45 protein-coding genes and 7 pseudogenes (1 of these 52 running past the window's edge) are annotated in these 57,671 nt (G+C 59.2%); 36 read left to right on the top strand and 16 right to left on the bottom strand.

All coding sequences use genetic code 11. The features are described from left to right. From C0Z16_RS29385 to C0Z16_RS29375, 3 genes are all read left to right on the top strand, one after another. On the top strand, nt 1-625 hold the 3' portion of the coding sequence (locus C0Z16_RS29385; protein ID WP_102635558.1) for a branched-chain amino acid ABC transporter permease. Its footprint begins 248 nt before the window's first position; 625 of the gene's 873 nt are visible here — the last part of the coding sequence; the start codon falls outside the window, past its left edge; its stop codon occupies nt 623-625. A 2-nt stretch (nt 626-627) separates the two neighbouring features. Beyond that, nucleotides 628-1,617, top strand: a complete 990-nt coding sequence (locus C0Z16_RS29380; RefSeq protein WP_102635578.1) for a branched-chain amino acid ABC transporter permease — start codon at nt 628-630, stop codon at nt 1,615-1,617. A gap of 154 nt (nt 1,618-1,771) precedes the next feature. Further along, a complete protein-coding gene (locus tag C0Z16_RS29375; protein WP_102635557.1) occupies nt 1,772-2,599 on the top strand; it encodes an SDR family NAD(P)-dependent oxidoreductase in 828 nt (275 codons plus the stop codon). A gap of 60 nt (nt 2,600-2,659) precedes the next feature. Here C0Z16_RS29375 and C0Z16_RS29370 read toward each other — a convergent pair whose 3' ends face one another. Both C0Z16_RS29370 and C0Z16_RS29365 read right to left on the bottom strand, forming a co-directional pair. After that, nucleotides 2,660-3,025, bottom strand: a complete 366-nt coding sequence (locus C0Z16_RS29370; RefSeq protein ID WP_208638648.1) for an aldehyde dehydrogenase family protein — start codon at nt 3,023-3,025, stop codon at nt 2,660-2,662. A 139-nt stretch (nt 3,026-3,164) separates the two neighbouring features. Continuing rightward, on the bottom strand, nt 3,165-3,575 hold the full coding sequence (locus C0Z16_RS29365; protein ID WP_102635556.1) for a winged helix-turn-helix transcriptional regulator: 411 nt from the start codon (nt 3,573-3,575) through the stop codon (nt 3,165-3,167). A gap of 100 nt (nt 3,576-3,675) precedes the next feature. Between C0Z16_RS29365 and C0Z16_RS29360 the strand changes: the two genes are divergently transcribed. Both C0Z16_RS29360 and C0Z16_RS29355 read left to right on the top strand, forming a co-directional pair. Further along, nucleotides 3,676-4,794, top strand: coding sequence for an NADH:flavin oxidoreductase (locus C0Z16_RS29360; protein WP_102635555.1), 1,119 nt, complete (start codon nt 3,676-3,678; stop codon nt 4,792-4,794). Between the two features lie 80 nt (nt 4,795-4,874). Continuing rightward, entirely contained in the window at nt 4,875-5,636 is a 762-nt protein-coding gene (locus C0Z16_RS29355; RefSeq protein ID WP_175130747.1) for an SDR family NAD(P)-dependent oxidoreductase, read from the top strand. A gap of 293 nt (nt 5,637-5,929) precedes the next feature. Here the strand turns inward: C0Z16_RS29355 and C0Z16_RS29350 are convergent. From C0Z16_RS29350 to C0Z16_RS29340, 3 genes and pseudogenes are all read right to left on the bottom strand, one after another. Next, a pseudogene (locus C0Z16_RS29350) lies at nt 5,930-6,100 on the bottom strand (ATP-binding protein); the annotation flags it as partial. A gap of 348 nt (nt 6,101-6,448) precedes the next feature. Then, nucleotides 6,449-6,811, bottom strand: a complete 363-nt coding sequence (locus C0Z16_RS39015; RefSeq protein WP_244201399.1) for a Mu transposase domain-containing protein — start codon at nt 6,809-6,811, stop codon at nt 6,449-6,451. Nucleotides 6,812-6,865: 54 nt separating this feature from the next. Then, nucleotides 6,866-7,543, bottom strand: a complete 678-nt coding sequence (locus C0Z16_RS29340; protein ID WP_102635553.1) for a nitroreductase — start codon at nt 7,541-7,543, stop codon at nt 6,866-6,868. 265 nt (nt 7,544-7,808) lie between these two features. Between C0Z16_RS29340 and C0Z16_RS29335 the strand changes: the two genes are divergently transcribed. The 4 genes from C0Z16_RS29335 (at nt 7,809) to C0Z16_RS29320 (ending at nt 13,643) form a co-directional block, all read left to right on the top strand. Further along, entirely contained in the window at nt 7,809-9,344 is a 1,536-nt protein-coding gene (locus C0Z16_RS29335) for a class I adenylate-forming enzyme family protein (RefSeq protein ID WP_102635552.1), read from the top strand. Nucleotides 9,345-9,738: 394 nt separating this feature from the next. Beyond that, complete coding sequence (locus tag C0Z16_RS29330; RefSeq protein WP_102635551.1) at nt 9,739-11,355, top strand: flavin-containing monooxygenase; 1,617 nt, start codon at nt 9,739-9,741, stop codon at nt 11,353-11,355. Between the two features lie 24 nt (nt 11,356-11,379). Then, nucleotides 11,380-12,345 carry an NAD-dependent epimerase/dehydratase family protein gene (locus C0Z16_RS29325; RefSeq protein WP_102635550.1) on the top strand — a complete coding sequence of 322 codons (966 nt, stop codon included), beginning with the start codon at nt 11,380-11,382 and terminating at the stop codon, nt 12,343-12,345. Nucleotides 12,346-12,914: 569 nt separating this feature from the next. Beyond that, entirely contained in the window at nt 12,915-13,643 is a 729-nt protein-coding gene (locus tag C0Z16_RS29320; protein ID WP_102635549.1) for a TetR/AcrR family transcriptional regulator, read from the top strand. A gap of 651 nt (nt 13,644-14,294) precedes the next feature. On the opposite strand, the gene C0Z16_RS29315 is transcribed toward C0Z16_RS29320, so the two are convergent. Continuing rightward, on the bottom strand, nt 14,295-15,371 hold the full coding sequence (locus C0Z16_RS29315) for a porin (protein ID WP_102635548.1): 1,077 nt from the start codon (nt 15,369-15,371) through the stop codon (nt 14,295-14,297). A gap of 1,599 nt (nt 15,372-16,970) precedes the next feature. Here C0Z16_RS29315 and C0Z16_RS29310 point away from each other — a divergent pair. After that, nucleotides 16,971-18,122 (top strand): acyl-CoA dehydrogenase family protein, encoded by a 1,152-nt coding sequence (locus C0Z16_RS29310; RefSeq protein ID WP_244201398.1) that lies wholly within the window; start codon nt 16,971-16,973, stop codon nt 18,120-18,122. Nucleotides 18,123-18,125: 3 nt separating this feature from the next. On the opposite strand, the gene C0Z16_RS29305 is transcribed toward C0Z16_RS29310, so the two are convergent. Continuing rightward, on the bottom strand, nt 18,126-18,341 hold the full coding sequence (locus tag C0Z16_RS29305) for an IS3 family transposase (RefSeq protein ID WP_407070705.1): 216 nt from the start codon (nt 18,339-18,341) through the stop codon (nt 18,126-18,128). 279 nt (nt 18,342-18,620) lie between these two features. Between C0Z16_RS29305 and C0Z16_RS39645 the strand changes: the two genes are divergently transcribed. Next, on the top strand, nt 18,621-18,887 hold the full coding sequence (locus C0Z16_RS39645; protein ID WP_407070704.1) for a hypothetical protein: 267 nt from the start codon (nt 18,621-18,623) through the stop codon (nt 18,885-18,887). A gap of 118 nt (nt 18,888-19,005) precedes the next feature. Here C0Z16_RS39645 and C0Z16_RS29300 read toward each other — a convergent pair whose 3' ends face one another. Next, nucleotides 19,006-20,532, bottom strand: coding sequence for a class I adenylate-forming enzyme family protein (locus C0Z16_RS29300; RefSeq protein ID WP_102635547.1), 1,527 nt, complete (start codon nt 20,530-20,532; stop codon nt 19,006-19,008). 532 nt (nt 20,533-21,064) lie between these two features. On the opposite strand from C0Z16_RS29300, the gene C0Z16_RS29295 reads away from it, so the two are divergent. Further along, the gene (locus tag C0Z16_RS29295) at nt 21,065-21,766 is read left to right on the top strand and encodes a TetR/AcrR family transcriptional regulator (protein ID WP_102635546.1); all 702 of its coding nucleotides are present in this window, start codon (nt 21,065-21,067) and stop codon (nt 21,764-21,766) included. A gap of 99 nt (nt 21,767-21,865) precedes the next feature. On the opposite strand, the pseudogene C0Z16_RS39010 reads toward C0Z16_RS29295, so the two are convergent. Both C0Z16_RS39010 and C0Z16_RS29290 read right to left on the bottom strand, forming a co-directional pair. Then, nucleotides 21,866-21,995 (bottom strand): annotated as a pseudogene (locus C0Z16_RS39010) (IS3 family transposase); the annotation flags it as partial. 315 nt (nt 21,996-22,310) lie between these two features. After that, on the bottom strand, nt 22,311-23,207 hold the full coding sequence (locus C0Z16_RS29290; RefSeq protein ID WP_102635545.1) for an alpha/beta fold hydrolase: 897 nt from the start codon (nt 23,205-23,207) through the stop codon (nt 22,311-22,313). A gap of 599 nt (nt 23,208-23,806) precedes the next feature. Here C0Z16_RS29290 and C0Z16_RS29285 point away from each other — a divergent pair. From C0Z16_RS29285 to C0Z16_RS29260, 6 genes are all read left to right on the top strand, one after another. Then, on the top strand, nt 23,807-24,118 hold the full coding sequence (locus C0Z16_RS29285; protein ID WP_102635544.1) for a DUF4148 domain-containing protein: 312 nt from the start codon (nt 23,807-23,809) through the stop codon (nt 24,116-24,118). A gap of 305 nt (nt 24,119-24,423) precedes the next feature. Then, the gene (locus C0Z16_RS29280) at nt 24,424-24,624 is read left to right on the top strand and encodes a hypothetical protein (protein ID WP_102635543.1); all 201 of its coding nucleotides are present in this window, start codon (nt 24,424-24,426) and stop codon (nt 24,622-24,624) included. Nucleotides 24,625-25,086: 462 nt separating this feature from the next. Continuing rightward, entirely contained in the window at nt 25,087-26,733 is a 1,647-nt protein-coding gene (locus C0Z16_RS29275; protein ID WP_102635542.1) for an AMP-binding protein, read from the top strand. Beyond that, nucleotides 26,730-30,005, top strand: coding sequence for an acetyl-CoA carboxylase family protein (locus C0Z16_RS29270; RefSeq protein WP_102635541.1), 3,276 nt, complete (start codon nt 26,730-26,732; stop codon nt 30,003-30,005). Before C0Z16_RS29275 ends, C0Z16_RS29270 begins: the two co-directional genes overlap by 4 nt. A 604-nt stretch (nt 30,006-30,609) precedes the next feature. Next, complete coding sequence (locus C0Z16_RS29265; protein WP_102635540.1) at nt 30,610-31,746, top strand: CaiB/BaiF CoA transferase family protein; 1,137 nt, start codon at nt 30,610-30,612, stop codon at nt 31,744-31,746. Then, on the top strand, nt 31,730-33,322 hold the full coding sequence (locus C0Z16_RS29260; protein WP_102635539.1) for an AMP-binding protein: 1,593 nt from the start codon (nt 31,730-31,732) through the stop codon (nt 33,320-33,322). Before C0Z16_RS29265 ends, C0Z16_RS29260 begins: the two co-directional genes overlap by 17 nt. A gap of 479 nt (nt 33,323-33,801) precedes the next feature. Here the strand turns inward: C0Z16_RS29260 and C0Z16_RS39755 are convergent. Together C0Z16_RS39755 and C0Z16_RS39750 are read right to left on the bottom strand one after the other, a co-directional pair. Continuing rightward, nucleotides 33,802-33,992 (bottom strand): annotated as a pseudogene (locus C0Z16_RS39755) (IS3 family transposase); the annotation flags it as partial. Between the two features lie 392 nt (nt 33,993-34,384). Beyond that, nucleotides 34,385-34,711 (bottom strand): helix-turn-helix domain-containing protein, encoded by a 327-nt coding sequence (locus C0Z16_RS39750; protein ID WP_455430270.1) that lies wholly within the window; start codon nt 34,709-34,711, stop codon nt 34,385-34,387. A 283-nt stretch (nt 34,712-34,994) separates the two neighbouring features. On the opposite strand from C0Z16_RS39750, the gene C0Z16_RS29250 reads away from it, so the two are divergent. The 14 genes from C0Z16_RS29250 to C0Z16_RS29185 all read left to right on the top strand — a co-directional run bounded on the left by C0Z16_RS29250 (nt 34,995) and on the right by C0Z16_RS29185 (nt 50,207). Then, nucleotides 34,995-35,930 (top strand): LysR family transcriptional regulator, encoded by a 936-nt coding sequence (locus C0Z16_RS29250; protein ID WP_102635538.1) that lies wholly within the window; start codon nt 34,995-34,997, stop codon nt 35,928-35,930. 169 nt (nt 35,931-36,099) lie between these two features. After that, nucleotides 36,100-37,263, top strand: a complete 1,164-nt coding sequence (locus C0Z16_RS29245; RefSeq protein ID WP_102635537.1) for a flavin reductase — start codon at nt 36,100-36,102, stop codon at nt 37,261-37,263. A gap of 136 nt (nt 37,264-37,399) precedes the next feature. Then, the gene (locus C0Z16_RS29240) at nt 37,400-38,560 is read left to right on the top strand and encodes an LLM class flavin-dependent oxidoreductase (RefSeq protein ID WP_102635536.1); all 1,161 of its coding nucleotides are present in this window, start codon (nt 37,400-37,402) and stop codon (nt 38,558-38,560) included. Nucleotides 38,561-38,654: 94 nt separating this feature from the next. Next, nucleotides 38,655-40,133: an aldehyde dehydrogenase gene (locus C0Z16_RS29235; protein WP_102635535.1), complete on the top strand. Its 1,479-nt coding sequence runs from the start codon at nt 38,655-38,657 to the stop codon at nt 40,131-40,133. Nucleotides 40,134-40,195: 62 nt separating this feature from the next. Further along, the gene (locus C0Z16_RS29230) at nt 40,196-41,410 is read left to right on the top strand and encodes a bifunctional 3,4-dihydroxy-2-butanone-4-phosphate synthase/GTP cyclohydrolase II (RefSeq protein WP_102635576.1); all 1,215 of its coding nucleotides are present in this window, start codon (nt 40,196-40,198) and stop codon (nt 41,408-41,410) included. Nucleotides 41,411-41,530: 120 nt separating this feature from the next. Further along, the gene (locus C0Z16_RS29225; RefSeq protein WP_102635534.1) at nt 41,531-42,742 is read left to right on the top strand and encodes a CaiB/BaiF CoA transferase family protein; all 1,212 of its coding nucleotides are present in this window, start codon (nt 41,531-41,533) and stop codon (nt 42,740-42,742) included. Nucleotides 42,743-42,759: 17 nt separating this feature from the next. Continuing rightward, a complete protein-coding gene (locus C0Z16_RS29220) occupies nt 42,760-43,770 on the top strand; it encodes a hydroxymethylglutaryl-CoA lyase (RefSeq protein WP_102635575.1) in 1,011 nt (336 codons plus the stop codon). After that, nucleotides 43,767-45,176, top strand: coding sequence for a 3-isopropylmalate dehydratase large subunit (leuC, locus tag C0Z16_RS29215; protein ID WP_102635533.1), 1,410 nt, complete (start codon nt 43,767-43,769; stop codon nt 45,174-45,176). The genes C0Z16_RS29220 and leuC overlap by 4 nt, the downstream gene beginning before the upstream one ends. Beyond that, complete coding sequence (gene leuD / locus C0Z16_RS29210; protein WP_102635574.1) at nt 45,176-45,826, top strand: 3-isopropylmalate dehydratase small subunit; 651 nt, start codon at nt 45,176-45,178, stop codon at nt 45,824-45,826. Before leuC ends, leuD begins: the two co-directional genes overlap by 1 nt. Before the next feature lie 229 nt (nt 45,827-46,055). Next, on the top strand, nt 46,056-47,753 hold the full coding sequence (locus C0Z16_RS29205) for a Mu transposase C-terminal domain-containing protein (RefSeq protein ID WP_244201397.1): 1,698 nt from the start codon (nt 46,056-46,058) through the stop codon (nt 47,751-47,753). 9 nt (nt 47,754-47,762) lie between these two features. After that, nucleotides 47,763-48,305 carry a TniB family NTP-binding protein gene (locus C0Z16_RS29200; protein ID WP_244201396.1) on the top strand — a complete coding sequence of 181 codons (543 nt, stop codon included), beginning with the start codon at nt 47,763-47,765 and terminating at the stop codon, nt 48,303-48,305. A 78-nt stretch (nt 48,306-48,383) separates the two neighbouring features. After that, nucleotides 48,384-48,896 (top strand): TniQ family protein, encoded by a 513-nt coding sequence (locus tag C0Z16_RS29195; RefSeq protein ID WP_175130750.1) that lies wholly within the window; start codon nt 48,384-48,386, stop codon nt 48,894-48,896. Between the two features lie 394 nt (nt 48,897-49,290). Beyond that, on the top strand, nt 49,291-49,731 hold the full coding sequence (gene parS / locus C0Z16_RS29190; RefSeq protein ID WP_102635571.1) for a type II RES/Xre toxin-antitoxin system antitoxin: 441 nt from the start codon (nt 49,291-49,293) through the stop codon (nt 49,729-49,731). Next, nucleotides 49,728-50,207, top strand: a complete 480-nt coding sequence (locus C0Z16_RS29185) for an RES family NAD+ phosphorylase (protein ID WP_244201395.1) — start codon at nt 49,728-49,730, stop codon at nt 50,205-50,207. The genes parS and C0Z16_RS29185 overlap by 4 nt, the downstream gene beginning before the upstream one ends. A gap of 582 nt (nt 50,208-50,789) precedes the next feature. Here C0Z16_RS29185 and C0Z16_RS29180 read toward each other — a convergent pair. The 3 genes and pseudogenes from C0Z16_RS29180 to C0Z16_RS39005 all read right to left on the bottom strand — a co-directional run. Beyond that, a complete protein-coding gene (locus C0Z16_RS29180) occupies nt 50,790-51,089 on the bottom strand; it encodes a DUF3717 domain-containing protein (protein WP_102635532.1) in 300 nt (99 codons plus the stop codon). Nucleotides 51,090-51,152: 63 nt separating this feature from the next. Further along, nucleotides 51,153-51,461, bottom strand: a complete 309-nt coding sequence (locus C0Z16_RS29175; protein ID WP_102635531.1) for a hypothetical protein — start codon at nt 51,459-51,461, stop codon at nt 51,153-51,155. A 63-nt stretch (nt 51,462-51,524) separates the two neighbouring features. Next, nucleotides 51,525-52,149 (bottom strand): annotated as a pseudogene (locus C0Z16_RS39005) (DUF932 domain-containing protein); the annotation flags it as partial. Nucleotides 52,150-52,274: 125 nt separating this feature from the next. Between C0Z16_RS39005 and C0Z16_RS29165 the strand changes: the two are divergent. Next, nucleotides 52,275-53,294, top strand: a pseudogene (locus C0Z16_RS29165) (IS110 family RNA-guided transposase). Nucleotides 53,295-53,577: 283 nt separating this feature from the next. Here C0Z16_RS29165 and C0Z16_RS39745 read toward each other — a convergent pair. Further along, nucleotides 53,578-53,688: pseudogene (locus tag C0Z16_RS39745) on the bottom strand (DUF932 domain-containing protein); the annotation flags it as partial. A gap of 503 nt (nt 53,689-54,191) precedes the next feature. Here C0Z16_RS39745 and C0Z16_RS29155 point away from each other — a divergent pair. The 3 genes and pseudogenes from C0Z16_RS29155 to C0Z16_RS29145 form a co-directional block, all read left to right on the top strand. Further along, nucleotides 54,192-54,839, top strand: coding sequence for a hypothetical protein (locus C0Z16_RS29155; protein WP_102635529.1), 648 nt, complete (start codon nt 54,192-54,194; stop codon nt 54,837-54,839). Next, nucleotides 54,820-56,730: a helix-turn-helix domain-containing protein gene (locus tag C0Z16_RS29150; RefSeq protein WP_146014366.1), complete on the top strand. Its 1,911-nt coding sequence runs from the start codon at nt 54,820-54,822 to the stop codon at nt 56,728-56,730. The genes C0Z16_RS29155 and C0Z16_RS29150 overlap by 20 nt, the downstream gene beginning before the upstream one ends. Beyond that, nucleotides 56,718-57,671: pseudogene (locus tag C0Z16_RS29145) on the top strand (tyrosine-type recombinase/integrase); the annotation flags it as partial. The gene C0Z16_RS29150 and the pseudogene C0Z16_RS29145, both read left to right, overlap by 13 nt.

The raw sequence follows: 57,671 nt of genomic DNA, 5'->3' as shown, positions 1-57,671 counted from the left end.
TCGACCTCTTCGCGACGCCCCGGACCTGTCCATGGTGGTGGTATTCATCGGCCTGCTGGTCACCTTCCACGGCCTGGCCGGCTTGCTGTTCGGCTATGACAGCCACGACTTCCCAAGTCTGTTTGCCAACGTGCCGTGGGGATTCCCACAGCTGTTGTCGGCCGATCAGGCCGGCTCGATTGCGCTGACATTCTTCCTGGTCGCCTTATTATTCGTCTTTTTTTACCGAACGAGCCTCGGATTGAAAATGCGGGCGGTTGCGCAGAATCGCGTTTCCTCTCAGTTAGTCGGCATTTCGGTAGGCAAGATGCTAATGCTAGGGTGGGGCCTCGCCGGAGCGATTGGCGCTGTATCGGGCCTAATGGTGGCGCCGATGGTTTTCCTGGACCCCTCCATGATGATGGGAGCGGTTCTCTATGCATTCGCCGGCGCCTTGTTAGGCGGGATCGGCAATCCCGCCGGCGCTGTTGTTGGAGGGTTTCTGGTCGGAATTGCGGAAAATCTGCTGGGTACCTACGTAGTCGGAACCGATCTCAAGCTATCGATAGCGTTGTTGTTGATCGTGGTCGTTCTGATTTTTGCTCCGGACGGCCTGTTCGGCCGCCGGGTCGTCGCGAGGGTTTGATGATGAGTAATTTCCTCGATCGTGTAGATACCGCACAGCGCGCCGTCGGCAATCCCCTCCGCCTTTGCTGGGCAGGATTACTCGTGGTCGCAGCGGGCGTGCTGTTTGGTGGTAACGGGTACCAGCTTTTTCAAGCGACGATGCTGCTGGCGTATGCGGTTTCTCTACTCGGGCTGAATCTGCTTACAGGCTATAACGGGCAGATTTCGTTGGGACATGGAGCCTTTTTTGGCATGGGTGCTTACACGGTTGCGATTCTCATGGATCGATTTGGTCTGCCGTATTGGCTAGTGGTGCCGCTGGCCGGAATCACCTCGCTGGTCATTGGTTACATATTTGCCTGGCCAGCACTCAGGCTGGATGGAATCTACTTGGCGTTGGCCACTTTTGGCCTTGGCGTGGCTACTCCACAGCTCTTGAAATGCCGCCTACTCGAACAATGGACAGGCGGTGTTCAAGGCATTGCCGTGACTAAGCCGGGAGTACCACTGGGATTGCCTTTGTCGCAGGATCAGTGGCTTTTTCTGTACGCGGTTTTGATCTGCGCGATCGTGTTCTGGATGACCAGCAACCTCCTTCGGAGCGCTGCCGGTCGCTCCATGCGCGCGATCCGTGACCATGCGCTGGCGGCCGAGGCAACCGGTCTTAACATAACGAGCGTCAAAACGAAGACGTTTGCATTGTCCGCCGCTTATACGGGCGTCGGTGGCGCCCTTTCAGCATTGGCGGTGCAGTTCGTGGCTCCAGACTCGTTCTCCATGTTTCTGTCAATCACTCTCCTGGTCGGGATTGTCGTGGGAGGTGTCGGAACGATGTGGGGGGCCGCTTTAGGTGCAGTCTTCATTATGGTGATCCCTGCTTTTTCGGAGAGCGTTTCCAAGTCGGCCCCTTGGGTCGTGTATGGGGTGCTGCTGATCGTCTCTGTCTATGTTCTTCCGGGTGGCATCGCGGCCGTGGGCAACCGCTATCGCCTGATGCGGTCGCAGCGTTAATGGCCGTGCGCCCAGTCGCACGAAGACAAGGAGAAAGTGACATGAAGAAGACAAAAGCAGACGGTTTGGCAGCGTCGGCAATCCGCGTCGCATTCGCTCAATCCCGCATGTCACGCTGCGGATCGATTGGTCCTGACTGTGAGGGCGTTGCGCGATGATGCCGACGGATCGCACACCAGAGAGCGGCCTGCCCGGCGCTCTCTTTGACCTGGCCGGCAGGAAAGTCGTCGTGACCGGTGCGGCATCCGGCCTGGGCCGTGTTTTTGCCGAAGCACTTTCCCAATCTGGCGCAGCGGTGGCTTGGGTCGATCGCGAGGCGGAGGAACTCGCGGCCTGCGAGCACATAGGGGCCGACGATTGCCACGTCGTAGCCGATCTTGGCGACGAAGCGGGCGTTTCACAGATGGCGGAAAAAGTCCTTGCCTGGTGTGACGGAAAGCTAGACGTGCTCATCAACAACGCTGGCATCGCAACTCGGCCCGGGCGTTTGCTCGACGTCCCGGTGAAGGACTGGGATCGTGTCTTCGCGATCAACTTGCGCGGCGCCTTCCTGGTTACGCAGGCATTGCTGCCGGCGTTGATTCAGAGCGGTCGCGGTTCAGTGGTGAACGTCAGTTCCTATCTCGGCACCGTCGGCGTCTACCCAGGCTTCGCAGTCACCGCGATTCCCTATGCGGCATCGAAAGCCGGACTGATTGGCTTCACGCGACAGCTCGCAATCGAGTACGCGGCCGAGCAAGTGCGAGCGAACGCGATCGCGCCGGGCTGGCATAGTGGCACGCGCCTCGGACGTGAGCGCGACGCGTCGGGCGGCGCCGCGGCTGTCGCGCAGATGGACGCCTTTGTCGAGCAGGAAGTGCCGCTGGGCTATAGAGGTAGGCCGGCTGACCTCGTGGGCCTCGTGATCTACCTTGCGAGCGATGCCTCGAGCTATGTCACGGGTCAAGTATTTGTTCATGACGGCGGGATAACCGCCCGCTAACCCAGCGAGGTGAGGCGCGGGCGCAGCCGGAGACTCGCCTCGGTTTGACCTATACGATGGTCATTGCAATCCGTAATTGGCTCTTGCTGCACAGAGGGATTGCGCGGCCGACAGGCACCTGATACTGCTCGGCAAGCCAAAGCGGCGCGCCCATCTCCTCCGAAACGGCTTGGGCCAGATCCCCGGCGCGCCGCTGGTAGGCGGCGATGATATGGTCGAACAGCGCAAGACGGCCTCGACGGAAGTCAGCGAGAACGTTTCGAACGCAGCTCGAACTGCGGCCACCGCTCGGTCCACATCGTGGGCGTCGCCGATTGCGACTTTGCCAGCGACAGGTTCATCCGCTGGGTTTATGACGCCGAGCACGGTGTTGCCGGCAGGCTCAACCCATGATCCGTTGATATAGAACTGAAGGTTGTTGCGCATAAGTGGGCTCTCCATCGTCACGGAAGGAGGCAAGGTATATGGCGTAGACCTAGGCGTCTCTTAGGCACTTGCAGTAACGCTGGTAGGCTTAAGGATACCCGGTGCCATAGGCTCGGTCGACAGAGCGTGTGGCCGCGCGTTAAGCAACCTGCCGATGGTTCAATCCTTCGGCCAACGCGCTCCCGCCCGCGGCGGCGTCGAACGCCTGACGCGCGGCCTCGACCTCGGAAAACTTGACGAGCGTCCAGTGATGCAGTGCCCGCAATGGCGGCTGTAACGTGTGCCCAAGTGGCGTGATCTGATACTGCACCGCCACCGGCGACAGTGAAACGACTGTCCTTGAAATCAGGCCGTTGCGCTCGAGTCGGCGAAGACTCTGAGTAAGCGCCTTCTGCGTGACGCCTTCCAGGCGTCGCCGGATGGCGTTGAAACGCTGCGGCCCGTCGTCTAGCACGGCCAGCACCATCATCGACCACTTGTCCGCAATCTGGTCGAAGAGCGCACGGCTGGGGCAGTCAGACGAAAAGCACTTCAGTTCAGGAGCGGGCATCGTGGTTTCCTTGAATAGACCTAGGCGACTTCAGGTGCCTAATTGACGGCAGGTATCAAACATATACCATAAGGCCTTTGTTTGCAACGGAGCCTCTTCAATGTCTCACGCCGATACCAGTACCCTGTTTCGTCCCTTCTCAATCCGCTCCCTCAAACTCAAGAACCGGATCGTCATGGCCCCGATGACGAGGCTCTTTGCCCCCGAGGGCGTGCCTGGCGACGCCAACGTCGCCTATTACCGGCGCAGGGCGGAAGGACACGTAGGGCTTATTTTGTCTGAAGGCACGGTAGTTGACCGTCCGGCATCGCGCAATGACGGCGGCATTCCGCTGTTCCACGGCGAGCCCGCCCTGGCCGGATGGAAGCAGGTAATTGACGCAGTTCATGATGCCGGCGGCAAGATGGCGCCGCAGCTCTGGCATACCGGCTCCACCATGTATCTCAACGGCTGGGAGCCGGACGCACCGGTCGAGAGCCCGTCCGCACTGATCGCGCCGGGCCAGCCTCGAGGCGTCGCGATGACCGAGGAGGACATCGCCGACACGGTTGCCGCGTTCGCCAAGGCAGCCGTCGAAGCCAAGCGGCTTGGCTTCGACACGGTGGAACTGCATGGCGCGCACGGCTATCTCGTCGACCAGTTCTTCTGGTCCGGCACCAACCTGCGTGACGATCGCTACAACGGCCCGACCATCAAAGAGCGATCACGCTTCGCCGGCGAGATCGTTGCCGCGGTACGCGAAGCGGTGGGTCCCGACTATCCGATCATCATGCGGTTCAGCCAGTGGAAACAGCAAGATCTCACCGTGAAGCTTGCGGAAACGCCGGCAGCAATGGAGGACTGGCTTTTGCCGCTCGTCGATGCCGGTGTCGATATTCTGCACTGCTCGCAGCGTCGCTTCTGGGAGCCCGAGTTTCCGGAGATCGACGGCGAGAATGGCCTTAATTTCGCCGGCTGGGCCAAGAAGGTGACCGGCGCGCCGACCATTAGTGTCGGGTCGGTTGGCCTCGACAAGGAATTCGCTACCGCCTTTGCCGGTGAGGGGTCGATCCCTGCGAGCCTAGACCGTCTTATCGAGCGAATGGAACGCGACGAGTTCGATCTGATCGCCGTTGGCAGGGCCATTCTCAACGACCCAAACTGGGTAAAAAGGGTTGAACATGGCGAATACGGTGCGCTGAAAGGGTTCGACCCGGCAGCGCTCGCTGAATTGATTTGAGGGTGAGTTCGAGGACGGAAACATTCTTCGACCCGTTCTCGTCGCTATTGGACCTCCACACTTCCCTATGGATGGCGGAAATGACCAACCTTTTGGACTACACGGATAAAGTTGTGCTGATCACCGGCGGCGCTAGCGGGATCGGACAAGCGACCGCGAACGCATTCGCCGGCCAAGGCGCGAAGGTAGTAATCGGAGATGTCAACGACGGCGCGACCGAAACCGTGGCGCGGATCAAGCGGGCTGGCGGCGAGGCCTTGTTTGTGCGGACCGACGTAAGCGATCCTGCTTCAGTCGAAGCCCTCGTTAAGGCCACGGTCGATACCTACGGCCGCCTCGACTGCGCGTTCAACAACGCCGGCATCCTGCCGTCAGCCACCCCCCTCGCCGAAATGTCGGTCGCGGACTTCGACAAGGTCATCTCGATCGATTTGCGCGGCGTGTTTCTCTGCCTCAAATATCAGATCGCGCACATGCTGACGGCGGGCGGCGGCTCGATCGTCAACACAGCCTCCGTGGCCGGGCTGATCGCCGGCCGGAACACGTCTTCCTACGTCGCCGCCAAGCATGGCGTGATCGGTCTTACAAAGGCAGCCGCGCTCGACTATGCCACTCAGGGCATCCGCGTGAATGCCATCGCTCCTGGCCTGGTCGCCACTGCCATGACCCAAGGCTGGTTGGAAGACGCTGAGTTCAGTCAAAGATTGTTGCAGACTATCCCGCTCGCCCGCCCAGCGCAGCCTGAGGAGATGTCTGGTATGGTGCTTTTCCTTAACTCATCCCAAGCGTCGTTCATCACGGGGCAAACCTTCACCGTCGATGGCGGGCAAGTTCCCCGCTGATCGCGGTGTCGCCCGTTATCTAGAATCCGGCGGCGTCGAGAACTGGATCGCGGGGCTGAACCGTCCGACGAGGTAGTGGTCGTGCAAAACCCGGTTCCGCGATCTCATCACCGCGAGCGCCGGCACTTTGCGCGAATGATGCCGGTATCCCTTTCTCCGATCCCGATAGCGACCGCATTCCTTGTCGAGCGGGAACTATACGGGCGCTCTGACGCCGGATCGACTACCTGCCTTTGGCTTGAACGGAAGTCAAGAATCCTTGCGTTTACCTCCTATCGCAAGTGCTGATTTGTTGCTCTCGGGCACCGGGCGTCGAGCTTGCGTTGATCTCGCCGTGCGATCTCGTCTTGGATGAGCAAGGTCAGGAAGTCGGTGTACGCGAGCTTGCGGTCGATGGCTTCGCGGTTGCGCGCTTCGAGCGTGTCGAGGATGCCGGGTAGTCGCAAGTGCGTCAGCGAAGGCATCAGTTAGCGAAGTGCATTCATGTTCAATCGATCAGGAGGGGCTGGGTATCGCGACAGAAGCGGCCGCCGTGGGTGGAGGTGGTCGCGCCCGATTCAACGGGTTCGGTCGACAGCCAGCGCTGGTTGAGTCCTTTCTGCAGGGTCAGCTTGACGGCTTTATAGCTTGGCGTGCCGAAATGGTTCGCGCGACGGCCCGCTCCCGACGAGACGCCCTGAACTGGTAGAGCGCTCCCTCTACTGGGCGCAGCTCGAAGAGAACCTCATGTCTGAGAGCGCGTGAACCAGCTCGTAGCAGGACGACCCCATACGCTGCGCGTCTCTGAGGCACCATCGGGTGTCGTGCGGTTGTCAGGCCTGTGCGACTGGCGCATTGTAATTGGCCACCGTGGTACGCATTCCCCGCGCGGTCTGCCGGACATGCGGTGCCGACAGTTCGTGTTCGCAGTAAAGCCGCGCCATGGTGGCGGTTGCCTTGAGCCACAGATCCCTACCGGCTAGTCGGAACGGCACGGAATGGTAGACAAGCTGGAACGGCCCATGGGCGTCGCGCTTGACCTCCACGCGCGCCCAGGGTGAACTCCGCTCGGGCGCAATACGCGAGCCGGTGTTGTGTTCTCGACGTTTAACTCCAATCGCGCACCTCGCCCACGTCGCCCACGTCGCGGAACTGATCGCGCCGCCGGGCGTTTTGCGCTGATCGATGCAGAGCATGACCAGGAGCCCATCTGGCGGCGACGTCTTTGCGTTTAGCCGCTTTCTTCGGCGTCAATCGATCCAGGTCACCACTTCGTCGAGTGGAGCACGTTCCGTCCTGAAGTTGTTCGCTGCGTGAGCAGTGTCTTCGTACCCGAAGGAGATGCCCGCTACCACATTTCGATCGTCGGAAATGCCTAAATGGGAACGTATGAACTGCGGATACGAGGCCAAGGCTGCTTGCGGGGCAGAGGCTACTCCAAGATCCTGTGCCGCAAGGATAAAGTTCGCTAGGTAGGCGCCGGCGTCAACGGCACCGTACGTGCCGAGACAACGATGGGTCGTGATGATCGCCACGTGCGGAGCGCCAAAAAAACGGAAGTTCTCCAGCGTTTGACGCGCCGAACCTTCACGATCGCCCTTTGTGACGCCCACGCTTTCATAGAGCCGCCAGCCGCATTCCCGACGGCGGTCTTTCAAGACACCTTCATAGGACTGCGGAAATTCAAAGTCAGGCGCAATCGGCTCGTTTTTTTGAGCGAAGCGGGTGTACGCCTCTCGGAACGCATCGGCAGCGTCACCCGAAACGATGGCCACCTGCCAGGGCTGAACGTTGCCCCACGAAGGTGTACGCTGCGCGGCCTCCAGGATGGACTCGATCGTGCTGCGCGCGACCGGAGTCGGCAGAAAAGCTCTGCAGGTATGTCGACGGGAAATCAGATCGTTAAGTGTGTTATGCGGGCGGGTCATGACGGTGAAGATTGGCTGTTGGAAGTAAATCCGAATTTACACACAAACTCGGGTTAGTGCAACCAGCAACGGCGCCAATATGCCAGGGTTTTCCTAGGTAACTGTGAATTTACTTTTAAGGAGGCGCGGTGAGACAATTCTCTGTGGAAGCGGACAGCCTGCGGCAAACCCTTTTCCGCTCCGGATAGCGGCGGGGCTTCGGCCATGAGGCTTGCCTCGCCAGTACGACCGAAATCTTAGTTTATACGACCATGGAGCGCCATTTATGATGTCAACGGCAGCGCTGCGCAGAGCGGCAAGCATTTGTCCAAAAGGGCTTGCCATTTCCAGTGGCGAGGAGCAGCGCACTTGGCCGGAGCTGGTGGGACGAGTCTCAGCACTGGCAGGCGCCCTTCAATCTTCCGGACTCCAGCGCGGTGATCGGGTAGCCACGCTGGCGAGGAATTCGCCTCGCTATTTTGAACTTCTGATGGCGATCTGGTGGGCAGGCGGAGCGATCGTTCCCCTCAACACGCGTTTGGCCTTCGAGGAGCTTCGCCACATCGTGGAGCACTCCGATTCCGTGCTGTTGTTTAGCGACGAGTCGTTCGAGGAGTTCGGAGCGCAGATGGCTCAGGTTGTGCCGTCTCTAAAAGAATTCATCCGCCTCGACGACGCGCGATATGCGGCGATGATCCAGCATCCACGTACTGAGGATGCTTGCGGTGATCTCAATTCGCTTGCCGGCATCTGCTACACAGGGGGGACGACCGGACTGCCCAAGGGAGTAGAGCTGACGCACCTGAACTTCAGCTTCGCCGCGATGAGTCTGCATCGCGAACTCGGGTACAACCAGGACACGGTCTATCTCCATTCGACGCCGATGTTTCATTTGGGAGACCTTGCAAATGGGCTGGCGGTGACGCTTGGCGGCGGCACTCACAGCTTCATATCGCAATTCAAGCCGGAGCTTTTCTATCGGCGCCTGTGCGACGATGGTGTCACGCACGTTCAACTCGTCCCAACGATGGTTGCGATGGTCCTTGACGGGCCGGAGCGCGATGACGAGCTTCTATCGCGAATTCAATCGATCCAGTACGGTGCTGCTCCGGTATCGCAGGCGTTGCTTGCTCGAATTTTGCAGGCCTTTCCCAATGCGCGGATTAATCAGTTCTATGGAATGACCGAGGCATGCGGGGGCATTTGTAGCTTGCCCCCCGACCGGCATGTTTTGAGCGGCCCCAAGGCGGGAAAGCTCAAGTCGGCAGGGCAGGCGTTGCCCGGCTTTGAGATCCGTATCGGGAGCGATCAATCTCGCCCGAGCAAACCGGGAGAAGCAGGGGAGATCCTGCTACGCGGCCCGGCTATCATGCGCGGTTATTGGAAAGCGCCCGAGAAGACTGCCCAGACGCTCGTTGACGGTTGGCTCTGTTCGGGTGACGCGGGCTATCTAGACGAGGACGGTTTTCTGTACATCGTCGATCGGATCAAGGACATGATCATCAGTGGTGGCGAGAACATCTATTGCGCCGAAGTCGAGAACGCTTTGGCCTCGCACCCTTTGGTTGAGTCTTGCGCTGTGCTCGGTCTGCCCGATGAGCGCTGGGGAGACCGGGTTCATGCCGTGGTTGTTCGGAAACCTGGCGCGACTTTGAGTATCGCGGAACTGGACGGGCATTGCCGGGCACAGATAGCAGGCTATAAAGTCCCACGGAGCTACGACGTCCGCAGCGACCCGTTACCCCTTTCAAGTATCGGCAAAGTTCAAAAGAACCAACTGCGGGAAGAGTGGCTAGCGGCTGAAAAAAGCAGAGCTGGTTAGCCGGAAAACCGCCCGCATGGCGCGCGGCTCGATCGACTTCTGCTGCGGTCGACCCAGGGACCGGTGACTCTTTCGTGGTGAACGAGGGGCTTGGGAAGGTTCCTCTGATAAAGCGCCAGTTCGATGAGGTCTGCCAATCACCCCAAGAGTACGGGTTTCCGATAAGTGAATAGCGATTTACTTTGCGTGCTCGATGCATTGTAATACGTTAATGGGCCGCGCTGGACTTGCCCCGTGCACGGAAATCGGAGGATTTCAGGAGAGGTGTTTAGGCGCCTCGCGGGGACGGCTGCTAGAAGATCTCGCCGCGCAGGCGGGGCATCGAACGCCCGACTCCCTGGGGTGCGATCGCAGCGCGCTACTGCTTTGTCAACCTGGATCGGAAGACCTTGGAATGAATGGATCAAATCTACAAAAGTCGCTTGATGTCGTCATCGTCGGGGCTGGCTTCGCCGGCCTCTACCAGTTGCACCGTGCTCGCAAGGCGGGCCTGACTGCCCGCGTGATCGAGGCCGGCGATGACGTCGGCGGCACCTGGTACTGGAACCGCTATCCCGGCGCGAGGTGCGACGTAGAAAGCCTCGACTACTCGTTTTCCTTCGACGGGGAGCTCGAGCAGGAATGGACCTGGAGCGAGCGCTACGCGACACAGCCGGAAATTTTGCGTTACATCCACCACGTCGCCGACCGATTTGACTTGCGGCGGGACATCGAGTTTGGCACGCGTGTGAAGCGGGCGGTATTTGACGAACAGGCAAAGCGGTGGACCCTGGAGACAGACGCGGGCGAGTCATTTGACGCGCAATTCTGTATTATGGCCACTGGATGCCTTTCAATCGCGCAAGCCCCGAATTTGAAGGGCCTGGACAGCTTCGCCGGCACCTGGTATCACAGCGCCGATTGGCCGAAAGAGGGTGTGGATTTCGCTGGCAAGAGGGTAGGGGTGATAGGCACGGGGTCTAGCGGTGTACAGATGATTCCGTTGATCGCGGAGCAGGCTGACCATTTGACGGTCTTCCAGCGGACGGCCAACTTCAGCGTGCCGGCCCAGAACGAACCGCTCGACGACGAGGCCGTTCGCCATGCCAAGGCGAACTACCGGGAGCGGCGTGCCCGCGCGAGAGAAGCCAACAACGGCCTGTACCTCGAGGCAGTCGACAAATCGGCCCTGGAGGTGTCTGACGAGGAGCGGCTGCGCGAGTTTGAGTTCCGCTGGCGCGGTGCCGGTGGCGGATTCCGGATGATGCGCGCATTCAATGACTTGCTGGTCAATGAAAAAGCCAACGAGTACGTCTCCGACTTCGTGCGCTCCAAGATCCGTGCGACTGTGCGCGACCCGAACGTGGCCGAACTGCTTTGCCCCAAGAGGGAACTGCGGTTCGGAACGAAGCGCCTTTGCGTGGACACCGGCTACTACGAAACATTCAACCGGCCCAACGTTACGCTCGTCGACGTGAAGACTGCGCCGATCGAGGAAGTGACCCACCGGGGGCTGCGTACAAGCGCGCAAGAGTATGAGCTGGATGTCCTCGTGTTCGCGACGGGTTTCGACGCGATGACCGGTGCGCTAAGTGCCATCGACATCCGCGGCATCGGAGGAGCGACGCTGCGGGAAAAGTGGCAGCACGGTCCGCGTACCTACCTCGGAGTCTCGTGCGCGGGCTTTCCGAACATGTTCATTATCGCGGGGCCCGGGAGCCCATCGGTGCTCAGCAATGTCGTGCACTCCATCGAAGAGCATGTCGATTGGGTCACTCGGTTGATTCAACACGCGCGTGAGACCAATCGGGCCTACGTCGGTTGCGAGCTCGATGCGGAGAATGAGTGGGTTCACCACGTTAACGAGGTGGCCGATCGCACCCTCTACCCACGCGGCAATTCGTGGTACGTCGGCGCCAATATCCCGGGCAAGCCCCGAATCTTCATGCCGTACGTGGGCGGAGTGCCGGCTTACCGCAGGATTTTGAACGAGGTGGCCGATGCCGCTTACCGCGGCTTCGTGCTCGCCTGAATAACGGATCAAAGGAAGCCCTGCATGAAAACTCTTGTTCTCGGCGGTACCGGCTTTATAGGGATGCATGTTGCGCGGGAGCTTGCCGCGAGGGGCGAAGAAATTGTGATTGCGGGGGCCAGAGGTGAACGCTCGCCTGCGGAACTGAAGGAGTTTTTCGGAGAGGCCCCGCAGCAGGAACGAATCGATTTGACCGTCAGCTACGACGTCTTCGATGCGATTGCCCGTATCAAGCCCGGTAAGGTATTCGACGCGTCGGGGTATGCCCCCAAATCGATGTCGCCGGCGCGTGAAGTCCATTTACGAACGGCTTGTGCGCTCAATGTGATCGAAGCGTGTCGAATCATGAACGTCGGACAGCTGACGATTACCAGTTCCAGCGACATCTACTGGGGCCTGGACGCAAACCACTATCCGTATAGGGAGGCCGGCCCGATTGCCATCACTGAACAGAAGGATCATCACTACATTCAGGCCGGGCCCAAGAAGTTGCTCGAGGCGATCGCCGCCATCTTTCAGCGCCAGACGGACCTCGACATCCGGATCGTGAGAATAGACGGCACATACGGGCCGCTCTACAACAAGATGATCAATGTCGTCGCGCGGATGGTTCACGCCGCCGTGCGCGGCGTCCCCATGGATCTGACTTCAGACCAAGGGCGCTTGCCATGCGCGGACATGGCTTGGGACTTCAACTATGTAAAGGACCATGCCTACGGGATGGCGCTGGTCCATCAGGCGAGTACACCGGAGCACAAGGTCTACAACGTGGGCAGTGGCAAAACCACGAGGCTCGATGAATTCGCCGATGCAGTCAACGCGCTGTTCCCAGGCGCGATACCGCCGTTGCCGCTGCACCCTCATGGGCCTTCGAGCGACCAACGCTATTTGGACATAACGCGCGCGCGTGCGCTCGGCTATGAACCGCAATGGTCGGTTGCGACCGGGATTGCTGATTATGTGCAATGGCTGCAATCCCACGACGTCTGATTTCTGGTGCTCGAGGGCAGCGCAAGGCGATGAGATCAGTGGGCCGCCGGCCCACGCAGTGGCCGGCCACGGGCATTGCGGGCGCCGCGAAGTCGGCCTCGCTGCTGGCGACCTCGCGCTCGCGCGGGAGGCTGAATCCCTCTACATCGCAACCGTCGATTGCCTTTGCATCCGGCCGGCAGTTGACCGTATCAAGCGCCCAAAGGCGCAGTTGTTTTGCCGAACTAACGGATCGAAGCACCGCACCTCCAGCAGTGAACCATAGATTCTGGGTGGTCATCTCCAGAGTTGCCCCGCCAGTCCTGACTAGGCGCACGCCTTGGCCGAAGCGCACGTATCCGTTTCGACACCGGCGAGAGTGAATCCGAATTAGAATTACGCTTGTTGGGATCCAGCGGCAATTCCGGGTCGACGCGGCTCGGGGCGGTGCTTTGACACTCACTCGGCGTTCAAGTTGAGGAGGGGCGCGCCTCGGCGTGGCCTGATTTCTCGATACTGAGTGACGTCGAAAAACCGTCGAGGAGCGGTAAGCCGCCATTGACGAAGATTCGGCTCAGTGCCGGCAGACTATGGAAGATTTTGTGGTTATGGACGAACTCATCGAGTTGACGACCCGTCGGACGCCGAAAGGCAATACGACGCGAGAAGCCATCAAGCTTGCCGCGAAGCGCGCGTTGGCAGTAGACGGATTTTCAAATGCGAAAATCGCCGACATCATGGCGAGCGTCAACCGCTCTCCTGGTGCGTTCTACAAATACTATCCAAGCAAGGAAGCACTGCTGCACGAGCTGCTTGACGAATTTCGCGCGCGCCTCAAGGCGGAAGTAAACCGCTCTTTGGACATGAGTGAGGAGCCTGTTGAACACCTGAAAGAGCGGCTAGGGGCGTTCTGGAAAATCTATCGCGATGACTGGCCTGTTGCGACCGCAGCGTTTCAGATGTCCATGGCGAACCGGGAGTTCGCTCGCGCGTGGCACGGTGTGAGGCAACAAGGCATACGAGGCATGTCAAGCATGATCAAACTTCTTCAACAGAAAGGCTTTTGCTCCGGTCTCGATAGCGAACTCATTGCCTCCGCGCTGTGTTCGATGCTCGAATACACCGGCTACAACTGGACTGCGCGCGCCGGTGACTTTCCCGATCGACTGATTGATGACGCGACTGCTATTGAGGTATTGACTCGACTGGTTTTAGATGGCGTCAGAGGAGGTGCCGCTCAGATCGCAGCCCTGCCTTCGGCAGCCAAGGAGCTTGGCCGCGATCCGGTGCGGCGCCGTACGAAGTCAGACCGCGGCTGAGCCGATGAACTGTTCTTAGGGCTTGAACTCTCGAGGTGTACAGGAGGCCGTATGCGACGCACCACATCTCGTTCAGCTATGGATGTCTCTGATGTTTCGGAGTCCGGCGACCTTTACAGGGCGGAAGTCATTCAACGCCGTGACGCATGTTGAACCGCACCGGATTTGAACCGACCCCCGAGAGTCGGACTGACCTTGGAGGTTTCGAGGAAATTCGATGTAAAGCCTGTTTTTCTTCCTTGGCAAACGCCTTTCTACCATGCCGCTGCCGCGACGCGATGCGGGGCGAGTCTCCAGTCGCCCTAGCGGCTATCTACGCCGCGACCCGCATCCTCGTCATACCGCTTCACAGCGCACTTACTGCTTCCACTATGTGGATTGTTAGCCTCGTGCGGCGACGCCGATGTACGACGACGCCCGAGAAGCGCGGAAACTGACCGCCATAGCCAGGTTCATGTACATCGGGCGCACGGACATGCTCTCCCCGGCAAAAGCCGGCGACTATCGCTCGCGCGGTTGATGTCATGCGCAACGCCAGTCCTGATCGTCCGGTCCGTTCGGTCGCGTTCCCGACACAGCCGGTCACCTCGGTCCGGTAGTACGCAATGAGGAGCACTGCGTGCGCAAGCATGCAATGCTCCTGGTGCGACGTTAGAACTTATGTCGTATGCCGATGCTGGCAACCGATTGCGTGTCGGTACTCGACGGCGCTAGCGGAAACAGCGCGGCGTGAACGTCGGCGCTCGAGCGTATCGTGTTCAAATGCACATAGAGGTCGGTTCGCTTCGATAGAAAGTAATCCGCCACCAGTCCTATCTGATTCCAGTGGTCGCCTTGCATCTTCGTGTATGCATAATCCGCGCTAAGCCACAACCCGTGGCTGACCTGGTACGTCAGGCCTGCTTCGGCGGTGCGTAATATCGCCGATTGATTAGCACGCCGGAAATCGACGAAGGTTGCGACGGTCCGAACTGCGAGCGCCCCAAAGCTGTAGCTCACGCCGACGCCGCCCGTGCCGTACCGGTCGATCGCGGTACCAGCCAACGATGCGCCGAATACTGGCGTGCCTAAATCGAAAATAGGCACGAAGTTGCGAATTTGCGTATAGGCCGCCCCTATTTGAAAATCACCACGACGGTAGCCACCACCAAAGCTCATGGCGCTGTTGCGCGAAAGACTGCCGGGCTGGTTGCCGAATGAATACATTGCTCCAAGATGCAGGCCGCCGATGTCAGGCGACATGTATTTGACCGCGTTGTCAACGCGTTCGCCGCCGAGGCGGTCATAGTCGCCAAGATGAAACGCGTACACGTCGGAACTCGCGCAGCCGTTCGCCGTCGGGCACAAAAAATCGAGTACAAAGTCGTATTGCCGGCCAAGGGTCAGCGAGCCGGCGCTTGAATGACTCAAACCCACATATGCTTGCCGGCCGAACTCAAGACCGCCTTGACCGAGCGCTCCATTGTTGACGCTAAAGCCATTCTCCAAGCGAAAAATAGCCTTGTAGCCGCCGCCTAGGTCCTCTTGGCCGAACATACCCCAACGGTCGGCCTGGGCATCGCCGGCAAACTGCATGAAGGTGCGGCCGCCTTTTTGGTTGCTGACGTAGGCTAGTGAATCGTCTACCAGTCCGTACAGTGTCAGGTTGCTCTGCGCGTATGTCGGAAAGGCGCACAGTGCGGCAAGTGCAGTCCCTCCCCCTACTATCCAGCGGCGTCTCTTGAACATCTTTGTCTCCGTGCGCCGGTCAAAGCCGGCGGGTTGTTGTGAATGAAAGAGTCCATACGTTCGAGGCCCAGTCAGCTACGGCGGCCTCAAGTCATGCATCCGCACTCCGCAGGCCGCGAGAAACGTTGCCAGAGCTACGTTCCGGCCGGGTATAGAAAACTGCGTCTAACGGAAATTTCTCTACTCGAAAATGAATCGCTTAAACTGACCGTCCGTGCCCGGACTCTTGGAGTGATATTGCATGTAGCTCGCAATCTGCCGCCCCCTGAGTGGAAGAGCCGTTAAAACGTGTAGGTCAGCTGAACATCGGACGCACGATGGCTGACTACTGCTTATCGCGGGGCCGCCTTCAGATACGTCGGCCGCTCGGAACAATGCCGATGCCGTTCCCTCATGCGCTATCGCAAGTCCATCTTCGGTCTACCGCGAACGGTCGACAAAAGAGCCCTAGCTTTCTAAAGGCACCACCGAGGCTTGCAGCGCGAAGCCGCCCTATCATCGCGGACGCTGCATCCCGAGTTCCGAGCCATTGGTTGCATTAGAGTGCATCGACGGCTACAAGTAAACCGTGGTTCGCTTATAGTTTACCCGGTTGGAGAACAAGTACCGCGTACTGACTCTGCTGTATCTAAGCGAGGAATGGAGAACGCGCTGTAAGCATAGATTCAAGGCCTTTCGGAAAGTAGACCCGCCCGTTGTACAAAGTGATACCCGCCACTTCAAGGGGAAGGCCGGTTAGCAGTTGCGCGATGCCACAGCCTGGAGCGGCAAGAACCGACCGAACTGAGGGCCGGAGTGCGAGTCGCTGCGCTTCAACGTTATGCCGGTCGCCCGCGATTAGGCGGTCTGGTGCCTGCAAGCTTTGGCTCGGGGCGTTTCTTTGCGGTAGTGGTGTTCGGCTGGGACGACTCTGAATTCGCTCATGTTCGTGAAAGCGAATGTTCGTTCAGATGCAGCCTCGGCGAGCCAGTTCCGACGGCTCCGGACAGAGCCGCGACGACCCTAGATAAATCCTGGTTTACCGAGCGGCCAAATCATGGTTTACTTGCGTTTGTATTGAGCGCTCAGAAGAGGCCAAAACTAGGAGACCCCGTTGTCACTCACCGCTGCCGTTTGCCGTGCGGCCCAAGTTCGTTCGTCCGGCACTGCCCTCTTAGCTACCGGGCGACGCGTCACATGGCGCGAACTCGAAAAGCGTCTCGCCCGCGCGGCGGTATTGCCGAGAGGGATGGCTGTGACGCCCGGGGCAAGAGTGGCGACGTTAGCCACAAATTCACCCATGCGTTTCGAGCAGCGGCGGCGACAACATCTACTGCACAGAATCCGAGAACGCACTCAGGTTCATTCAGCAGTGCGGGGCTCTGCGGTGCTGGGGTTGCCTGAAAGGAAAGCGGGGCGAAAGTTTTCGCGCCGTGCCGGTCGCCGTATCAGTCGTGAATGTCGCCCTCCCTGTGATCGGGCTCATGTTCGGTTCCTTGTTGCGGGCTACAAAGTCCTCAAGAGCTACGGGTTCACTGAGACGCTGCTGTTATCGGGCGGAGGCAAGGCCCAGAAGAATGTGCTGTGCGACAAGTGGCAGCAAGCGCTAGGGAACGTAGCGTGATTGACATCCTCCCGCGGCCTTTTTTCGAGCCCGAACACGACGAATTCCGGACGCAAGTGCGCCGCTTCATTGCACAGCGAATTGTGCCATTCCATCTCGCCTGGGAGCGACAAGGTTGCGTACCGCGAGAAATCTGGCAGGCGGCTGGGGCGATCGGCATGCTTTGCTGCACCGTACCGCAGCAATGGGGTGGACCGGAGGCAGACTATCTCTACGCCGTGGTGGCGCTTGAGGAAATGGCGTACGCGCACGCGCCGGGCCCTGGCTTCGCGGTTCATTCGGAGATGGTGACGCCCTATGTAGTCAATTTCGCATCGCCCGAGCAAAAGCGGCGCTGGCTCCCTCGGCTCGTGTCCGGTGACGCGATCGCCGCAGTGGCGATGACAGAGCCTGGAGCGGGCAGCGATCTTCGCGGGATACAGGCGCGAGCCACTCGAACTTCCACTGGGTGGAGGCTTTCCGGGCAGAAAGTATTCATCTCGAACGGCCAGCTCGCCGATGTGTTTGTGGTCGCAGCTAAGGCCGGCAATGACCCGAGCGCTCTCTCGCTGTTTGTAGTCGACGCGGCGCTGCCGGGTGTGAAGCGCGGAAAGCGGCTGGACAAGATGGGGCAGCACGCTCAGGATACGTCTGAGATTTTCTTCGAAGAAGTGCAACTCGCAGAAGGCGATATTCTAGGCAGCGAAGGCGACGGGATGCAGTTCCTGATGCACGGTTTGGCGCGCGAGCGGTTGACCATCTGCATCATCTGCCAGGCGCGCGCAGAAGCTGCTTTCTCCGACACCGTTAAATACGTCAGCGATCGACACGCATTCGGTCAAACCATCGCGCAGTTGCAAAACACGCGGTTCGTTCTCGCGTCGGTGAAAGCCGACCTTGTCGCGGGGCGATCGCTTGTCGACCGTCTGATCGAGATGTACCGCGCGGGAGTGCTTGACCAGACTACCGCGGCTGCGGGAAAGCTCTGGGTTACCGAGATGCTCGGTCGCAGCGCCGATGCATGTCTGCAACTGCACGGCGGTTGGGGTTATATGACGGAATACAACATCTCGCGCGTGTACGCGGACGCCCGCGTCGAGCGAATCGCGGGCGGCACGTCAGAAATTATGAAAGAGATCATTGCGAGAGGCATCTGGCCGCAAACTTGATTCTTATGTATGCGGATTTACAATGTAGTGGTCAAGCCTCTTTGGACTCTCACAAAGGGGCTTTTCAAAAATCGAAGTTTCGTATCGCACTGGCGGCAAACCGTTTGCCGCCGAATGTGTGCGCCTGTCGTTGTAAAAGCCAGCGATGTAGTCCGTGATGTCCCGCCGGGGGAGTTCGTGACTGCCGTACTCTTGCTCGCTGGTCCATTCACTCTTCAGGCTCTGAAGAAGCGCTCGACCACCGCGTTGACTCTCCTATGTCAAGCAGGGGCCGTCGAATCGGCCAGATCGGCCAGATCGGCCAGAATGAGCGGGTACAACTCCCGGACGATATAGCGCCGCTGCCTATAAAGGAAACCAGACGATGGCGAAGACATCTGACGCACAGACGCACACACACAGCGGCGCTCAAGGCGAAGGTGCCACTGGTAGCAGTACGCGGGAAGCGCATGCTGGCAGTATTAGCGCAGCAGTTTGAGGTTGGCCCGAACCATCACGATGGAAGCTGAGCATGCGGCGCCAGCACTTGAGGAAGCATTCGCGCGATATGGATTGCCTCAGATCGTCAGCACCGATCGAGGCAGCCAATTCGCCAGTATAGCCTTCACCGACGCGGTCCTCTCGCGCGGAATCGCACCGTCGATGGATGGCAAGGGAAGCAGCACGACAACGTTTTTATGGAACGGCTGTGGCGCAGCGCGAACTATGAAGAGATATATTGAAGGCCTACGAGTCCGTCGGCCATGCACGGAAGTCGATCGCTAACTACCTCACGCAGTACAACAAACAATGGCCTCATTCGGGAACGGGCCACCTCTTTTTGCACCTGTTCGCGGGATTGCAGGTACTTTTCCGCAAGGTACGGGCAATGCGACCACATCTTTCACGACGTGAGCCCGCTGCTGGCGAGCCATTCATCGCGCAGTGCCTTTTTTAGAACCTTGCCTACCCCGGAGAGCGGCAATGGTTCGGTCCGGATGTCATATCCGCGTGGCACCTTGTAACCAGCAATGTGGGCTCTGCAGTGGGATTCCAGTTCTGCGGGGGTCGCGACGCAGTCAACGTTTACGACGACGACAGCATGCACTCGTTCGCCCCAACGCTCGTCGGGCACTCCAATTACTGCGCACTGGTGTACCGCCGGATGCATGCTCAAGACGTTCTCGATTTCGGCGCTATAGATGTTCTCACCGCCGCTAATGATCATGTCTTTCATACGATCTACAACAAACAGAAACCCTTGGTCGTCCATGAAGCCTGCGTCACCGGTGCGCAACCAGCCATCCTTGACGGTGTCCGACGTCTTCTCGGGGTCCCGCCAGTAGCCCCGCATCACTGCAGGGCCGCGAATCTGAATTTCCCCAACGGCCCCAGTTTTGCAGAGGGCGTATTGCTCGTCGACGATCCGCACTTCGAAGATTGATGTAGGTTGTCCGACCGAGGACAACTTCCCTGCTGTAGAACCGCTCTTTACATGCCACTCCGGTGACAGGCATGTGCATGCGCCGCTGCATTCGGTCATACCGTAAAACTGTTGAATCCGAACGTTGTGAAATGAGTTCAGTAACCGATCAAGTAAATCTTGGGAAATTGGTGCCGCGCCATAAGACACCGTCCGTACCTGCATCAGCAAGCTATCGTCACGCTCAGGGGCGTCGAGAATCATTGAAAGCATGGTTGGCACGAGCTGAAGGTGCGTCACGCCGTCTGTCCTCAAGCGCGAAAAGAACCCGGCTGTACTGAAATGCGACAAGAAACTATGCGACCCTGCCGCCAGCGTCACGGCAAGGCCAATGCCGAAGTCAGCCAAGTGGAACAGTGGCGCAGCATGAAGGTAGACGGTGTCACTAGCGTGATTCATGTCGCGCTGCATGTTCGATGCTGCGAATGCCAGATTGAGGTGGGTGAGTTCGACCCCTTTGGGAAGCCCCGTCGTGCCACCCGTATAAAAGATGCCCGCGAGACTAGTTAATGCCACTTGTGCGTCGTCAATCTGCGGCGAAGAAAGCATGTCACGACGACGGTCGTCGTCCACCACGATAACGTCTTGGAGTGCTATAGCGTCACGGATGCGCTCAGCCATCGCCCGGAAGCTATCGTCGGTAATGAGAAAACGGGCTTCGGAATGCGCAACGATGTAACGCAGCTCGTCAAATGCCAGACGAGTATTGAGTGGTACTAATACACCGCCGCCCCACCAAACTGCGAACATTAATTCAAAGTAGAGAGGCGAGTTCAGGGCAAGCGTAGCTACGTGGTCGCCGGGTCGGAGTCCGGCAGCTCTAAGTGCCGACGCAAGTGCTGCGATTCGCCTCGGCATTTCCTTCCACTTCGTTCTTTCCGTATCGCTAATAATGGCCCATCCATCCGGCCGTATAGTTGCCGCACGGCGGATCGCGGCAGTAAGCATAAGCGTGTCTCCGTTGTGTTCAGTGGGCCGAGATCCTCACTGCTTCGATCGAGCTTCGGTTCGCGGTTTGAGGCCTAGGCGAAGTGGCGGAAAGCGGTCGCGCCTCCTGTTCAGTCCCTGAGGAACCGGCTGCGGTGATGGAGGCTTTGCGGGCTTTCCGCAATGTGGTAATTAAAGCACGGCGACGCAAGAAAGTGAACCTCGATTCACGCCGTGTTTACCCGGCGGTTCACTCGGTACGACGTTCGGCGCTTCCGTTTCAGCAGGGCGCGCGTCAACGCGTAGACGCGGGATAGCCGAATGTGAATTAAGATCATCCATATGAACTGCATGAGGAGTCCGCGTTTATGCCGCAGCCAGTCGGCTTGCTTTGCAGTCGGGTTCTAAATTCGGCGGAACGCAGGCAAACCGAGCCAGCATTGGGATTTCGCGGTCTAAGATATGCTGAAAAGCCTTTGAGGAACGCTCGGACGGCGATAGACGAACGTCCCGGCTAGGTGCCGGTCAGACTAACACGACAATTGTTTTGTTTATGAACGAGCTCATCGAGCCGGCGACCCGGCGCACACCCAAAGGTGATACGACCCGAGAAGCGATCAAGCTTGCCGCGAAACGCGCGTTGGCCGCAGAGGGGTTCTCGAATGCGAAGATCGCGGACATTATGGCGAGCGTTAACCGCTCTCCGGGGGCATTCTACAAGTACTATCCGAGCAAGGAGGCGCTGTTGCTTGATTTGCTCGATGCATTTCGAGCACGCCTCAAGGCGGAGGTAAACCGCTCTTTGGACATGAGTGAGGAGCCTGTTGAACACCTGAAAGAGCGGCTAGGGGCGTTCTGGAAAATCTATCGCGATGACTGGCCTGTTGCGACCGCAGCGTTTCAGATGTCCATGGCGAACCGGGAGTTTGCTCGCGCGTGGCACGGTGTGAGGCAACAAGGCATACGAGGCATGTCAAGCGTGATCAAACTTCTTCAACAGAAAGGCTTTTGCTCCGGTCTCGATAGCGAACTCATTGCCTCCGCGCTGTGTTCGATGCTCGAATACACCGGCTACAACTGGACTGCGCGCGCCGGTGACTTTCCCGATCGACTGATTGATGACGCGACTGCTATTGAGGTATTGACTCGACTGGTTTTAGATGGCGTCAGAGGAGGTGCCGCTCAGATCGCAGCCCTGCCTTCGGCAGCCAAGGAGCTTGGCCGCGATCGGATGCGGCGTCGTACGCCGTCATAGCGCCGCTGACCCGGCGAATCGCGTAGGTGAATCAGTCAACCCATTCTCCGGTGCCGGTCTTGCCAGAGTCGCGCTGCAGTCGGCACCCAGCGAGTCGCCATAGTAACGGGCTTCGGCGTCGGACCGTGGAATATTGCCGATCTGTTCAAGCAGGCGCCGGTGGGTCAAGCGCCGAGGGTTCGACAGCCTGCACGTTGCCCCATGAACCACCACGATGAATGACTTCCGCCGCGTCACTCGGCTATCCGTCGCCCAAGCATTCACCCGCGTGCATGGTGTATGCCCAGCAATTTTTAACATCTGACTCGACCCGCGGTCGCGTTAACGCCGGGAGCGGGTCGGGGGGAGTCCATGGGGCTGTTCAACATGACAGCAGGCAACCCAAATCTGCGGCACTCTTGAGCTCGCCACGACCCAGCAAACGCAGGGGATTTGGCTACCGACGGCGACTTTGCACCACTCTTCGCCATTACGCTTACGACAGAATGAAGCGCCCACATCGTTGCGCAGACCATCGTCAACCAGATCCGTGCGCGAGCGCGAACTATACCAATCTGTTCCCGCAAAAAGACTCGATCAACGCGGCGATGCGCTCGGCCTGGTCGTGGTGAAGCATGTGCCCGGCGTCGCCCACGATTTCCTCCTGCCAGTCGGCGAAAGCGGAGAAGCGGCGCTTGAATTCGGCGATCGGCGTCGTTCCGGCAAACATTGCGAGCGTCGGCGACGCTTCTGCCTCCACGTGCAGTACCTTAGCCTGCACGCGCGACCAGACGGCCATCGCTTCGTCGAGCCGGTATAGCGTAGGACTGCGCAGCTTGTGTGCCGGGTCCGCAAGTACACGGAAAGAGCCATCGGGTTCCTGGCGGGACCAATGCTGCGCCAGAAAGCGCGCGCGCGAGCGCGGAAGGCGCGGATTCGTGCGAATGAGGCGGTCGGCGACTTCATCGAGCGTTGCGTAGCCGTGCAGTTGCGGCGGCGCGCGCAGCTCGTCGAGCCACCTCGCGATGGAGGTAGGCGCCTGCGCTGGACGTGTCGCCGCGAGTCCGAAGCCTTCGAGATCGACAACGCGCTGCACGCGCTCCGGCCGCACGCCCGCATAAAGCAGCGCTACGTTCGCACCCATGCTGTGGCCGACGAGATTCACCTGTCCAGTGGGCGCGTAGTGGTCGAGGAGCGCGTCGAGATCGGCGAGATAGTCGGGGAAGTGGTAGTGTCCGCCGCCCAATTTCGCCACCGGCCAGTCCGACAAGCCGAAACCGCGCGCGTCGGGCGCGAGCACTTGCCAGGCGCTTGCGAGCGCATCGACGACGAACTGGAAGGACGCGGACACGTCCATCCAGCCGTGCAGCATGAAAATCGCGGGCGCATCGGGCAAACCCCAGCGGCGCACGTGCAGCCGCACGCCGCGCGCATCGACGAAATCGGAGCGCGATTCTTTCATTGGGTCGCCTTACGAAATGGACTGAAGAGGATGATGGCTTGACTATACCGGCGATGCGGATTTTTTGAGCCGGGCATTAGTCCGGACCTTGTGGGCCGTCCAGCATGGCCAACGCGCGCTTGACGTCAGGGTTTCTCGCAACCTTATTGCGGCGCGGGAACCGAAGGTAGCCGATCATAAGCAATCTGATCGTCGAAGTCGAAAAACTCTGCGGACAACGAAGCCATCCACCACGATGAAGGCTTGGAAGTGCATCATTGTGCCCGGCATCCAAAGGAATTCACGCAGCGTCTAATCGACGTGTACGCCAAGGTGCCGAAGCTCGTGAATCACCCTCGTGCAACAAGGTTCTCCTAACCACGGCGCATGCGCGACTTGAAAGAACCCAATCTCAATCTGATCATCGGTGCGAGCGGCTGTCCATTCGGACACATCGCTCGCGTAATAGCGTTTCCATTGTCCGCCCAGCGTTCTTGCGGAAGCGGAAATTCTACGACCCCGTCTATTGCGGAAACAGCAATTATGCCTTGTGCCCTTTAGTGATTCACTCTGGGGCAGCGGATGCCTACACTGAAGTCACTGAAACCCAACAAAGCATCATGAAACTCGCACCCATTATCGTCGCCGCTGCCGTCGCTATCCCGGCAGTCTCCTTCGCGCGATCGAATCAGCCGCTGACCCGCGCTGAAGTCAAGGCACAGCTCGTGCAGATCGAACGCGCCGGCTACAACCCCGGGATGGATAATTGCATGACCTACCCGCTTGAGATTCAGGCGGCTGAAGCTAGGGTCGCGGCGCAAAACGGCCAAGGCTACGGTGGTGTCGAAGAAGGCTCGCCGGAATCAGGTAATTATCAAGGTCCTGCGCAAACGGGCAACACCGACAGGACCCCGGCTTACGACGTTCAGTAACGCGATCGAACTATTGTTGGGGCCTCGGCCCTGATTAAAAGCAGCTGAGCCGCTGTCGGGACCGCCGGACGGCGAAGTGTGTCGTGAGATCGAGCGTGTATTGCCGGGCGCAACCGGTGAGCGAGGCAGAGCGGTTGCTGTTCCGCCGGGTCGATGAACGGCACATTGAGTTTCCATTTGCTGGAGCTCGATGGCACGACTGCTGCCTCAAGAGGGACACGAGATCCGCCGCAGCTGCGGCCGCACGCTGATGAAGCGCATGGGTATCGAGGCGCTACACTGCAAGCCGAACGGGAGCCGACGCAATGCGCAGCAAAGACCTGGCTGCATCTGCTGCGGGGCATGACGATCAATCGGACAAACCGCGTCCCGGCACGAGCTATATCCCGATGCCGCTCCGCTTCGTGTATCTGACCGCCGTGGTGGACTGGGGCAGCCGGAAGCTACCGGCCCACCGACTCATGCAGCGCATATCCGAACTCCGCAACTCCTCGACGAAGTTTTGATTGCTCGCTCGCGTTACTTTCTTCCATAGTTGTCGATTCTTAATGCGCGGCAAGGGTAAGTCCGGGGTAAATAGCAATTTACCTCTCAGCTAAATCGTGATTTACTTCTCCTGTGAAAGTTGGAGATAGCCAAGGCGAAGGACAGATCCGAGTCATGGCCACAAGCAGCCGCCGAAAAAGCGCATAGCCGTGTCCCTCGGGACTCCTGGAACGGTTGCGATGACGCTGCGTCCAGGTGCCAGTGGGATTCCGGCGGGGGTTTCCTTGCGGAAGAGATGGCAGGGCCGGCACAAGACATATCCGGAATTGCTCAACGCCGGTTTTCCCAACATGTTCGTCATCGCTGGGCATCGCTCGACTCGCGAGGAAGTCACCGCGGATTTCGCCGGTAGATCCGGGCCATATTGGAGGTGAGCGTCCATCTGCTCACCCGCAGCTTGGCGCCTAAATGGGAGTTTTTCTATGGCTAGCGTTTTTCTGCGCGAACAACTCGATCAGGCCGCTGCGCAGCACCCGGACCGGGTGTACGCGGTTTTCGAAGACGGTGAGCAGATTACCTTTGAGCAACTGCGCAGTCGCGTTGTTGCACTTGCTTCGTCTCTGCAAGCGCTTGGGGTCACGAAGGGACAAGTCGTGCTTTGCATGATGCCGAACAGTCTTAGGTTGCTCGAGGCCTGGTATGCATTGAATTATCTGGGCGCTGTCTTCGCGCCGCTCAACACGGCTTACAAGGGGCGGATGCTGGAGAATGCGATCGCGCTGCTGGAACCCGAGCTTGCATTCGTCAGCGGTACATTGATTGAGCAGTTCAATGCGGCGACGATGCCGCGGACAGTGATCGTCGATGGCAACATCGGAACGTTTGCGACTAGCACGGCCAATCGTGTAATGAAGTGGGACGAGCTGCGCCCTGCAGACCCTGTCTCGCCGGTAGCACTTTCTCCAGGCGACACCCAGATGATCATCTTCACCTCTGGAACGACTGGCGCGTCGAAAGGAGTGATGGTGTCGTATGCGCAACATCATGCGTTCACCACAACGTTCGGGCACCTGGCTGAAGACGACCGGTTCCTCGCCAATTTGCCGCTGTATCACATTGCGGGCACGATGCCTTGCCAAACCATGCTGTGGCGCGGCGGGTCGATCGCGATGCCAGGCAGCTTCAGTTCACAGAAGTTCTGGCAGTACGTCAGGGATAGTGGGACTACCTTTGCAGTCCTGCTGGGTGCGATGGCCAGCTTTCTCGCGCGGACGCCCAGTGCCGGAAACGCGAGCGGTACGAAGCTCAAGAGAGTTTCCGTCCTGCCGTTCGGTCAGGAGGCGCTCGAATTCCAGGATCGCTTTCGTTTGCCGATCATGACGCAGTACAGCATGTCTGAACTCTCCTGTCCCTTGGTCAGCGCGGATAACCCGACAAGCATCGGCATTTGCGGCACGGTGCGTCCGGGATACGAGCTGCGGTTGGTTGACGATCAGGACAACGATGTTCCAGGTGGCGAGGCTGGGGAGTTGCTTGTGCGCGCTGCGGATCCCTTGGTCCTCACCACTGGTTACTACCGCAACCCCGCGGCGACGGCGGAAGCGATGCGAAACGGCTGGTTCCACACCGGTGACGTGTTTCGTCGCAATGAGCGCGGCGAGTACTTTTTCGTTGATCGGAAGAAGGATGTGATCCGTCGACGGGGTGAGAACATCTCGTCCGTCGAGCTTGAGGCGGAGGTTTGCGCGCATCCAGGCGTGCTCGAAGGTGTGGCGGTACCGGTGCCGAGCGAGCACGGTGAGGACGACGTGTTAATCGTGTTCAGTCCGCGCGCTGGCGTACAGGTGAAAGAGTCGGAACTGATCGACTTCCTAACTGCGAGGGTGCCGCGCTACATGATCCCGCGCTTCGTCCGCATCTCGTCGGGTCTGCCGAAGACCTTGACCCATAAAATTCGGAAGGCGCTGTTGAGGGACGAGGGCGTGACGGCGGAAACTTGGGATGCCTCTACCTCGGCTTACGCGATTGTCCCCACCGTATCCAGCCGCGCGGACGATGCCGTGAATCCGTCCGGCGTGACGGACCGGGTATGCGTCGCCTGCGATGCCGGCCCGAAGGGACGCTCATGAAGAGGTTGCTGATCGCAAACCGTGGCGAGGTCGCCATCCGCATCGCACGGGCGGCGGCCGACCTAGGCATTTGGTCGGTCGCGGTGTACTCTCAGGACGACGTTCGCTCGCTGCACCGCCTGCGCGCTGACGAATCACGTGAGTTGCAGGGCTCCGGACCTGCCGCATACCTCGACATATCGCAGATCGTGGCCGTGGCACGCGAAACGGCTTGCGACGCTGTCCATCCCGGTTATGGTTTCCTCAGCGAAAGCGCTGAATTCGCTCGGCAGTTGCGAGCCGCTGGACTGACTTTTGTCGGAGCGCCTTCCGAGGTGCTGGACCTCTTTGGCGACAAGGGCGCGGCGCGCCGTCTGGCGATTCAATGCGGTGTGTCGGTCCCTAACGGCACCCTGCAAGACACCGGACTGGAGGAGGCTCTTCGCGTGTTCGACGAGACACGCAGCGGATTGATGGTGAAGGCCGTATCGGGCGGAGGTGGACGCGGCATGCGCCGGGTGGATGAGCGGGCGCACCTGGCCTCCGCCATTGAGGTCTGCCGCTCGGAGGCGAAACTGGCATTCGGCAATGAGGCGATCTACGTTGAGGAGTTCGTCACCGATGCGCGCCATGTGGAAGTGCAGGTGCTGGCGGACTCGAGCGGTGCAATCACCGTATTCGGGGAACGCGAATGTTCGCTGCAGCGTCGGCAACAGAAGGTGATAGAAGTCGCGCCCGCGCCCGGTCTGGAGCCCGCGGTGCGCGACGCGATGATGGAGGCCGCGAGCAAACTCTCACGCGCTGCGGGCCTGATTGGCCTCGGAACGTTCGAGTTCCTGATGACGTACGAAAGCGGCCGCGCGCATTGGGTCTTCATCGAATGCAATCCTCGGCTGCAGGTCGAACACACGGTGACCGAAGCAGTATTCGGCGTCGACCTTGTTCAGGCGCAGTTGCAAGTCGCTGCGGGTGCATCGCTTGAGGCGCTGGGCATGCAGCAGGAGCGCATCGGACCGCCGAACGGGTACGCGATCGAACTGCGCATTAACATGGAGCAGATCGTTGGAGGTGAAGTGCGCCCGGTGGCCGGCACGCTATCGGTTTTTGAGCCACCTGCGGGACCCGGTATCCGTGTAGACACTTTCGGTTATGCAGGTTTCGCGCCGTCGCCGCGGTTCGATGCGCTGCTCGCCAAGCTGGTCGTTCACGCGCCGAGGGCGAACTTCCGGACCGCCTTGAATCGGGCACAGCGCGCGCTCGCCGAATTCACGATCGACGGCATTCCGACCAACCAGTCTCTGCTTCATCGGCTGCTCGCGCATCCCGCAGTTGAGCAGATGGCTGTTACGACGAACTTCATCGAGCAGAACATGGGTTCGCTGCCTGAAGTGGCCGCCGGTCGTGCAAGGCAGTTCGAACCGGTCGGGCTCCCGCCTACGGGCGCTGGGGCTAATCCAGAAGAGGATCCACCGCAGGATGATGGATCGGTTGCGGTGCGATCGCCGATGGCGGGGTCTGTGCTGGAGTTGGACGTTGGCGTCGGTCAGAGGATTGGGGCCTCAGATCGCGTCGCCGTGCTCGAAGCGATGAAGATGCACAGCGAAATACACGCGGGCGCGGCAGGGGTGGTCACCCGGGTGCTCGTTAAGGTTGGCGATGTTGTCGCCGGCAACGCAGCCCTGCTGTGGGTCGCCCCAGCGGGGGCCTTAGATACGGGTGAGGATTCGGGGACGGATGTCCCGCGGGCAATCTCGCTCGAAGAGGTCCCTCCCACGATCGAGGAAGTCTGGACTCAGCGGGCCGCTACGCTCGACGAACAGCGACCGGTGGCGGTTGCGAAGCGGCATTCAAGCGGCCGTAGAACCGCCCGCGAGAATCTCGCAGATCTTTGTGACGAAGGCAGTTTTGTCGAATTCGGCTCGCTCGCCGTTGCGAGCATGCGCGGCTTCGATCCAGCGGAATTGCGGGCCATCAGCCCCTCAGATGGCATCGTTGCTGGCTTGGCCACAATCAACGGTGCGACACAGCGCCGCTCGCGCTGTGCGTTGCTCGCCTTCGACAGCACGGTTTTCGCCGGCACCATGGGAATGGTGGCCAAAGTCAAGATCGAGCGCTTGGCGCGAATCGCTGGCGAAGGCCAAATCCCATTGGTAATTTTTGCAGAGGGGGGCGGCGCGAGATCGGGCGAAAGCGATGGCGAGGGCGCTAATGGCAGTCTCGAAACGTTCCTGCAGCTCGCTCGTGTGAAGGGCAGGGCGCCCTTGATCGGCATTGTTGCAGGGAACTGCTTCGCCGCCAACGCAGCGCTCCTGGGCCTGTGTGACATCATCATCGCGACCCGTGCGGCTTCGATCGGAATGGCAGGTCCCGCGATGATCGAAGGCGCAGGACTCGGACGGTTCGCGCCGGAAGAGGTTGGTCCGGCGGCGATGCAAAGCCGAAACGGCGTGGTGACCGTGGTGGCCGAGGACGAGGCCGAAGCGGTGATGACGGCCCGCCGTTGCGTCGGGTACTTCCAGGGGCCAGCCCGAGCGGGGGAATCGCCGGACCAACGGCTTCTGCGGCATATCGTGCCTGCGAATCGCCTGCTCGCCTATGACATTCGCGCGCTGTTATCGACGCTCGCTGACAAGGACTCCGTGGTTGAGATGCGCCCGGAATTCGGCAAAGCCATCGTAACGGCTATGGTGCGCATCGATGGTATCCCATTCGGCATCCTGGCCAATGATCCTCGGCACCTCGGTGGCGCGATCGACGCCGATGCGGCTGACAAGGCAGCCGGATTCCTCCAGATGTGCGAGACGTTCGGCTTCCCGCTGGTCACCCTTTGCGACACGCCGGGCTTCATGGTGGGGCCGGACGCAGAAAAGCAGGCGCTCGTGCGCCACGTCATGCACATGATGGCGGTAGGCGCCAACCTTACCGTGCCGCATTTTACGGTGGTATTGCGCAAGTGCTACGGCTTGGGAGGGCTCACCATGAACTTGGGCAGTTATACGCGTCCGCTCTTTCACGTGGCATGGCCGAGCGGTGAGTACGGCGCGATGAACGCGGAAGGCTCCGTCCGAATCTCGCACAAACGCGAGTTGGCCGAAATCGAGGACCCTGACGAGCGGCGCCAGCGACAGCAGGAACTCGTGCAGGCCATCCAGGACAGGGGCAAGGCGCTGCGAGCGGCGGCCCGTGGGGCGATCGACGAAATCATCGATCCGGTCGAAACTCGCCGGTGGCTCCTCGCCGGCCTCCTCAGCGTGCGTCCGATCAACGGCGGAGATCTAGACTGTCCCACGTGAGCCAGCTGCGTCAGAGACGAACTTTGTCGATACCTAGCTTTTTGTTTGGGTCTGGCAACCGGGACAAATGAAACAGGCGGAGTAATGGGGGCGGCGTAAATCACCATTACGCAGAACCTGATTGACCATCTGCCTCGTCAGCGCGATCCACGGCTTTAAAGCGGTGGCTCGAAAAGCGCTCCGACACAGGCGCAAGCGATACGGAGATCGACATTGGAAAAAGTGGGCGCCGAACGGCCCACTTGCATACGAGAGCTATCAAGCGTGGTGTACGCCGCGTATTTCCAGCGCATGAACCCATGCCGATCACGATGGGCGGCGAAAGATCAGAGAACAAGCGGGCGACGGTGTTACGCATGCCACCCTTATGAAGCAAGCGACTAGGCTGAATAAACTCAACCACCCCTTATTGCTGCCCAGAATCACCGTAAATGTAAGAGATTCGGATCGTGACGATCAGAAAATTTTGAATTGCCGGTTCGACTGGTCGGAACTGGGTGCTTGAGGGCCCGCTTATGTCAAATCGACATTTCGCATCTGGCGCTCCGAGGTGGGCGCCTTTTCGACCGGCCGTGTTGTGAATGGGAAACATTGAGATGAAGACATGACGCTAAACAAGCCAGGCCCGCTATCAGGCATCAAGATTGTCGAACTCGCCGGATTAGGTCCGGCCCCTATGGGAACAATGCTCCTGGCTGACATGGGCGCGTCGGTTGTGCGGGTCGAACGGCCTTCAAACTCCGATCTGTTGACCACATTTCCTCGGGAATTCGATTGGACAACTCGCGGTCGACCCAGCGTTGCGGCAGACTTGAAGAATCCCGCACACCGCGAGTGGGTGTTGGGCCTGTGTGCACGCGCCGACGTGCTGGTCGAAGGATTCCGCCCCGGCGTTACGGAGCGACTCGGTTTAGGCCCGGAGGATGTCTCTGCCGTAAATCCGCGGCTGGTTTATGCACGCATGACAGGGTGGGGCCAGACAGGGCCGCTGGCAATGCGCGCCGGACACGACATCAATTATCTCGCGATCACTGGCGGCCTGGATGCCATCGGTCGCAAGGGCGCGCCCCCAACGGTTCCACTAAATCTGGTGGGCGACTTCGGCGGCGGCGGGGCCTATCTTGCGATGGGCGTTCTCGCGGCATTGATCGAGCGTCAGAGTTCCGGGAAGGGACAGGTCATCGATGTTGCGATGGTTGACGGAATTTCCAGTTTGATGACGGCTATCCACGGGATGCTCGCAGCGGGCGAATGGGTATTGGAGCGCGGTTCGAATCTCTTGGACTCGGGTGCGTACTTCTACGATGTTTATCAATGTGCGGACAATCGCTGGATCGCTGTCGGAGCCATTGAGAAGCACTTCCATGACGAGTTGATGCGCCTGCTCGGCATCGACCTTGGGCCGAGTGACCCTCGTGTCGATCGTTCGCGGTGGCCGTCGATGAGAGCGCAACTCCGGGAGAAATTTTCAGCACGTACGCGTGACGAATGGCAGGCGCTGCTCGAACCTGTGGACGTTTGCGTCAGCCCTGTTTTGAATATGGCCGAGGCATCCGCCCATCCGCATCTCAAGGCGCGCGCAACTTTCACTGCCGTGGATGGCGCGTGGCATCCGGCCCCAGCCCCCCGGTTCAGCAGAACTCCAACGGGCGGTCTCGAGAGGGTGCAGGAGGCTAGCGATGGTCCCGCAGAGTTGTTTTCGTATTGGGATTCGTCTGCAATGAATGCATCCAGTCGCTGAGTCCTACCGCCTTCCTTGTAACCTGAACCAAGGGCGTGACATGCACCTGATTGAATATTTTCTTCGCTCCGCCGAGCGATGGCCAGACCGCGTTTGTCTCGTAGACGCTACTGGGGAGCGCAGTTACTCCACCGTACAGGATACCGTGTGGGCAATTGCGCACGCCTTCCGAGCACGAGGTATCACGCCAGGAACCAGGGTGGCGTTGTACGGGCCGAATTCGTCCGACTTGATGGAGTCGATGCTCGGGATCCTGTGTGCCGAATGTGTATGGGCGCCGATCAGTGCGCGCAACACGGCCATCGAAGCCGCGCAGTACCTAAGACAAATAGAAGTCGATGTGCTGCTCTATTCCGAGAGCGTCGCCTCATCGGTCGAGCAGATCCGCGCGCTCACTCCGTCAACGCTGATGCTTCTTCCTATCGATAGCGAATCGCGCCTTGACTGGATTGATCCAGCTGCCACCCAACCGTTCCCGCACGGCATGGTGGACATGGACCAGTCTGTAGCGATAATGGCGTCGGGCGGTACGACGGGAAGTCCTAAGGGCATTTTGCTGACAGAACGCTGTTATTCCATGGGAGTGGCTACACTTGAAGCTCACTATCCAGGTGACTTCCCGGTGTATCTGGCGTGTGCGCCATTGACCCACGCCGCAGGTGGGCTGGCCTTGATGCTGTTGGGGCGCGGCGCCAAGTTCGTGATCTTGCCTGGCTTCGAGGCGCGTGTCGTAATGCAGACGATCGAAACGCATCGAATCACGCAAATGTTTCTCCCGCCCACGGCCATCTACATGATGCTGGCAGATCCGGAGCACACTCGATTTGACTATTCCTCGGTGAAGTACTTCATGTATGCGGGCGCGCCGATGTCTGAACAGCAGTTGCGCGAAGCCTTGCAAGCATTTGGTCCGGTCATGACGCAGTTCTATGCGCAGATGGAGTGTCATGCCTCGATCACTTGCCTGACTGCGGAACAGCACAGCGAAGCGCTCGCAGATCCGCAGAAGGCGCATTGGCTTCTCAGCGCCGGAAAGCCGACAAAATTCGCTCGAGTCGAGTTCATGGATCCTGATGGAAAGCTGTTGCCGGTAGGTGAGCGAGGAGAACTCGTCGTGCGCAGCCATCTCGTGTGCGCTGGCTATGTGGGTACTGCGGCGACGGCCCACGAAGGCGGCGACGGCTGGCATCACACGGGCGACGTCGGCTACCGCGACGCAGACGGGTTCGTCTACATCGTGGATCGTCTGCGCGACATCATCATCTCCGGCGGGTTCAATGTCTTTCCCACGGAAGTCGAGCGAGTCATCCTTTCTCATCGAAGCGTTCGGGACTGCGCCGTCGTAGGAACACCCGACGAAAAGTGGGGCGAAGCCGTTACGGCCGTCATCGAACTCAAGGACGGACAAACCATTGATCAGGACGAGCTGATTGCCTTCTGCCGCAAATCTTTGTCAGGCGTGAAGGCGCCAAAAATCGTTCGCATCGTAGATGCACTCCCGCGCAGCCCGGTCGGCAAAGTTCTGCGCCGAGCAGTGCGCGATTCGCTTTGGCAGGGTCGCAGTGGAAAAATCTGAAAAAGGAAGTTCTGCTGAAGATCCAGAATTACCGCGCAGCAGGGCCCCGCACAATGATCTACGTGACCGCTCTAGACGCTCCGACGACGGCGAGGGAAGCAGGCATTGCTGGAAGTTCCGTAATCCCAGCGCCGTTGCGCATCAGGGATGTCCTTGTTTACTTCGGCGGAGTCCTGCATTTTGCCAGGTTTCCATCGACGTTGAAGCGGGGCAGATCTACGTCGGCAATGGAATGGACGTTCCCGCCCCGGTACCGGCGTCGATGTGCCAGTGCCGGGTGTCATTAACAGTCAACCGAAAGGGGCGTCTGCCATGCAGATCAAGACAATGGGCTTGACCTAGCCAAGAACGTGTTTAGAGGTGCGGGTCCGGTAAAGTAACGTTGAGGTCTGTGGTCCGCATAGGGGCATCCTGTCCATCAAAAATGAACCGACCCCGGAATGTTGGACACGTTGACGTTCGTGCTGCTTATATTTCTTTCTGTATTGGACGGGACTAAGTCCTCGCAATCTTAGCTTGATTCGATCATGGTTGTAATAGTGGATGTAGTGTTTGATGCCGGCTTGCAGCTCGTCGAGGTTGCGAAACCTGTTCAGATGGAAGAATTCAGACTTGAGCGTTCGAAGAAGCTCTCCATCGTGGCGTTATCGAGGCAATTTCCTTTGCGCGATCTTGTGATTGATTCTGTCACCCTGGCTCCGAATGGCAGCCGTGATTCGACGGCATCCATAGCGGCCTTTGTGCTGCTCAAAGAGCGCGCAGATACGCTCTTTCAGGCTCACATATTTGTCCCCGGCCTGCAGTACCTTCTGCTGGTAATAGAAAGTGCTGCGGGCCAAGCCGGCCACTTTAAGGATGGCTGTGAGAGGTTAACGCTGCCTTAGTTCAAGCACGATTTGCGCTTTTTGTACCGCGCTGCTTTCGTCTTCGCCTGAACCAAGGCGTCGAGCTTTTTTAGATATTCGTTCTCCATGCGCAGCTGCTCCACTTCCGCAAGCAGATCCTCGCGGCGGTCTGCATCCGCAGCCGGCTTCTTTTTTGATGTTGGTGGTTTCGGCAGTCTCAGGGTAGAGGTTGCAGGCCGTGAACGTCCCGCGGCCAAACTGCCGTCATCATACTGCTGCTCCCACACTGCAATGATATTGAAATTGCGAACGTTCGAGAGCGCTGCGACCTGACGGAATGAAAGGCCTTCCTTCGCATCCGCTCCACAACTGCACTCTTGAATTCAGCGCTATATCGGACACAGCTGGTTCTTGTGCGCAGACCTTCCTCGCCATGCGCTCGATATGCCGCTATCCATTTGCGAAGTGACGAAACGTCTACGTTGTGGCGGGCCGCAACTCTTTTCAGCCCCGCATGGCCCGCGCAGTAATCTTTCGTCGCCAACAGTTTCTTCCTCTGTAAGCGCCCGGCAAAGGCATCCCTAGGCGCAAGTTGCCGTCAATCAAGGTCGCGGTGCGGGTGCCCAGCGATGCGGTAGCAGCGCCACATCTTGGTCTAAGCGACTGATTTAAAGATTCGATGGTCCGATCGAGCGGTGAAACGGGGCGTTGAAGACTGCGGTAGCTCAACTTACCGCATCTCTATGCCTTGGACGCGTGCGGTCGGAACAGCTGACCCTCGAGATGTAGTGGGACTGACTCTTTTTCTATAGCGGTGGCAAGTGCACATGAATCCCAACCGACTCGATTTTACGACGCTCTCGCTGTACACATTGGTCGTTAAGACCGGAAGCATCAGTAAGGCGGCTCACTTCAGCAACCTCGCAATCGGCGCTGCCAGTAAGCGCATTTCCGACCTGGAGCTCGCGCTCGGCACGGCGCTGCTGGCCCGCCACTCGCGTGGAGTGACGGCGACGCCCGCAGGAGAAGCGCTCTATAGGCACGCGCAACGCATACTCGAAAATGTCGACCAGCTCACCGCCGACCTCTCTGACTACGCAGCCGGCATCGACGGTGTCGTGAGTCTGTGGGCAAACACATCTGCTATCACACAGTTCCTACCCCGGGACATTCCGGCGTTTATGACGCAAAACCCGCGGATCCGAATTGAGCTGGAGGAGCAGAACAGTACGGATGTGGTCATGGCAGTCCTCGATGGCCGAGCCGACTTCGGCATCTTTGCGGACCGCACGCCCGAACTCGGGCTCCAAACCATCACCTATCGATGGGACAAGCTCGTTCTCGTCGTTCCCAATGGGCATCCGCTGACCGCACGCTCTCGAATCAATTTTTCCGAGGCGTTGGAGTATGACTTCGTCACGCTTTCCAAAGATACATCGCTGTACGCTCGCATGCGCCTCGAAACGGAGGCGGTGGGGAAACGTCTGAAGGTTCACATTCAGGTCAGAAGCTTCGACGCGATGTGCCTGATGGTGGAGGCGGGTCTCGGCATCGCCGTGCTTCCGCAGGACGCTGTTCGTCCGCATACCCGCTCGATGTCTATTACCAAAATTGAAATCGCGGACGGCTGGGTCCGTCGAAAATTGGTCATCGGGGCACGCGATTTCACAGCGCTGCCACGGCCCGCGCGCCTTCTGCTCGACCACTTGAAGGCCAGATCGAACGAAAACATGGCTTCGCTCTCGGGCGGTAACTGGGGTTAACCTCGAGCGAAGCTTTCGCGAAATATGAAAGCTGGTTATCCATTCTTAGCGCTTCCGCCTTTGCCATGCAGTTTGCACAATGTGTCTCAACAACGAGGAATTCGAGAAGCCTCGGCTTCCGAAGTACCGGCGACAGAGCGGCCCCCAAGCCTGCGACCTGGAGTGAGACATGAGTGAACTGCAAGCCCCCATTGGCGACATCGTCGCTGAGTTCAAGCGTGCTATGCGCCGCTTGGCAGCCACGGTCACGATTATCAGCACCGCGGACAAATCCGGTGCGCGTCATGGGATGACGGCAACTGCTGTCAATTCAGTATCGACGGACCCGCCATCCCTTCTCGTCTGTATTAACCACTCAGCGAGCATTCATAGTCCCCTGACGTCAGGAAAGCATTTCTGCGTCAACGTACTAACGACCGAACACGAGGATCTGGTCTCGGCCTTCAGCGGCAGGCTGACTGGAAGCGACCGCTTCAAAGTTGGCCGGTGGTACAACGACGCCGTGACGGACTCGCCTTACCTCGAGAACGCTCAGTGCAACCTGTTCTGCGAGGTCGATTCAATCGTCTCTGCCGGTACGCACTCGATTGTTATTGGCAAAGTCGTCGCTGTTCGCGTCGCGGAAGGCATTGCGCCGCTTATCTACACGGACGGCAAGCTCAGCGCGAGTCAGCCGCTCCAGACGGGAAACGTACGGCTCGATGCAAACATCTCCGCAATAACCCAGTTTCTCCCCGATGACCTCCGGGCATTCAACCTGAAAAACCCGCTCATCGACATCCACCTCGAAGAGAAGATCAGCACGAGCGTGGTCGACTCTGTCGCAAGCGGCGTCGCGGATGTGGGAATCATGATTGACGGCAAGGTGTCGACCCAACAAGCCGCGGTGGATGTGTTTCCCTATCGTCAGGACGAGCTCGTGCTCGCAGTGCCCTACGAACATGCTCTTGCCGAGCGGTCATCCGTGCGCTTCGTCGAGACGCTCGAATACGACTATGTCGACATGCATCCTGGCAGCCAGATTAGCCACCAGCTCTCCCGGGCGGCGGTCGAAGCCGGGATGCGCCTGAGGTGCCGCACTCAGGTCAAGAGCTATGACGCGCTCTGCATGATGGTACAAGCCGGTCACGGCATCGGCATTCTGCCTCGGAGGGTTGCGCAATCGATGGCCCGAGCTCTGAAAATCAAGATCGTCGCCATTGATGAGCCGTGGGCAAGCCGGACGCTGGCGATTTGCGTCAGGTCCTACGAGGGGCTCTCGCTTCCTGCGAAACGTCTCGTAGACCATTTGCGTCAACAGTACGAGGCCCACGCGACTCTGGACGGCGTGTAACGGCTCCCAAGACAGCAGGCGAACGCAACCATCCCAACTTCGCCCGCGATCCAGGTATTGCGAGAGCCAGCATGGTAGCAGGGTCAAACACACACGGACCTATCAAAGAGCAGTTCAAATCAAAGTGGAGATAGTTATGACGACGGATGCGGAAAAGCTTGTTTCGAAGAACCCGATGGTTAGTTCGCCCAACAAGATGAAGCTGGGTGTCTTTGCGCTCAACGCGCACGGCGGAACGGCGATTTCCGTTGCCCCTGAAGTTCACAAAGCGGACAACTGGCCGCGAAGCGCAGAAATCATTCGCGCCGCTGACCAGGCTGGTTTCGAAGCAATGATTCCCATCGGCCGCTGGCGTGGCTTTGGCGGCGAGAGCAACTTCGGCGGGACCAGCTTCGAAACGTACACGTGGGCAGCAGGCGTCGCGGCTATCACCGACCAGATTGCCTGCATCACGACTTCACACGTGCCTACGGTCCATCCGCTGCTGGCTGCAAAGCAGGCCGCGACCATCGACCACATCAGTAACGGCCGCTTTGGCCTGAACATCATCTGCGGCTGGTTCGGCCCCGAGATGCGCATGTTCGGCGGCAAGATGATGGACCACGATGACCGCTACGACTACGCGGACGAGTGGATTGAAGTCATCCAGAAGGCCTGGACGGAGAAGGGCTACTTCGACTACAAAACCAAGAACTTCAATCTTGAACAGGCGTTCTCGGAACCCAAGCCACTGAACAAGCCGTTCCTCATCAATGCTGGCGGCTCGCCACGCGGTATGCGCTACTGTGCACAGCACTGTGACTCAGCGTTCATCATTCTGGGCTCCCACGAGCCGCAAGCCGTGGCTGCACAGATTCGCAAGTACAAAGATCTCGCGCGAAATGAATTCGGACGCGACCTGAAGGTCTGGTGCTATTCCTACGTCTCGGTCGCAGAAAGCCTTGCCCAGGCGCAAAAGTACGTAGACCGCTATGTGACCGAGTTCGGCGACGACGAGGCTTGCGAAAACATTGTCAAGGAACTCGGTATTCAGACGGGCATCATGACGCCCGAGCAGGCCGACAACTTCCGTTATCACTTCAAGGGCGGCTGGGCTGGATTCCCGCTGGTCGGAACTCCGGAGATGATCGCCGACCATCTCGCGATGCTTTCCGACGCGGGCATGGACGGCGTCTGCTTAAGCTGGCTTGACTACAAGGCTGGCATTGCGCAGTGGAACGCTGAAGTCATGCCGCTGCTCGAGCGTGCCGGGCTGCGTGCTCCGTACGCATCGCGCTCGCTGTCAGCTGCCGCTTGAACCGGCAATGGACCGCGCACCAGTCCATACCGGTACGGCGAATCACGTCAGCCGGTTGATTCACCCGGCTGAAATACTACTGGAGGAGGTTTACATGCAGACGTTCCATATGCGCATCGGCGGCAAGGATTGTGAGGCGCAATCTGGACAGTGGTTCGACAGTTCGAACCCATACACTGGGGAGACCTGGGCGAAGATTCCTCGCGGAGGCGCTGAGGACGTCGACGCTGCTGTCAAAGCGGCTCATGACGCCTTCCGCTCTGGTCCGTGGTCGACGATGACCGCGACGAACCGTGGCGCGCTTCTGCGCGCACTGGGCGACGCTATCGCAGCAAATGCAGAGAAGCTCGCAGAGCTCGAGGTTCTCGACAACGGGAAGCTCCGTGCTGAAATGCTCGGACAGATGAATTATCTCCCGCAATGGTTTTACTATTATGGTGGTCTTGCTGACAAGGTCGAAGGCGCAGTTACGCCCATCGACAAACCGGGCATGTTCCACTACGTGCAGTACGAGCCGCTCGGTGTTGTGGGTGTCATCGCGCCGTGGAATTCGCCTTTGCTGCTCGCCGTCTGGAAGATTGCGCCGGCACTTGCGGCCGGCAACACGGTTGTGGTGAAGCCGTCCGAGTTCTCAAGCGCGTCGACGATTTTCTTTGCCCGTCTGTGCGACGAGGCGGGCATTCCGCCGGGCGTCGTCAACGTCATCACCGGCTTCGGACGGGAAGTTGGGGAGCCGTTGGTCAAGCATCCCCTCGTTGCGCGCATTGGCTTCACTGGGAGCGACGCGGGCGGTCGGAAAGTGAATGAGGCTGCAGCGAAGGACTTCAAACGGGTGTCGATGGAACTGGGCGGAAAGTCCGCGAACATCGTCTTCGAGGACGCAGACCTCGACGCTGCAGCACGCGGAGCAATCTCAGGCATCTTTGCGGCCACGGGCCAGACCTGCATGGCAGGTTCGCGCTTGCTCGTTCAACGCTCGATTCACGACAGGTTCGTGGAAAAGCTGGTAGAGGTCGTGGGCAAGGCTCGCCTCGGTGACCCCTCCTCTCCGGACACCGACGTCGGCCCGGTTTCGACTCCTCCGCAACTCGACAAAGTCCTTCAATACATCGAAATCGCCCGCTCCGAAGGTGCCGTGTGCGCTCTGGGCGGCGAACGCTCGAAACGGCCGGGCTGCGAAAAGGGCTTTTTCGTTGAACCGACCATCTTCACCAACGTGAACAACCAGATGCGAATAGCCCGCGAAGAGGTGTTTGGGCCAGTTCTGTCAGTTATTCCGTTCGAAGATGAAGACGAAGCAGTCGCCATCGCGAACGACAGTCCCTACGGGCTTGCTGCCGGCGTTTGGACCTCGAACTTGCGGCGCGCGATGATGCTGCCGAAACGCATCCACGCTGGCACTGTCTGGGTAAACGCTTATCGAGTCGTGAGCTACATGGCTCCGTTCGGTGGGGTGAAGTCTTCGGGTCTCGGGCGCGAGAACGGGTTGCGCGCCATTTTCGAGTTCCTTGAGACCAAGAGCGTCTTCATCAACACCGTTCCTCGCGAAGGGAACCCGTTCGTCCTCGGTTGATTTGACGCGGACGCAAAGGCATGGCTATCCGGTCGTACGAGCAATTTCCCACGGAGAACAAGATGGCATCTGATTCCATCGAATCTGCACTCGAGGCCATTGCCCAAGGGCGGATGGTCGTTGTGGTCGACGATGAGGACCGCGAGAACGAAGGCGACCTCATCATGGCCGCGGCAGCGGCGACGGAGCAGGATATCGCGTTCATGGTCCGTTACACCAGCGGTGTCCTTTGCGTCGCCCTTCCGGCCGAGCGTCTCGAGCAACTGTGTTTGCCGTTGATGGTGACTTCCAACAGCGACTCGATGAGCACCGCCTTTACGGTCACGACCGATTACCGAATCGGAACCACGACCGGTATCTCAGCGGCTGACCGCGCGATTACCATTCGCGCTCTTGTCGACCCGGCAGCGGACGCGGGCGACTTCAACCGGCCCGGGCATATCTTTCCGCTTCGCGCGGTTGAAGACGGTGTTCTTCGCCGTCCGGGACACACTGAAGCTGGCGTGGACCTTACGCGCTTGGCAGGAATGGCGCCCGGCGGACTGTTGGCAGAGCTGGTCAATGAGGACGGCTCGATGGCTCGGTTACCGCAACTCATCGAGTTCGCGAAGCAGCACTCGCTTCCCATCGTAACAATCAAGGACCTCATCACCTATCGCCGCAAACGCGAGCGAAGCGTTGAGCGGCTATCGACAGCGCGCCTTCCAACCCGGTACGGGACCTTCACGGTACACGGGTATAAAGAACGCATAACCGGCATGGAGCACGCGGCGCTCGTCATGGGCGATATCGCAGCCAGCGACGCGCCCCTGGTTCGCGTGCATTCGGAATGTCTGACCGGTGAAGTGTTCGGCTCCATTCGATGCGATTGTCGCGGGCAACTTGACCTCGCCATGGAGCGGATCGCCACAGAAGGTGCTGGCGTGGTGGTCTATCTTAAGGGGCACGAGGGTCGCGGTATCGGGTTGACGGAGAAGCTGCGCGCCTATGCCCTGCAAGACAACGGCCGCGATACTGTGCAAGCGAACCTCGATTTGGGTCTCCAGCCGGATGCTCGGGATTACTCTGTCGGGGCGCAGATTCTCCAGGACCTGGACGTCTCGTCCATGAGACTGATGACGAACAATCCATTGAAGTATCAGGGTATCCACGACTTCGGGCTGCGCATTGTTGAGCGTGTGCCCCTCATCACGGCGCCGAACAGTGAGAACGCGTCGTACCTGAAGACGAAGCAGAATCTACTGGGTCACCTATTGAACCTGGAGTCCACCCACTAGAGGCCTCGAGACCGAACGGCCGCAGAACGTACGAGCCGATTCGTCGCCTTCCAAGTGCCATAACTGCATGTCATTCAATCAGCGGATCGATGATCTTAGGACATACAAATAGGACTACATATGAGTAACTCAGGCCGAGACAAGATATTGCCGCTGGCCGGCGTAAGAGTTCTGGAGCTGGGCTCCCTGATTGCAGGTCCCTATGCCAGCGCGCTGCTCGCCCAGTTTGGAGCTGAAGTCATCAAGGTTGAACCGCCGGGTGTCGGTGACCCCCTGCGCAAGTGGCGGAAGCTTCACGAAGGAACGTCTCTCTGGTGGTATACGCAGAGCCGCAATAAGAAGTCCGTGACGCTAGACCTCAAAGCACCGGAAGGCCGGGAGGTCATTCAGCGGCTTGCCAAAGAAGTCGACATTGTCATCGAAAACTTCCGACCCGGAACGCTGGAGAAGTGGGGCATCGGCTGGCAGCAATTGTCCGAGCTGAATTCAAAGCTCATCATGGTCCGTATCTCCGGATATGGCCAGACGGGGCCTTTGGCGCAGCGCCCGGGCTTCGCTGCAATTGCCGAGTGCATGGGCGGCTTGCGCCACACTTCTGGTTTTCCTGATAGGCCTCCGGTTCGTGTCGGTGTGAGCTTGGGCGACACGCTCGCCTCCCTGTACGGAACGATTGGCGCGCTGCTCGCGATGCATCACCTGAAGGTGAACGGTGGTACCGGTCAGTTCATAGACGTCGCGCTCTACGAGTCGGTGTTCGCCATCATGGAGAGCCTGATCCCGGAATTCTCCGTGCAAGGCCATGTCCGCGAGCGCAGTGGCGCAAGTCTACCAGGCATCTCGCCGTCGAATACCTATCTCTGCGGCGACGGCAACTACGTGATTATCGCCGGCAACGGTGACGCCATTTTCCGTCGCTTGATGACCGCAATCGGTCGGCAAGACCTCGCTGACGACCCCGCGCTTGCTTACAACGACGGTCGGGTCAAGAACAACGAGGCCTTGGACGTCGCTATCTCGGCATGGACTCGCGAGCACCCGCTCGACGATGTCCTTCGAATTCTCGAAGAGGCTGAGGTTCCGAGCGGGCGAATCTATACCGCCGCCGACATCTTGAGCGACTCACACTACGGGGCTCGTTCGATGATCGAAGAGCATTCGCTGCCAGACGGCGTGCCTGTTCATCTGCCCGGAATCGTGCCGAAGCTGAGCGCGACGCCGGGTGCGACGAAATGGCTCGGTCCGTCCCTCGGTGAGCACACAGACGAGGTGTTGGGCAAACTTGGGTTTTCCGGCAACGACATCGCCCGACTACGCACGCAGGGCGTCGTCTGATGAGAGAGATTCACGCCATGACTCAGCAACCCGCGAAGAAGCTGTACATCCACGATGTCTGCGTGCGGGATGGTTTCCAGATGGAATCCGTCTTTGTTCCGACTGATGCGAAGGTGGACCTTATCAACCGGCTCAGTTTAACTGGACTGGCAAAGATTGAAGTCACCTCGTTTAGCTCGCCCAAGGCAATTCCGGCACTCGCGGATGCCGAGAGCGTATTGGTCAACCTCAACCGCGTGCCGACGGTGGAATACACGGCGCTCATTCCCAATGCCCGTGGTTGTGAGCGGGCCTTGAAGTGCGAACTCGACGAACACAACGTCGTTATGTCCGCGAGCGAGACACACAACCGCGCCAACTTACGGATGACGCGCGACCAATCCTTGGCGCAGTTCGCGGAGATTGTGAGGCTGACCAACGGAACGGTCGCCGTCAATGCATCTCTGTCGACTGCATTCGGGTGCCCGTTCGACGGGCAAATCTGCGACGACGATTTGCTCGCAAATATCGACAGAATCGCCGAGATCGGTATCAAGCGGTTGACGCTGTGCGACACCACCGGCATGGCGAACCCGGCGCAGGTTCGACGAATCTGTGAGCTAGTGCTCACACGATTCCCAGAACTCACGGTTACGGCGCACTTTCACAACACCCGTGGCATGGGGCTGGCCAACTGTATCGCCGCACTGGAAGGCGGTATCACCCGATTCGATGCGTCTCTCGCTGGACTGGGCGGTTGCCCCTTCGCGCCGGGCGCGAGCGGTAATGCCTGCACTGAGGACATGGTTCACATGTTCAACGCGATGGGTTACGACACGGGCATCGACGTCGCGAATCTGATTCCGTTGGCCAATGAAATCCCATCGCTGGTCGGGCACGACGTCCCGGGGCAAGTCATGAAAGCCGGCTCGTATGACCGCATCTATCCCATGCCGGACTGGCTGGGAGGAAAGGAGCAAACACGCCTTGCTGGCAGCGGCAATGCATTGATTGACCCCGAATGCCGGGTAACAGAGGTGGCAAAATGAGCGGACAAACGCTTTTCGAAAAAATCTGGAACAGCCATGTGGTCTCCACACCCGGTGACGATACCGCGCTGCTCTATGTAGACCGGCATCTGGTCTACGAGGTTACGAGTCCGCAAGCTTTCGAGGGTCTGCGTATCGCGGGGCGGAAGGTTTGGCGCCCGGAAACGGTTCTGGCAACCGCCGACCACAACGTTCCAACGACAGACCGAAGCGAGGAAATTCGAGATGCCCTCTCGCGAATCCAAGTTGCGCAGCTGGCCAAGAACGCGAGCGATTTTGGGGTGACGCACTTCGGCTTGGGCGACCAACGCCAAGGCATCATTCACGTGGTAGGCCCTGAACAAGGCGCCACTCTTCCCGGGATGGTGGTCGTGGCGGGCGATTCTCACACGAGCACGCACGGCGCCTTCGCTTCTTTAGCATTTGGCGTCGGCACTTCAGAAGTCGAACACGTGCTGGCAACGCAATGCCTGCTAACGAAGCGGATGAAGACGATGCTGGTCCGGGTTGACCGCCAGTTGCCGGAAGGTGTGTCGGCCAAGGACCTCATTTTGCACATCATAGGCACAATCGGAACGGCGGGAGCCACGGGCTACGCTATCGAGTTCACCGGAGAAGCCATTCGCGCGCTCAGCATGGAAGGCCGAATGACTCTGTGCAACATGGCGATCGAGGGAGGTGCACGAATCGGCTTGGTCGCAGTGGACGACACCACCATCGACTATTTGAGAGACCGGCCCTATGCGCCCACCCGTGCGAACTGGGACCGCGCTGTTCAAAAATGGCGGAACCTGTACAGCGATGCGGACGCGGTCTTCGACCGCATCGAGTTCTTCGATGCTTCCGCGGTCAAACCCATGGTGACGTGGGGCACATCGCCGGAAATGGTCGCGAGTATCGACGGGTGTATCCCCGAGTTGGAAAGCTTTAACGACCCGGTTAGGCGGGCGGCGGCAAACGCGGCGCTCAAATACATGGGCCTGACGCCGGGAGCTGCAATCAGCTCCATCGTGCCGCAGAAAGTTTTCATCGGCTCATGCACAAATGGCCGGATGGAAGACTTCCGGGCAGCCGCGGAAATCTTAAAAGGCAAGAAGGTCGCTAGTAGCGTCAGGCTTGCCTTGGCTGTACCAGGCTCTGGTCTGGTGAAAGCCCAGGCCGAGGCAGAAGGCCTGGACAAGGTGTTTCGTGAAGCCGGTTTCGAATGGCGCGAACCCGGTTGCTCCATGTGCCTCGGGATGAACGACGACCGGCTCCAGCCCGAGGAAAGATGCGCCTCCACATCGAACCGGAATTTTGAGGGGCGTCAGGGACGCGGTGGGCGTAGCCATCTCGTCTCCCCCGCCATGGCCGCCGCAGCATCCGTGGCGGGACGATTTGTCGACATCAGCAGATGGGTGCTCTAATGGACAAATTTGTTGAATTTCAGGGTCGACTTGCCCCAATTGACCGCACGAACGTCGACACGGACGCCATCATCCCAAAGCAGTTCATGAAGTCGATAAACCGGACCGGCTTTGGCGTCAACCTCTTCGACGAGTGGCGCTATCTTGACCCGGGCGAACCGGGCAAGGACATTTCAGAGCGGCAACCGAATCCGGATTTCCCGCTGAATCAGCCGCGATTCAGGGATGCTCGGGCATTGCTGACCCGCCAGAACTTCGGGTGCGGCTCCAGCCGTGAGCACGCGGTGTGGGCACTTCACGACTTCGGCATCCGTGTCATCGTTGCACCGAGCTTCGCGGACATCTTCTACGGAAACTGCTTCAAGAACGGCATTCTGCCTATCGTCCTAGCAGACGCCGCCGTCGACAGGCTGTTTGCCGAGATTGCCGAAGTAGAAGACTATTCGTTCCACGTAAGCCTGCCGGCGCAGGAACTCACGACTTCCGCTGGCGACACCTATAAGTTCGACGTGGACCCTGGTCGGAAGATGCGGCTTCTTGAAGGGCTGGACGATGTTTCGTTCACGTTGCGCTCTCGAGAGACCATCCAAGCGTACGAAAAGCGGCGTCGCGAAGAGGAACCGTGGCTATTCCCGAGTAACGCTGCGTAGCTGACGTAAGCGGCCGCTGGGCCCACTCGAAGGTGCGGCGACACCGCACCTTGCTGTTCTTACTTCTGCGAGCGTAGGTCTCGCAGGCTGTTGGTGCCCACAGTTGCCGCTAGCCGTGTCATTAAGTTTGCCATCAGGAAATTGACTGAAAATGCTCGATATATCGAGCAAAAACTGGAAAATCGAGCGATTTCAGGCTGTTGTAACGGCGTAACGGCTGAGTGGCACGATGTCCACTAACGTTGCTAGCGTCGATTTCATGTTCTTTAATGCTGCTAGCGCGTCCTTGCCGCATATGGGGGTAGATATGGCGTCCTCGGAGGAGATTGAGGCTCGGGCAGCGAAAATAGCGTCGGTGTTGAGACCTCTGGGGAACGGTGACCTTTCCCGGGAGCAGGCGAAACGCGCGGCGCAATTGCTCAACGTTCATTGGGCGACTGTCTATCGCCTGCGTAGGCGCTTTCTCGCAAATCCTGTGACGAGCACTTTACAGCCTTCGCCTTGCGGTCGCATACCTGGCGGGCGACTGGACGCTGCGGTTGAGACTGTCATCGAAGAAGTCGTGCACCAATGGTTACCCGCGCAACGGCAACTGGCTCATCCGGCAACCGATCTTGTCCTTGAAATAAAACGTCGATGTGCGGTTGTGGGCCTGAATTCTCCTAGTCGGTCTACGGTGGCTCGCCGATGGACTGCTTATCGGCAGCAGGATGCTTTGGCGCGGGCCGCACTTCCCGGATCGATGATTGCCCCCGGCACGTTCGGGGTCCGGTATCCGCTCGACATCGTCCAGATCGATCATACGCAAGCCGACATATTGCTGGTGAGCGAGTTGGGCGGGCAGATCATTGGCCGGCCTTGGCTGTCGCTCGCACTTGACGTTGCGTCGAGGTGCGTGCTGGGCTTCTACCTAGGAATGGAGCGACCCGGCGCGGCCACGGTTGGCTTGCTCCTCACGCGGGTTGCGTTACCGAAAGCGTCATGGCTTGCGAAGATAGGCGTAGAAGCGGACTGGCCCATGCGAGGCATTCCGCGAGTCTTGCATCTAGATAACGCGGCCGAATTCAAGAGCAGGGCGCTCCGCAGCGGATGCCGTGAATACGGCATTGACCTTATGTATCGTCCAGTCGGTAAGCCTCATTTCGGTGGCCATATTGAACGGCTGAACCGCAGGTTGATGGAGCGCGTGCGTGGGTTGCCGGGCGCGACGGGATCGTCCACAAAAGGACGCAAGGGTCGCCAGGCCGAGAAGACCGCCAGCCTCACATTACGGGATTTTGAGCGATGGCTGACGATCGAAATTGGAAGGCGGTACCATCAAAGCCCTCATCGCGGTTTGTCTGAGCTTCCCCCTGCCGAAAAGTGGCGCGAACTTTCCAGTTCGGCTGAATCTCGATATCTGCCCAGCGCACCGGATACGGAACTTCAATTTTTGATAAGGTTTCTGCCAGTTGAGACACGGACGATACAGGCGGACGGCCTCAACATATTTCGGATCCGGTACTGGCACCCGTTGTTCGCAGCATGGCGGGAGACACGCCGTGCTGTGACCGTCCGTTACCATCCCGAAGACCTGTCGCGTGTGTTCGTAAGTGCGGGAAAGAAGAGCTACATAGAAGTGCGTTACGCGGATTTGCGACGGCCTCCCATCTCCCTCTTTGAACAACGGGCAGCGTTGAAAGCAATCAGGGAGAGAGGACAGCGGACGATCTCAGAAAGAGGAATTTTTGAGACGATCATGGAGCAGCGCAGCGTGATCGAGAATGCGACGCGAGCAACACGAAAGCGTCGGCGATCCAGATCGCAGAGCATTCCTCCGGCGCGAGGGCTAGATCGACAGGGCGCCGAACAATCACCTGAACAGCGGGACGCGGACCAAGTGGATTATGACTCACCTGTGACCGCGTACGACGTGGAAGAGTGGTAAGGAGCCGACATGAAGCACGATGGACTGGCACACTTACATCCGGCTGCCAGAGAGCAGGCGCAGTTGGGAAACGAAGATCGTGTAAAAGGTCTCCTTCGTGACCGCTGGATCGACTATCCACGCGCGACTGAAGCGTTACAGGTGCTTCAGAGGCTTTTTGAGACACCACCACGCGACCGTATGCCATGCCTCTTGCTGCACGGCGATTCAAACATTGGGAAAACCAAGATTACCGCGAAGTTCAGACGCACCCATCCCAATGAATTTGATGAGAGACGAGGTGTAGAGCGGTGCCCGGTCGTTTCCGTCCAGATGCCGCCGACTCCAGACCAACATAGGTTCTATTCTGCGTTGTTATTCGAACTCGGTGCTCCACATAACGCTGCCGCGGGGCTGGCTACTCTCGAACGATTGGCGCGGGACATCCTCAGGCGGATGTCGCCGCAGATGTTGATCGTGGATGAGGTGCATCACCTACTTGCGGGAACGTATCGTGAGCAGCGTGCTTCTCTTGATCTGCTGAAGTTCCTTGCGCCATTTCGACAATCCTAAACGATGCAGCGGAGCTTTCTATCCGAAACGGCGACGAATTTATCGGCATCTCACATCTCCAGCGCGTCGCTCGCGAACATGCCTGATCTTGGGAAGCCATGGCCTGTTGCGCCGCGACCGTTTTTCGAAGAGGCATTTGGCAGTTGGCTAGGTCGGGTGGCGACGTGTTACCAGATCAGCGTGCGCACGCTGTGGGAAACGAGCACCGGGCTGGATCTGCCGAATCTTGGAAAAGCGGGGTGGATTTTATTTCCTCCAGTCTGCGCATCGGCGCTGCATCAACTCTCCAGCTTGGCTCGAGTGAGTGAGGGGAGGTTGGCAGCGATTCAGATGCCACCCGAATGGATGGTCCACCGGCGTTACCTTGTTTATTGCTTCAGGTGTCTCGTGCTCAACGATGCCGACGTGTCGGCCCCACGCTGGAAAAGGGAATGGCTCAATCCCGAAGCTGAATACTGCACGGCGCATCACAGCCTGCTGGAAACTGTCCCTGCATCAATATTTGAAAAATCCGCCAACTTCGATGCGGCGCTCGGCGCGATGTCCCGCTATCGAACTCCCCGATTTCCCGGAAACATTCGGCTACGCTAGCAGCGTTACTGAACGTGCTAGCGCCTATGTGAACACTGCTAGCGTTAATTGCGGGCGCCAACAGAGTCTTCGCCAATCGATCCGATGATGCTGATGGTCGCGCTGACCGATCTGCAGGCGGCGCTCTAACGATGGCAAGCAGTTCCCAACTGCTCACGCAGCCACCACAGCGCACCTGCTCCGATACGCCGACGTCTCCGGATTTCTGACATACGAGCGCACCCTTTCGTCTGAGCGGTGCCTAGGCGTGTCGTCGACCTCCTCCCAAGGATATTAAGCGCGATCTTTCGCTGAAAGTAGCCGATAGTCCGGCCTGGACCGACAATGCCGTCGCACAGCTACCGGTTCTGCCATTTTGGTATAAAATGGATGCCAAATGGCAGGGGGTGAAACCATGAACGTCATAGAGAAGGTGTCAGCCGATTCACTGCTGGGAGGACCGTCGGTATTTCCGCGTGCTCCCCGATCCGGCCTTGAATGGGTAGACGTGGTCCGCCACGGCATTTCGTCGCGGGCGCTGGACGCGATGCTCAGGTCTATCGGCCTTTCGCAAGCAGAACTGGCGCAGGCGCTCGATATCCCGGAGCGTACCTTGGCGCGTCGGAAGCGGGAAGGGGTTTTGAGTCGTGAGGAGTCAGCCAAGCTGCTGCGACTCGCGCGTGTCGCTGCGCGCGCTGCTGAGGTATTCGACAGTCTCGACCTTGCACTCGCCTGGCTTAAGACGCCTGTTGCTGCCCTGGAAGATGCCACGCCACTGAGTCTTGTCGATACCGACATTGGCACGGATAGCGTGATGGATACGCTGGGACGCATCGAGCATGGCGTGTTTGCATGATGTGCACTGCATGGCGGGTGGTGACTGAACGATATGCGGATACTGCTTTTTCTGGCGAAGGAGCGCGATTGTACGGTGGCCGATGGAATCCCAAAGGCGTCGCGATCGTGTATACGGCGCAGACGCAATCGCTCGCGTTGCTCGAGATGTTGGTCCAAGATTCACCGCTGCGTGCCAGCTATGTGATGATACCGGCCCGCTTCCCCGAGAAAATCGTCGAACGTATCGATTCCGCCAGTTTGCCTCGCGACTGGCGGGACATTTCAGCGCGGGCCGAACTGCAGCAGATTGGATCGGCGTGGGAGCGGAAGCGAACCAGCGCAGTGCTGGCTGTGCCCAGTGCGGTCGTTCCTGCGGAATCCAATTATTTGCTCAATCCCAGTCATCCGGACTTCGCGCTCGTCGTGGTTGGAGCGCGCGATGAGTGGTTGACCGACCCTCGGTTATTGCGGCGCGCGGCTGCAAAGGGATCATGACGAGCATCTCGTGTGGCGTTGGCAAGCGGACGATGGCGTGTGATCAACCAACCCTCCGGCCATCCCTCGCCGGGTGCCGCCCTTCAAGGTCCCGTTTTGTCAGGACCGAGCGTGACAGGGCATGACGCGAGAAACTAGAGTGGGGCGGCCAGCGGGCAGGCAGCGGAGGCGGGCGCCGTCCTTCCCGAGGGGCCGGGGAGAAGCGTGCGGACCTCTGAGATGGCAAACGCCTATCTCGGTCAAATGCGAATTTCCGGATGATTTGATGATGACGGTGCGGCCTGTCGAGTAATTCCGAGACCGGGCGGAGGATGCACCGTAGCACCTCTCAAACACGTCGGTCTGCACGTCATATTCGTTGCGCATGATGATCTTCCTCTCCTGCTGATACATTCTCTGAAGACGCCGTGAGCAGACCGGCCAGCGCTGTGCGTCCGCACGCGTCATCGATCCGGTCAGACGTCGCCGTCTTCCGCGGTCCCGCGTGCCGGTTGCGTCGTGCGCATCTGCGATGCCTCAACGTCCCAGATCAGTCCGTGTCCCGCTGCATAACACAATAGTGCCCACGCCGAATAGGGGATGTCATTCTCCATGCTGGTCCATCGCCGGATATGGCGGCCGCTCTTGTCCTTCAACCCCAGGTAAGCGGCGGCGGAACGGTCTGTCATCCCCGCCTGCCGCAGCCACGCGAATCGCGTCCGTCTGTTCAGGTTCGAGCCGCGATACGTCAATATACGATAGCCGCTGATAGATCATCAGCCCATACAGGTCAGCCAGCGGGCGCGCGCTTTTGCAGAGCGCGCCGTCCTCGCCGGGTGCCTGTCTGGTGCACCAGTAGTTGATTGCCTGTTCGATGTCGGCAATGGTCAGGATGGTCGTCATGGAATCCTCACTGGCCCGCGCAGACCGTGCGCGGGCGTTAAAGATCAGTCGGGCAGACGAGAGCTATTGCAGTTGACCACGCTGTTCGAGGGTCATCGCAACAGGCGCGCACGGCGGCACCCGCTCGAATTCAGTCAGGGCCGTGCGGGCGATCGCGCGCAACTCTTCTCGTTGCATGTCGATCGCGTTACCGTCGCGGTCAAGCATGCTGGCGATGCGCCTGAGCGCCTCGGCGGAACGGGCCGCAGCGTCAGCGGACAGGGCCATGCGGTACAGTTCGCTGCGCACAATACTTCGGTCTCCATACTGCCACATGGCAGGCAACGGCAGAAGGGAGGCCAGCCACGTCGGACGGGTGTGGAGCGTATCCATGCAAGTGTCTCCGGAGTCAGGATGACCCCGGCCCGCAGGCCGGAGTGGGCCGCAGCAGGCCATTTAGCCGCGCAGGCGGCGCAGTTGGTCGGCGAGCACCCAGAGAGCGCGATTAAGGCGGACGTTCTGGTCGATGCCGGTGACGGCGCGGGTCGTGGTGGCCCTGCCATTCGCATTGCGACCATGAAGACCGCCACGGACCATATTTTCCTGCACGCGGTTAAAGGTCGTCCAGAGGTCGGAGGCGCGATCCTCGACACGGCGCGGCGCGAGAAGCTGCCGTTCTGTCACCGGCGCGGGGCTTGCCGTCGTCGTATCGCAAGGCGAGCGCCGCACGGGCGAAAGCAGTCTGCTCGCCTTCATCTAGCACCGCAGCCGCCATGCGTTCGCGCTGCTGCGCGACGCCCTCGAAACTGTGGAGCACCCTGAATGCGCCTTCAATCACTTCGCCGACCACGTCGCCCTTGTGCGGCACGCGGATATCGCCGATGGTGTCGCCGCAGACCATGCCGTTCTGGCAGACAAAGCGGAACATGCCGGCGATCATCTGATAGCTGCTGCTGCCATCGTGACTGTTGAGCAGGATGATTTCGTTGGCCTCGCGACCACTGATCTGGTCCGCATGACGCAGGCGGAGCATGTGCTTCGTGTGCGCGCGGCGGTCCTCGTCGCGTACGCGGGTCTGACAATGAAATGAACGCGTCCCACCCTCGAATGGGGGAGCATAGGGTAAGGTGGATCCTCGCGGGCTAACGGTATCAATGTGCCCAGGTGAAAAACGCAAGCATTTCCCGGCAACCGGAGGATCCAGAAATGAATGTTACGCCTGTGGGTATCGATATTGCGAAGAGCGTGTTTCAGGTGCACTACATAGACCCGGATACCGGGGAAATTGTAAACAAGCCGATTAAACGATCGCAGTTTCTCGAGTATTTTGCGAATAGATCGAGATGCTTGATCGGCATGGAGGCCTGCGGCAGCTCGCATCATTGGGCGAGGCAGTTGACGGCCATGGGGCACGCAGTCAAATTGATGCCAGCCAAATTTGTTAAGGCCTTCAACATCCGAAACAAAAATGATGCGGCGGATGCTCGGGCGATCTGGTTGGCGGTGCAGCAGCCGAGCAAAGCTGTTGCAGTGAAAACGGAGATGCAACAGGCAGTTTTGATGATGCACCGCCAACGCGAGCAGTTGGTGAAGTTCCGCACGATGCAAATCAATTGCCTGCGCGGATTGCTGGCCGAGTTTGGGGAAGTGATGGGCGCAGGGCGGGTGGCGATGGCCAAGGCGATCCCCGACACAATCGCCCGTATCGAAGAACGTTTGCCAAAAGTGTTGATCGATAGTCTGCGCGATCAATGGTCGAGAATCGAAAAGATGGGCGAAGAAATCTCGACGATCGAAAGGCGATTGCGCGAATGGAAGAAAGAAGATCGAGCGGTGAAATCTATCTTCGATATCCCAGGCGTCGGTCTGCTGACGGCAACGGCAGCAGTTGCAATGATGGGCGATCCGAAGGCCTTCAAGTCGGGCCGTGAATTTGCCGCTTGGGCGGGGCTGGTACCGAAGCAGACCGGCTCGGGAGGCAAGGTAAGCCTCCATGGAATAAGCAAGCGTGGCGATACCTAGCTGCGTATGCTGCTGATCCACGGTGCAAGGGCCGTACTGACACACGCGAAGGTGCCAGCGCCGTGGATTGAGGAGTTGAAGAAACGAAGGCCACTGAACGTAGTTGTCGTAGCCTTGGCGAACAAGATAGCTCGAACTATTTGGGCCGTACTTGCTCATGGCCGCTCCTACGAAAGAGATTACGTAAGCGTGAAACCATCCTGAATACCGGAAGCATTTCGGAGAAGTTGCGTTTGGTATAGGCGGTATGCTCAAAGGTTGCGTTGGCAATCGAGTGTGATGACAAAACAGGTCGGACCGTGATTCGCGAAACCTGTATGGTCTGTCGAGTTCAAAGCTCGCTCTGGCAATGAGGCGTGAATCAGCGGATTTCATCGGGGCTCGCAGAAATATGTCGACTGCGATAAAGCCGGATATACAGCTGCAACCTTCCTGTCGATGTCGAAACACACGAAACACTGGCGCAAACGGGACGCGTTCATATACAGACCATGAAGGGCTGGAATCCTTCCTTGCGCAGGGCGTCAAGCACATCGACGGTCGGAATGTAGCTGTAGCGTGCCGAACGGCTTTCATGCGGCGCGTGCGCGAGGATCGCTGTTACTTTCTTTCAGCGATGAGCGGCTGCTGGAAGCCTATGAAATCTAATTGCGGGGATCAGCCAGTAATACGCAGGATTGACGGGACTTTGACGGCACTGTTTCCTGGCTTCCAGCGGTGGATGCTGCGGACTGGGGAGCGCTCCTGCGATGTCCGACGTGCGGACAATTATTGGCTGTTGATGAATGGGACAAGTATCAGATTCGCTTTTCAGTAAAAGTCAACGCTACGAAAGGCTGGAATACTTCAGACGAGGCTCTGCGAGAGAAGTATCTCGTTCAGTTGCGCGGGGAGAATGCGGCTGCAAAATGCATATTGAATGGCCGTAGAGCGCAATAAATCTGTCAATCCGGAATGCAGCCACGATAAGGCGATGAGCGCATGAATTGACAACATTATTTCCAGTCCGAACGAAATAAAACCGTCAATTCGCATAAGTCCGCATTAAATTCGTCAATTCGCGTCCTAGACTTCGAATTCCGCCCGTAAGGCATTGATCTTATGGAAAATTCGCTGCACATTGAGCAGCCGGTCCCGCTTGCCCGGCCGCGTGGCGCGCATCGGTTCGAAGTCTTCAGCCTCAAGCTGAACCGGAGGCTCACGTTTTACCAGCGTTCAGCGTTAGAACAATGGGTACTGATCGAAGCGGACCCCGCGGTCATCACCTTTTGCGAACGCCCGGGGTTCGTCCAGTCTGATGGGCAGCAGTACCTCGCAGACTTCTGGGTGCGTTACGTTGATCGACAGGAATTAGTTCTCCTATCTGATTCGGTCGTTGACGCGGCCGCGAAAACGGATGCCAAGCTTGATGCTACTGCGCTGACTGTCCGGTCGGTCAAGCCGGCCGACCTGGTGGCATCGCGCACATGGATTGAGAACTGGCAGCGCATGCTTCCTTGTATCGTCGCAACGCGCGGGCTCACGCTGCCCTCGTTGGTCAATGCCATTGAACGCTTCGTCGCCCGGCCGCGTCAGTTGCTCGCGATTGAGCGCGAATTCTCGACCGGCGATCCTATTCTCGTACGTGCGGCGGTTTTTGGTTTGCTGCACAGCGGTCGCGTGTGCGCTCAAGGTTTGCGAACTGACGGGCTATCGCTGCTTACCGAATTTGTCGCTGCGGAGAAATCGCATGAGCCGCCGAAAACCTGACTTTCAAGGACTCGACGTGACCGCGTGGCCCAGTGTCGCCTACACGGAGTTCGACGGGGAGGAAGAACGGCGTGCTTTTCAGGTGCGGATGCAGACAATCGAACGCTACGCGCGTGGCGAACCAATCAAGGATATCGAACAGGCGACCGGTATCAACAGGCGACAGATTTATCGCTGGCTCGAACGGGGTCTTTCACTCCATGCGGACGGACGCCTCTATGGATTTCGCGCACTGCTGAAACATGTGCGGATCGCCGAATATGTCCGCATGAGTCCCGTGACCGTGCGGGGCGAACGCGGCAGTCGCGGGACTGTTGGTGCCTTGTCGCAGCTCTTCGAACGTTACCCTTCACTCACCGCGTGGCTGTTGCTGCAGGTGAAGCAGCGCCGCGTGCTACTGCAGCAGATCGGCACCGATGGACGATTGCGCACACGTCTTCGGGGCCTCCAGGCGCTGCACGACGAATTTCTGCGGCAGTGTCGTGCGGTCGGGCTAACGGGGGCGGACTATCCGTTCAATACGGCGGGCCACGCTATCCGTTCGCTGTCGCAACGGTTGAAGGCAGAAATGCTGCGCAGCTTCGGCGGTGCCGCGCGCTCGGCCGGCGCGTCGCACCTCAAGGGGCTGCCACACCCAGACGGCGAAGCGGGCAGGCCCGCGGCGACACGTCCGTATCAGATGGTCGAGTTTGACGGTCACCGGCTCGATATCCGGCTTAAGGTGGTCGTGCGGGATCCGCTCGGATTCGAACACGAATTCGAGATGGAACGCGTCTGGTTGCTCGTCATCATCGACGTATGCACGCGCGCCGTGTTGGGCTATCACATCGTTCTGGCAAGGGAGTACAGCCGCTACGATGTCATCAAGACCATAGAGAATGCGCTGGAACCCCACCGCCCATGTACCTTCACGGTAGCGGGGCTCGATTACGGAACACACGACGGCTTTCCCTCGCAACGGCTGCCAGAACTTGCATACGTGACGTGGGAATGGATGCGGCTCGATAACGCCAAGGCTAACCTTGCCAACGAAACGTTGACCGCATTGTGCGAATTCGTCGGCTGCCTTGCTGACGCTGGACCGAAGTACAGCCCGGACGAGCGACCGTACATCGAGCGCTTCTTTGGAACGATTGCGAGCCGCCTGTCCTCGCGTCTGCCCGGCTACACCGGTTCGCATCCGCGCGATCTGCGCCGCGCGCTGGCGGACCCGAAAGGCAACCTGCGCCTTTACGTGTCGCTCGACGAGCTCGAGGAACTGGTTGAGTATGTGATCGCGAGCTACAACGGCACGCCGCACAGCGGTCTGAACAACGTCACACCGCTCGAGGCGATCGAATATTTTATCCGCGGCAGGCAGACGATGGTGACGTGGCTCTGCGAACATCATCGCCGCACACTATGCCTGATGCAATCGGCGCGCCGCTGCCGCGTGCGGGCTTATCTCGATCAGGGAGTACGTCCGCACATCAACCTGCACGGCGTGCGCTATACGAACGACGTGCTGGCAAGCAGCACGCGTCTGATCGGCAAGCAGCTGCTCATCTACCTGAATGCGGACGACCTGCGCTGCGTGCGTGCGTTTCTGCCGGACGGCACCGAACTCGGGGTGCTCGATGCGCAGGGAGCCTGGCGTGTGGTGCCGCACAACCTCAAGCTACGTCAGGAAATCCGCAAGCTGCGCGGCAGACGGCGCAGCCGCGCGGCGGCCGAGCCGAACCCCATCGAGGCGTATGTTCAGGCGAAGCTCGCACAGGCGAAGCAAACGCGCAAGGCGGCAACGGAACTTGCCCACGCCGTGCGGCTGCTCGCCTCCGCCCCGACCGTGCGCACGCCAGTCGGTCCCCCTCGTCCCGTTGAAATGGGAACGAGCGTAGATACCCGCAATTGACGGAACGGGCACGCGCCCTGATCGCCGTAACAGCGCCGGGCGCGATTGTGCCGTGGGAGAGATTGCGGCTGCCTCATGAGATCGATGGCTCGCACGGCAGTTTCAGGGCACCGCAGCGAGCCTGTACGCTGGATGCCTCGAACGACTACGAGGCGGTGCAGGCGTGGCTCGCGCTGCATGAAGCCCCTACCACCCAGCGCGCCTACCGCAAGGAGGCGGAACGCCTGATCCTGTGGGCGATCGTCGAACGCGGACGGGCACCGTCGTCGCTGACCACGGAAGACGCGATCGCGTACCGGGCGTTTCTGCGTCGGCCCACGCCTCGTGAGCGCTGGATCGGGCCGCCGCGGCCGCGCACAACTCCCGAATGGCGGCCGTTCGCCGGCAATCTGTCCGCGCGGTCCACTGCGTATGCGCTTTCGGTGGTGGGCGCACTGTTTCGCTGGCTGATCGAGCAGCGGTACGTCCTTGCCAACCCCTTTTCCGGGATCAAGGTACGAGGCCGTACACGGGTCACGCCGCTCGACACCTCGCGGGGTTTCACCGAGGGCGAGTGGCTGCTCGTGCGCGCCATCGCGGACGGACTTGAATGGTCATATGACTGGGCTGAGCCCGCTGCGCAGCGGATGCGTTTCATGCTCGACTTTTCCTACGCGACCGGATTGCGTGCGAGCGAACTCGTCGGCGCAACACTCGGTGATCTCCGCACCGATGAACACGGCGATCACTGGCTGCATCTGGTCGGCAAGGGCAGCCGGCCCGGCAAGGTCGCATTGCCGCCGCTGGCGCGTACGGCGCTCGATCAGTATCTCGTGCAGCGTCAACTTCCGGTCACACCGGCGCGCTGGGATCCGAAAACGCCGCTCGTCGCGAACCTCGAACAGGACAGCACCACGGGCATTACCGGAACCCGGTTATGGAACGTGATGCGACGCTTCTTC

Origin of the sequence: Paraburkholderia rhynchosiae (assembly GCF_002879865.1) — a bacterium.
Lineage (GTDB): Bacteria > Pseudomonadota > Gammaproteobacteria > Burkholderiales > Burkholderiaceae > Paraburkholderia > Paraburkholderia rhynchosiae.
Note: the sequence above shows the minus strand (reverse complement) of the source record. Positions and strands in the feature narration are given on the sequence as shown.

Coding starts and splice junctions, on each gene's coding strand:
- C0Z16_RS29150 (WP_146014366.1), top strand. CDS start 54,820: ATGAGCCGCCGAAAACCTGACTTTCAAGGACTCGACGTGACCGCGTGG.
- C0Z16_RS29285 (WP_102635544.1), top strand. CDS start 23,807: ATGAAACTCGCACCCATTATCGTCGCCGCTGCCGTCGCTATCCCGGCA.
- parS (WP_102635571.1), top strand. CDS start 49,291: ATGAACGTCATAGAGAAGGTGTCAGCCGATTCACTGCTGGGAGGACCG.
- C0Z16_RS29295 (WP_102635546.1), top strand. CDS start 21,065: ATGAACGAGCTCATCGAGCCGGCGACCCGGCGCACACCCAAAGGTGAT.
- C0Z16_RS29365 (WP_102635556.1), bottom strand. CDS start 3,575: ATGCCCGCTCCTGAACTGAAGTGCTTTTCGTCTGACTGCCCCAGCCGT.
- C0Z16_RS29185 (WP_244201395.1), top strand. CDS start 49,728: ATGATGTGCACTGCATGGCGGGTGGTGACTGAACGATATGCGGATACT.
- C0Z16_RS29360 (WP_102635555.1), top strand. CDS start 3,676: ATGTCTCACGCCGATACCAGTACCCTGTTTCGTCCCTTCTCAATCCGC.
- C0Z16_RS29205 (WP_244201397.1), top strand. CDS start 46,056: ATGTCCACTAACGTTGCTAGCGTCGATTTCATGTTCTTTAATGCTGCT.
- C0Z16_RS29290 (WP_102635545.1), bottom strand. CDS start 23,207: ATGAAAGAATCGCGCTCCGATTTCGTCGATGCGCGCGGCGTGCGGCTG.
- C0Z16_RS29300 (WP_102635547.1), bottom strand. CDS start 20,532: ATGCTTACTGCCGCGATCCGCCGTGCGGCAACTATACGGCCGGATGGA.
- C0Z16_RS29180 (WP_102635532.1), bottom strand. CDS start 51,089: ATGACGACCATCCTGACCATTGCCGACATCGAACAGGCAATCAACTAC.
- leuD (WP_102635574.1), top strand. CDS start 45,176: ATGGACAAATTTGTTGAATTTCAGGGTCGACTTGCCCCAATTGACCGC.
- C0Z16_RS29200 (WP_244201396.1), top strand. CDS start 47,763: ATGAAGCACGATGGACTGGCACACTTACATCCGGCTGCCAGAGAGCAG.
- C0Z16_RS29225 (WP_102635534.1), top strand. CDS start 41,531: ATGAGTAACTCAGGCCGAGACAAGATATTGCCGCTGGCCGGCGTAAGA.
- C0Z16_RS29250 (WP_102635538.1), top strand. CDS start 34,995: ATGAATCCCAACCGACTCGATTTTACGACGCTCTCGCTGTACACATTG.
- C0Z16_RS29330 (WP_102635551.1), top strand. CDS start 9,739: ATGAATGGATCAAATCTACAAAAGTCGCTTGATGTCGTCATCGTCGGG.
- C0Z16_RS29335 (WP_102635552.1), top strand. CDS start 7,809: ATGATGTCAACGGCAGCGCTGCGCAGAGCGGCAAGCATTTGTCCAAAA.
- C0Z16_RS29325 (WP_102635550.1), top strand. CDS start 11,380: ATGAAAACTCTTGTTCTCGGCGGTACCGGCTTTATAGGGATGCATGTT.
- C0Z16_RS29230 (WP_102635576.1), top strand. CDS start 40,196: ATGGCATCTGATTCCATCGAATCTGCACTCGAGGCCATTGCCCAAGGG.
- C0Z16_RS29340 (WP_102635553.1), bottom strand. CDS start 7,543: ATGACCCGCCCGCATAACACACTTAACGATCTGATTTCCCGTCGACAT.
- C0Z16_RS29155 (WP_102635529.1), top strand. CDS start 54,192: ATGGAAAATTCGCTGCACATTGAGCAGCCGGTCCCGCTTGCCCGGCCG.
- C0Z16_RS29240 (WP_102635536.1), top strand. CDS start 37,400: ATGACGACGGATGCGGAAAAGCTTGTTTCGAAGAACCCGATGGTTAGT.
- C0Z16_RS29270 (WP_102635541.1), top strand. CDS start 26,730: ATGAAGAGGTTGCTGATCGCAAACCGTGGCGAGGTCGCCATCCGCATC.
- C0Z16_RS29320 (WP_102635549.1), top strand. CDS start 12,915: ATGGAAGATTTTGTGGTTATGGACGAACTCATCGAGTTGACGACCCGT.
- C0Z16_RS29260 (WP_102635539.1), top strand. CDS start 31,730: ATGCATCCAGTCGCTGAGTCCTACCGCCTTCCTTGTAACCTGAACCAA.
- C0Z16_RS29265 (WP_102635540.1), top strand. CDS start 30,610: ATGACGCTAAACAAGCCAGGCCCGCTATCAGGCATCAAGATTGTCGAA.
- C0Z16_RS39645 (WP_407070704.1), top strand. CDS start 18,621: ATGGAAGCTGAGCATGCGGCGCCAGCACTTGAGGAAGCATTCGCGCGA.
- C0Z16_RS29370 (WP_208638648.1), bottom strand. CDS start 3,025: ATGCGCAACAACCTTCAGTTCTATATCAACGGATCATGGGTTGAGCCT.
- C0Z16_RS29315 (WP_102635548.1), bottom strand. CDS start 15,371: ATGTTCAAGAGACGCCGCTGGATAGTAGGGGGAGGGACTGCACTTGCC.
- C0Z16_RS29235 (WP_102635535.1), top strand. CDS start 38,655: ATGCAGACGTTCCATATGCGCATCGGCGGCAAGGATTGTGAGGCGCAA.
- C0Z16_RS29195 (WP_175130750.1), top strand. CDS start 48,384: ATGCCTGATCTTGGGAAGCCATGGCCTGTTGCGCCGCGACCGTTTTTC.
- C0Z16_RS39015 (WP_244201399.1), bottom strand. CDS start 6,811: ATGCTCTGCATCGATCAGCGCAAAACGCCCGGCGGCGCGATCAGTTCC.
- C0Z16_RS29175 (WP_102635531.1), bottom strand. CDS start 51,461: ATGGATACGCTCCACACCCGTCCGACGTGGCTGGCCTCCCTTCTGCCG.
- C0Z16_RS29220 (WP_102635575.1), top strand. CDS start 42,760: ATGACTCAGCAACCCGCGAAGAAGCTGTACATCCACGATGTCTGCGTG.
- C0Z16_RS29280 (WP_102635543.1), top strand. CDS start 24,424: ATGCGCAGCAAAGACCTGGCTGCATCTGCTGCGGGGCATGACGATCAA.
- leuC (WP_102635533.1), top strand. CDS start 43,767: ATGAGCGGACAAACGCTTTTCGAAAAAATCTGGAACAGCCATGTGGTC.
- C0Z16_RS29275 (WP_102635542.1), top strand. CDS start 25,087: ATGGCTAGCGTTTTTCTGCGCGAACAACTCGATCAGGCCGCTGCGCAG.
- C0Z16_RS29375 (WP_102635557.1), top strand. CDS start 1,772: ATGATGCCGACGGATCGCACACCAGAGAGCGGCCTGCCCGGCGCTCTC.
- C0Z16_RS29355 (WP_175130747.1), top strand. CDS start 4,875: ATGACCAACCTTTTGGACTACACGGATAAAGTTGTGCTGATCACCGGC.
- C0Z16_RS29380 (WP_102635578.1), top strand. CDS start 628: ATGAGTAATTTCCTCGATCGTGTAGATACCGCACAGCGCGCCGTCGGC.
- C0Z16_RS29245 (WP_102635537.1), top strand. CDS start 36,100: ATGAGTGAACTGCAAGCCCCCATTGGCGACATCGTCGCTGAGTTCAAG.